Source organism: Veillonella rogosae JCM 15642, from assembly GCF_002959775.1.
In the GTDB taxonomy this organism is placed as follows: domain Bacteria; phylum Bacillota; class Negativicutes; order Veillonellales; family Veillonellaceae; genus Veillonella; species Veillonella rogosae.
On the sequence record NZ_PPCX01000002.1, the window covers coordinates 57,672 to 115,342 of the forward strand.

At 37.7% G+C, this 57,671-nt stretch carries 54 protein-coding genes (2 of these 54 cut by a window edge); 50 read left to right on the plus strand and 4 right to left on the minus strand.

The genetic code is table 11. The annotated features are described in order from the left end of the window. From VRHSUH09_RS00530 to VRHSUH09_RS00630, 21 genes are all read left to right on the plus strand, one after another. Positions 1–3,298 carry the 3' portion of a pyruvate carboxylase gene (locus tag VRHSUH09_RS00530; RefSeq protein WP_105081085.1) on the plus strand. Its footprint begins 149 nt before the window's first position, so the window shows 3,298 of its 3,447 coding nt (coding positions 150–3,447); its start codon lies off the left edge, out of view; the stop codon is at positions 3,296–3,298. Between the two features lie 198 nt (positions 3,299–3,496). Further along, positions 3,497–3,973: a transcriptional regulator NrdR gene (gene nrdR / locus VRHSUH09_RS00535; protein ID WP_105081086.1), complete on the plus strand. Its 477-nt coding sequence runs from the start codon at positions 3,497–3,499 to the stop codon at positions 3,971–3,973. A 26-nt stretch (positions 3,974–3,999) separates the two neighbouring features. Then, positions 4,000–4,926 (plus strand): dipeptidase, encoded by a 927-nt coding sequence (locus VRHSUH09_RS00540; RefSeq protein ID WP_105081087.1) that lies wholly within the window; start codon positions 4,000–4,002, stop codon positions 4,924–4,926. After that, entirely contained in the window at positions 4,926–5,495 is a 570-nt protein-coding gene (gene gmhA / locus VRHSUH09_RS00545) for a D-sedoheptulose 7-phosphate isomerase (protein WP_054747248.1), read from the plus strand. Before VRHSUH09_RS00540 ends, gmhA begins: the two co-directional genes overlap by 1 nt. A gap of 93 nt (positions 5,496–5,588) precedes the next feature. Further along, entirely contained in the window at positions 5,589–7,067 is a 1,479-nt protein-coding gene (rfaE1, locus tag VRHSUH09_RS00550; RefSeq protein WP_105081088.1) for a D-glycero-beta-D-manno-heptose-7-phosphate kinase, read from the plus strand. Beyond that, a complete protein-coding gene (gene rfaD, locus VRHSUH09_RS00555; protein WP_009350936.1) occupies positions 7,064–8,029 on the plus strand; it encodes an ADP-glyceromanno-heptose 6-epimerase in 966 nt (321 codons plus the stop codon). The genes rfaE1 and rfaD overlap by 4 nt, the downstream gene beginning before the upstream one ends. After that, positions 8,029–8,523, plus strand: a complete 495-nt coding sequence (locus VRHSUH09_RS00560; RefSeq protein WP_009372072.1) for a D-glycero-alpha-D-manno-heptose-1,7-bisphosphate 7-phosphatase — start codon at positions 8,029–8,031, stop codon at positions 8,521–8,523. Before rfaD ends, VRHSUH09_RS00560 begins: the two co-directional genes overlap by 1 nt. Positions 8,524–8,636: 113 nt before the next feature. Then, positions 8,637–9,656, plus strand: a complete 1,020-nt coding sequence (locus VRHSUH09_RS00565) for a glycosyltransferase family 9 protein (RefSeq protein ID WP_105081089.1) — start codon at positions 8,637–8,639, stop codon at positions 9,654–9,656. Then, positions 9,656–10,696, plus strand: a complete 1,041-nt coding sequence (locus VRHSUH09_RS00570) for a glycosyltransferase family 9 protein (protein WP_054747244.1) — start codon at positions 9,656–9,658, stop codon at positions 10,694–10,696. Before VRHSUH09_RS00565 ends, VRHSUH09_RS00570 begins: the two co-directional genes overlap by 1 nt. A 6-nt stretch (positions 10,697–10,702) precedes the next feature. Continuing rightward, on the plus strand, positions 10,703–11,686 hold the full coding sequence (locus tag VRHSUH09_RS00575) for a 3'-5' exonuclease (RefSeq protein WP_105081090.1): 984 nt from the start codon (positions 10,703–10,705) through the stop codon (positions 11,684–11,686). A 70-nt stretch (positions 11,687–11,756) separates the two neighbouring features. Next, positions 11,757–13,148 (plus strand): aminopeptidase, encoded by a 1,392-nt coding sequence (locus VRHSUH09_RS00580; RefSeq protein ID WP_105081091.1) that lies wholly within the window; start codon positions 11,757–11,759, stop codon positions 13,146–13,148. Positions 13,149–13,198: 50 nt separating this feature from the next. Next, a complete protein-coding gene (locus VRHSUH09_RS00585; RefSeq protein ID WP_054747239.1) occupies positions 13,199–13,576 on the plus strand; it encodes a hypothetical protein in 378 nt (125 codons plus the stop codon). A 133-nt stretch (positions 13,577–13,709) separates the two neighbouring features. Continuing rightward, positions 13,710–14,687 carry an ABC transporter substrate-binding protein gene (locus VRHSUH09_RS00590; RefSeq protein ID WP_054747238.1) on the plus strand — a complete coding sequence of 326 codons (978 nt, stop codon included), beginning with the start codon at positions 13,710–13,712 and terminating at the stop codon, positions 14,685–14,687. A gap of 24 nt (positions 14,688–14,711) precedes the next feature. Further along, positions 14,712–15,692: an ABC transporter substrate-binding protein gene (locus tag VRHSUH09_RS00595; protein ID WP_054747236.1), complete on the plus strand. Its 981-nt coding sequence runs from the start codon at positions 14,712–14,714 to the stop codon at positions 15,690–15,692. 11 nt (positions 15,693–15,703) lie between these two features. Further along, the gene (locus VRHSUH09_RS00600) at positions 15,704–16,576 is read left to right on the plus strand and encodes an ABC transporter permease (RefSeq protein ID WP_105081092.1); all 873 of its coding nucleotides are present in this window, start codon (positions 15,704–15,706) and stop codon (positions 16,574–16,576) included. Positions 16,577–16,586: 10 nt separating this feature from the next. Next, complete coding sequence (locus VRHSUH09_RS00605; RefSeq protein ID WP_054747234.1) at positions 16,587–17,384, plus strand: ABC transporter ATP-binding protein; 798 nt, start codon at positions 16,587–16,589, stop codon at positions 17,382–17,384. 171 nt (positions 17,385–17,555) lie between these two features. After that, positions 17,556–17,822, plus strand: a complete 267-nt coding sequence (gene rpsO, locus VRHSUH09_RS00610) for a 30S ribosomal protein S15 (RefSeq protein ID WP_009372127.1) — start codon at positions 17,556–17,558, stop codon at positions 17,820–17,822. Between the two features lie 241 nt (positions 17,823–18,063). Further along, a complete protein-coding gene (locus VRHSUH09_RS00615) occupies positions 18,064–20,133 on the plus strand; it encodes a polyribonucleotide nucleotidyltransferase (protein WP_105081093.1) in 2,070 nt (689 codons plus the stop codon). Positions 20,134–20,143: 10 nt separating this feature from the next. Beyond that, positions 20,144–20,593 carry a dUTP diphosphatase gene (gene dut, locus VRHSUH09_RS00620; protein ID WP_054747232.1) on the plus strand — a complete coding sequence of 150 codons (450 nt, stop codon included), beginning with the start codon at positions 20,144–20,146 and terminating at the stop codon, positions 20,591–20,593. 482 nt (positions 20,594–21,075) lie between these two features. Next, positions 21,076–22,692: a DUF2828 family protein gene (locus tag VRHSUH09_RS00625; RefSeq protein ID WP_054747230.1), complete on the plus strand. Its 1,617-nt coding sequence runs from the start codon at positions 21,076–21,078 to the stop codon at positions 22,690–22,692. Positions 22,693–22,832: 140 nt separating this feature from the next. Then, positions 22,833–23,366, plus strand: a complete 534-nt coding sequence (locus VRHSUH09_RS00630; protein WP_054747228.1) for an NUDIX hydrolase — start codon at positions 22,833–22,835, stop codon at positions 23,364–23,366. 153 nt (positions 23,367–23,519) lie between these two features. Here the strand turns inward: VRHSUH09_RS00630 and VRHSUH09_RS10645 are convergent, their stop codons facing one another. Then, positions 23,520–23,621 carry a putative holin-like toxin gene (locus tag VRHSUH09_RS10645; protein ID WP_369396254.1) on the minus strand — a complete coding sequence of 34 codons (102 nt, stop codon included), beginning with the start codon at positions 23,619–23,621 and terminating at the stop codon, positions 23,520–23,522. A gap of 101 nt (positions 23,622–23,722) precedes the next feature. Between VRHSUH09_RS10645 and VRHSUH09_RS00635 the strand changes: the two genes are divergently transcribed. Together VRHSUH09_RS00635 and VRHSUH09_RS10355 are read left to right on the plus strand one after the other, a co-directional pair. Continuing rightward, entirely contained in the window at positions 23,723–24,895 is a 1,173-nt protein-coding gene (locus VRHSUH09_RS00635) for a phosphopentomutase (RefSeq protein WP_105081094.1), read from the plus strand. Positions 24,896–25,052: 157 nt separating this feature from the next. Further along, positions 25,053–25,166: an adenine deaminase C-terminal domain-containing protein gene (locus VRHSUH09_RS10355; RefSeq protein ID WP_245875967.1), complete on the plus strand. Its 114-nt coding sequence runs from the start codon at positions 25,053–25,055 to the stop codon at positions 25,164–25,166. 162 nt (positions 25,167–25,328) lie between these two features. On the opposite strand, the gene VRHSUH09_RS00640 is transcribed toward VRHSUH09_RS10355, so the two are convergent. Together VRHSUH09_RS00640 and rpsT are read right to left on the minus strand one after the other, a co-directional pair. After that, positions 25,329–27,533 (minus strand): RNA ligase, encoded by a 2,205-nt coding sequence (locus VRHSUH09_RS00640; protein ID WP_105081095.1) that lies wholly within the window; start codon positions 27,531–27,533, stop codon positions 25,329–25,331. A 144-nt stretch (positions 27,534–27,677) separates the two neighbouring features. Further along, positions 27,678–27,938, minus strand: a complete 261-nt coding sequence (rpsT, locus tag VRHSUH09_RS00645) for a 30S ribosomal protein S20 (RefSeq protein WP_009351773.1) — start codon at positions 27,936–27,938, stop codon at positions 27,678–27,680. Between the two features lie 273 nt (positions 27,939–28,211). Between rpsT and polA the strand changes: the two genes are divergently transcribed. From polA to VRHSUH09_RS00725, 16 genes are all read left to right on the plus strand, one after another. Beyond that, the gene (gene polA, locus VRHSUH09_RS00650; RefSeq protein ID WP_105081096.1) at positions 28,212–30,833 is read left to right on the plus strand and encodes a DNA polymerase I; all 2,622 of its coding nucleotides are present in this window, start codon (positions 28,212–28,214) and stop codon (positions 30,831–30,833) included. Positions 30,834–30,873: 40 nt separating this feature from the next. Then, positions 30,874–31,488, plus strand: a complete 615-nt coding sequence (gene coaE / locus VRHSUH09_RS00655; RefSeq protein ID WP_054747226.1) for a dephospho-CoA kinase — start codon at positions 30,874–30,876, stop codon at positions 31,486–31,488. Positions 31,489–31,636: 148 nt separating this feature from the next. Continuing rightward, complete coding sequence (locus VRHSUH09_RS00660; protein WP_105081097.1) at positions 31,637–32,191, plus strand: lytic transglycosylase domain-containing protein; 555 nt, start codon at positions 31,637–31,639, stop codon at positions 32,189–32,191. Then, complete coding sequence (locus VRHSUH09_RS00665; RefSeq protein WP_054747223.1) at positions 32,175–32,870, plus strand: hypothetical protein; 696 nt, start codon at positions 32,175–32,177, stop codon at positions 32,868–32,870. Before VRHSUH09_RS00660 ends, VRHSUH09_RS00665 begins: the two co-directional genes overlap by 17 nt. 262 nt (positions 32,871–33,132) lie before the next feature. Further along, entirely contained in the window at positions 33,133–33,591 is a 459-nt protein-coding gene (locus VRHSUH09_RS00670) for a ribosome maturation factor RimP (RefSeq protein ID WP_009351782.1), read from the plus strand. A 17-nt stretch (positions 33,592–33,608) separates the two neighbouring features. Next, positions 33,609–34,685, plus strand: coding sequence for a transcription termination factor NusA (gene nusA, locus VRHSUH09_RS00675; protein WP_054747221.1), 1,077 nt, complete (start codon positions 33,609–33,611; stop codon positions 34,683–34,685). 2 nt (positions 34,686–34,687) lie between these two features. Beyond that, positions 34,688–34,957 (plus strand): RNase P modulator RnpM, encoded by a 270-nt coding sequence (gene rnpM, locus VRHSUH09_RS00680; RefSeq protein ID WP_009351781.1) that lies wholly within the window; start codon positions 34,688–34,690, stop codon positions 34,955–34,957. Between the two features lie 12 nt (positions 34,958–34,969). Beyond that, a complete protein-coding gene (locus VRHSUH09_RS00685; RefSeq protein WP_009351819.1) occupies positions 34,970–35,275 on the plus strand; it encodes a L7Ae/L30e/S12e/Gadd45 family ribosomal protein in 306 nt (101 codons plus the stop codon). Positions 35,276–35,290: 15 nt separating this feature from the next. Beyond that, positions 35,291–37,786 (plus strand): translation initiation factor IF-2, encoded by a 2,496-nt coding sequence (gene infB / locus VRHSUH09_RS00690; RefSeq protein ID WP_054747219.1) that lies wholly within the window; start codon positions 35,291–35,293, stop codon positions 37,784–37,786. 9 nt (positions 37,787–37,795) lie between these two features. Beyond that, positions 37,796–38,152: a 30S ribosome-binding factor RbfA gene (rbfA, locus tag VRHSUH09_RS00695; RefSeq protein ID WP_012864260.1), complete on the plus strand. Its 357-nt coding sequence runs from the start codon at positions 37,796–37,798 to the stop codon at positions 38,150–38,152. 25 nt (positions 38,153–38,177) lie between these two features. Next, a complete protein-coding gene (locus VRHSUH09_RS00700) occupies positions 38,178–39,122 on the plus strand; it encodes a DHH family phosphoesterase (RefSeq protein ID WP_054747217.1) in 945 nt (314 codons plus the stop codon). After that, positions 39,122–40,063: a tRNA pseudouridine synthase B gene (locus VRHSUH09_RS00705; protein WP_054747215.1), complete on the plus strand. Its 942-nt coding sequence runs from the start codon at positions 39,122–39,124 to the stop codon at positions 40,061–40,063. Before VRHSUH09_RS00700 ends, VRHSUH09_RS00705 begins: the two co-directional genes overlap by 1 nt. A 2-nt stretch (positions 40,064–40,065) precedes the next feature. Next, positions 40,066–41,001 carry a riboflavin biosynthesis protein RibF gene (ribF, locus tag VRHSUH09_RS00710; RefSeq protein ID WP_105081098.1) on the plus strand — a complete coding sequence of 312 codons (936 nt, stop codon included), beginning with the start codon at positions 40,066–40,068 and terminating at the stop codon, positions 40,999–41,001. Between the two features lie 10 nt (positions 41,002–41,011). Further along, positions 41,012–41,776: a shikimate kinase gene (locus tag VRHSUH09_RS00715; RefSeq protein ID WP_054747210.1), complete on the plus strand. Its 765-nt coding sequence runs from the start codon at positions 41,012–41,014 to the stop codon at positions 41,774–41,776. Beyond that, on the plus strand, positions 41,776–43,929 hold the full coding sequence (gene recD2 / locus VRHSUH09_RS00720) for an SF1B family DNA helicase RecD2 (protein ID WP_105081099.1): 2,154 nt from the start codon (positions 41,776–41,778) through the stop codon (positions 43,927–43,929). Before VRHSUH09_RS00715 ends, recD2 begins: the two co-directional genes overlap by 1 nt. After that, the gene (locus tag VRHSUH09_RS00725) at positions 43,930–44,625 is read left to right on the plus strand and encodes a ComF family protein (protein WP_105081100.1); all 696 of its coding nucleotides are present in this window, start codon (positions 43,930–43,932) and stop codon (positions 44,623–44,625) included. A 49-nt stretch (positions 44,626–44,674) separates the two neighbouring features. Here the strand turns inward: VRHSUH09_RS00725 and VRHSUH09_RS00730 are convergent, their stop codons facing one another. Further along, positions 44,675–45,277 (minus strand): HD-GYP domain-containing protein, encoded by a 603-nt coding sequence (locus tag VRHSUH09_RS00730; protein WP_004693025.1) that lies wholly within the window; start codon positions 45,275–45,277, stop codon positions 44,675–44,677. 941 nt (positions 45,278–46,218) lie between these two features. On the opposite strand from VRHSUH09_RS00730, the gene VRHSUH09_RS00735 reads away from it, so the two are divergent. From VRHSUH09_RS00735 to VRHSUH09_RS00785, 11 genes are all read left to right on the plus strand, one after another. Further along, positions 46,219–47,025, plus strand: coding sequence for a basic amino acid ABC transporter substrate-binding protein (locus tag VRHSUH09_RS00735; protein ID WP_054747208.1), 807 nt, complete (start codon positions 46,219–46,221; stop codon positions 47,023–47,025). 11 nt (positions 47,026–47,036) lie between these two features. After that, positions 47,037–47,693, plus strand: a complete 657-nt coding sequence (locus VRHSUH09_RS00740; RefSeq protein ID WP_009351786.1) for an amino acid ABC transporter permease — start codon at positions 47,037–47,039, stop codon at positions 47,691–47,693. Next, positions 47,690–48,415, plus strand: coding sequence for an amino acid ABC transporter ATP-binding protein (locus tag VRHSUH09_RS00745; RefSeq protein ID WP_054747203.1), 726 nt, complete (start codon positions 47,690–47,692; stop codon positions 48,413–48,415). Before VRHSUH09_RS00740 ends, VRHSUH09_RS00745 begins: the two co-directional genes overlap by 4 nt. A gap of 519 nt (positions 48,416–48,934) precedes the next feature. Further along, positions 48,935–49,132, plus strand: a complete 198-nt coding sequence (locus tag VRHSUH09_RS00750; RefSeq protein ID WP_005386847.1) for a cold shock domain-containing protein — start codon at positions 48,935–48,937, stop codon at positions 49,130–49,132. A 243-nt stretch (positions 49,133–49,375) separates the two neighbouring features. Beyond that, positions 49,376–49,903 carry a ribosome hibernation-promoting factor, HPF/YfiA family gene (gene hpf / locus VRHSUH09_RS00755; RefSeq protein ID WP_054747201.1) on the plus strand — a complete coding sequence of 176 codons (528 nt, stop codon included), beginning with the start codon at positions 49,376–49,378 and terminating at the stop codon, positions 49,901–49,903. Positions 49,904–50,119: 216 nt separating this feature from the next. Then, positions 50,120–52,555, plus strand: a complete 2,436-nt coding sequence (gene secA, locus VRHSUH09_RS00760; protein WP_105081101.1) for a preprotein translocase subunit SecA — start codon at positions 50,120–50,122, stop codon at positions 52,553–52,555. Positions 52,556–52,675: 120 nt separating this feature from the next. Beyond that, positions 52,676–53,783, plus strand: a protein-coding gene (gene prfB, locus VRHSUH09_RS00765) for a peptide chain release factor 2 (RefSeq protein WP_245875969.1) whose coding sequence is annotated in 2 segments (ribosomal slippage) — positions 52,676–52,732 and positions 52,734–53,783 — 1,107 coding nt in all. Because the reading frame shifts where the segments join, the coding sequence is not laid out codon by codon here. Between the two features lie 9 nt (positions 53,784–53,792). Beyond that, positions 53,793–54,488 (plus strand): LmeA family phospholipid-binding protein, encoded by a 696-nt coding sequence (locus VRHSUH09_RS00770; RefSeq protein WP_009351794.1) that lies wholly within the window; start codon positions 53,793–53,795, stop codon positions 54,486–54,488. A 12-nt stretch (positions 54,489–54,500) separates the two neighbouring features. Further along, entirely contained in the window at positions 54,501–56,543 is a 2,043-nt protein-coding gene (locus VRHSUH09_RS00775) for a DUF5693 family protein (RefSeq protein ID WP_105081102.1), read from the plus strand. Continuing rightward, positions 56,536–57,636: a polysaccharide pyruvyl transferase CsaB gene (gene csaB, locus VRHSUH09_RS00780; protein ID WP_105081103.1), complete on the plus strand. Its 1,101-nt coding sequence runs from the start codon at positions 56,536–56,538 to the stop codon at positions 57,634–57,636. Before VRHSUH09_RS00775 ends, csaB begins: the two co-directional genes overlap by 8 nt. A gap of 33 nt (positions 57,637–57,669) precedes the next feature. After that, positions 57,670–57,671, plus strand: a 2-nt sliver of a protein-coding gene (locus tag VRHSUH09_RS00785; RefSeq protein WP_009351809.1) for a transketolase. Its footprint extends 835 nt past the window's final position; just 2 of its 837 coding nucleotides fall inside the window; only part of the start codon is in view: it crosses the right edge, with 2 bases visible at positions 57,670–57,671; the stop codon falls past the right edge of the window.

The window sequence follows — 57,671 nt, forward strand, 5'->3', positions numbered from 1 at the left end:
TTACCTCGTAGGGGAAGGTAAAAAACCAGTTGACGCATATCTCGACATTGAAGATATCATCCGTATTGCAAAAGAACATGACATCGATGCTATCCATCCTGGTTATGGTTTCTTATCTGAAAATGAAGGCTTTGCTCGTCGATGCGAAGAAGAAGGTATTATCTTTATCGGCCCAAAAATCAAACACTTAAATATGTTTGGTGATAAAGTTAATGCTCGTGAGCAAGCGAAATTAGCACAAATCCCAATGATTCCTGGTTCTGATGGAGCGTTAAAAGATTATGCTCAATTAGAAGAATTCGCTAATACACATGGCTTCCCATTGATGATTAAAGCCGTTAATGGCGGCGGTGGCCGTGGTATGCGTGAAGTTCATCGCAAAGAAGACCTTCGTGATGCATATGATCGCGCTAAGTCTGAAGCGAAAGCAGCATTCGGTGACGATGATGTATATGTAGAAAAACTCATCGTAGAACCTAAACATATTGAAGTTCAAATCTTAGGTGACGAACATGGCAATGTAGTTCATTTACATGAACGTGACTGCTCCGTTCAACGTCGTCACCAAAAAGTAGTTGAAATGGCGCCAGCTTTTGCGTTGTCCTTAGAAACTCGTAAAGCTGTATGTGATGCTGCTGTTAAAATCATGAAAAATGTTGAATACGTTAATGCTGGTACTGTAGAGTTCTTAGTAACAGCGGACGGTAACTTCTACTTCATCGAAGTTAACCCTCGTATTCAAGTAGAACATACTGTAACAGAAATGATTACAGACATCGATATTGTTCATGCTCAAATTAGAATTGCTGAAGGCTACAATTTACATAGCCCAGAAGTAGGTATTCCTGAGCAAGATCAAGTTCCTTGTAAAGGTACTGCTATCCAATGTCGTATCACTACAGAAGACCCTAAGAATAACTTCATGCCTGATACAGGTAAAATCTTGGCTTACCGTAGTTCCGGTGGTTTTGGCATCCGTCTTGACTCCGGTAATGCTTTCACCGGCGCCGTAGTAACACCTTACTACGATTCCTTGCTTGTAAAAGCAACCGCCTTCGGTCCTAACAACGAAGAAACAATTCGTAAAATGCTTCGTTGCTTGAAAGAGTTCCGTATTCGTGGCGTAAAAACAAATATTCACTTCTTAATCAATGTATTGGAACATCCTGAATTCCAAAGCGGTTCTTATAATGTAAACTTTATTGAAGAACATCCTGAATTGTTTGAATTGAAACCAGATCGTGACCGTGGTACTAAATTGTTGCGTTACATTGCCGATGTAACAATCAATGGTTACTCTGGCGCAGGTCCTCAAGAGGTTCCTGACTTTGATCCAATTCAAATGCCACCTACTTTGGATGTAAGTCCAGCGGCTGGTACAAAACAAAAATTTGATGAACTTGGTCCTGATAAATTTAGCAAATGGTTATCTGAACAAAAACAAGTATTCTTCACAGATACTACATGGCGTGATGCTCATCAATCCTTGTTTGCTACACGTCTTCGCACAATCGATATGGCTCGCGTAGCTGGTCATGCTGCCAAAGGTGTGCCTAACTTATTCTCTTTAGAATGTTGGGGCGGTGCTACCTTTGACGTTTCTTACCGTTTCTTACATGAAGATCCATGGGAACGCTTACGCATGTTCCGTCGCGAAGTGCCTAACACATTGCTTCAAATGCTCCTTCGCGGTGCCAATGCAGTAGGTTATACATCTTATCCTGATAATGTTGTTCGTCAATTCATTCAACGCGCAGCAGCTAACGGTGTTGATGTATTCCGCGTATTTGATAGCTTGAACAGCCTTGATAATATGCATGTTGCAATCGATGAAGTGCGTGCACAAAATAAATTAGCTGAAGTTGCATTGTGCTACACTGGCGATATCCTTGATGGTTCTCGTACAAAATACAACTTGGACTACTATGTAAGCATGGCGAAAGAGCTTGAAAAAGCAGGTGCTAATATCATCGCTATTAAAGACATGGCTGGTCTGTTGAAACCTCAAGCAGCGTATAATCTTGTGTCTGCCTTAAAAGATGCCGTTACTGTACCAATTCATTTGCATACTCATGAAGGTTCTGGTAACTCTATCTATACATATGGTCGTGCAGTAGATGCTGGCGTAGACGTAATCGACTTAGCATACTCAGCATTTGCTAATGGTACATCTCAACCTAGCATGAACTCCATGTACTATGCTTTGTCTGGTCATGAACGTCAACCTGAAATGAACATCGACTACATGGAAGAAATGTCTCACTACTTCGGTAGTATTCGTCCATACTATAAAGGTGTAGATAAAGCAGAAGCATATCCAAACACTGAGGTATATCAACACGAAATGCCAGGTGGTCAATATTCTAACTTGCAACAACAAGCTAAGATGGTTGGCCTTGGCGATCGTTGGGCTGATATCAAGAAAATGTACCACCAAGTAAATATGATGTTTGGTGATATCATTAAAGTAACACCATCCTCTAAAGTTGTAGGCGATATGACATTGTACATGGTTCAAAACAACTTGACTGAAAAAGATATTTACGAAAAAGGTGATGTATTAGACTTCCCTCAATCCGTAGTTGAATTCTTTGAAGGTCGTCTTGGCACTCCATACCAAGGTTTCCCTGAAGAGTTACAAAAAATTATCTTGAAAGGCGCTAAACCAATCACAGTTCGTCCTGGTGCAGTACTGCCTCCAACAGATTTTGAACATATTCGTCATGAATTAAGTGAAATGGGTGCCCAAACAACTGATGAAGATATCAGTGCATACTGCTTATATCCTAAGGTTTATAAAGATTACAATAAATTTGTAAACGACTTTGGTGATGTATCTGTACTTGATACTCCAACCTTCTTCTTTGGTATGAAACGTGGTGAAGAGATTCAAGTAACTATCGAAAAAGGTAAAACATTGATCATCAAAATGAACGGTTTCTCTGAACCAGATGAAGATGGTAATCGCATCGTATTGTTCGAGTTCAATGGTCAACCTCGTAGCATTAAAGTTCATGATAAACATGCTAAGACTACTGGTGTTGTTCGTCGTAAAGCAGATGAATCTAACCCTGGTGAAATCGGTGCTACATTGTCTGGTTCCGTTGTTAAGATCCTTGTTAAGAATGGTCAATCCGTAGCTAAAGGTGAACCATTGATCGTTACAGAAGCGATGAAGATGGAAACAACAATTACAGCTCCGATGGACGGTATCGTAGAAGAAATTCTCGTACGTGAAGGTAGCCGCATCGAATCTGGCGACTGTTTGCTTCGCATTGAAGATGCTTTGAAACGATAAGCTTAAAAGCGCTTAAAATTAAAAATATTATTTCAAAAGTATTTCATAAAATGAAAAACTGAAGAATAATGGAAGAATCCCTAGGAAATCCTAGGGATTCTTTGTATTTTAAGGGGTTTCATGGTACTATATATAGTAGAGAAAATGGGCGTATTATGCGCAATTTCAGAGTGATTAGTAGAAAAGGAGTAGTAACAGATGAGATGTCCTTATTGCCAACACACAGACACGAAGGTGACAGACTCTAGAACAACTGATGAAGGTAATAGTATTCGCCGTCGCCGGGAATGTATCAATTGTGGCCGTCGCTTTACTACCTATGAAATTATAGAAGAAGTACCACTTATGGTATTGAAGAAAAACGGACGCCGTGAATTATTTGATCGCGGTAAATTATTGAATGGCTTATTGCGCTCTTGTGATAAGCGTACAGTACCAATGTCCGTTATGGAACAAGTAGTTAATGATGTAGAGCGCGATATTCGTAACGAAATTAATCAAGAGGTTACAACAGACCGCATTGGGGAACTTGTATTGCAACAATTGAAAGATATTGACCAAGTTGCGTATGTTCGTTTCGCCAGTGTATACCGTAAGTTCGATAATATCGATAGCTTCATGGAAGAGCTGAAAGCGCTTAAAAAATTAGATGCTAAAAAACCAAAACGCAGTTAGTTGATGTTACTACATAGTGAGGCTTTATGATAGATTTACATTGCGATACGATAATGCAATTACTCGATCATCCCGATAGTGGTGATTTATATCGTAATACTTGGAAAATCGATATTGAGAAATTACAAAAGGCTCACAGCAAGGTACAAGACTTTGCACTTTTTATTAATCTTGGCAAGACGAATGACCCCTATGGTCGTTATGAAGAGATGCGCAACTTATGTACATCACAAATTCATCGCTATGGAGAGCACATACAGCATGTGCTCTCTTATCAAAATGTGGAGTCTATATACGAGTCTGGTAAAATTGGCGCCCTCATGTCTATTGAGGAAGGCGGCGTACTAGGCGGCGATTTAGATAAACTTAATCAAGCTTATCAAGATGGGGTTAGACTGATAACACTTACGTGGAACTATCCAAATGGTTTGGGAGAACCTCACTGTGGTGAGCAACATAAAAAATTAACACCTAAAGGCATTGAGTTTGTTGAGGCTATGCAAGATTTAGGGATAATCGTGGATTGTTCTCATCTTAATGATGCTGGTACAGAGCAATTAGGGGACATCTTAGATGTACCATTTGTGGCATCTCATTCTAATGCGCGTGAAGTTACGGCTCATACAAGAAACTTACCAGATAATTTAATTAAGCTGATTGCTAATAAGGGTGGCGTTATAGGCCTTAATTTCGCTCAATCTTTTTTAGGTACATCATCTATAAGTCGGATTGAAGATATCGTAAAGCACGGCTTATATCTCATCAATAAGGGCGGGGAAGATGTTGTGGCATTGGGAACCGACTTTGATGGCATTAAGCCAGATACAGAAATTAAAGATGCTTCTGAAATGCATCGATTATATGATGCATTTAAAGAGGCAGGTTTATCTGTGGAGCAATGTGAGAAACTGTTCTGGAAAAATGCAGATAGACTATTAAAGGAGATTTTATAATGACTGATTTAAATCCAATCATTGCAGATCGTTTTACAGAGCATCTTGAAGTCTTTGGCAAGACGATGGAGCATATGGATACCATTCAAGAGATTGCCTATCGCTGTAAGGCGGCTCTCGATAATGGTAATAAAATTTTATTCTGTGGTAACGGTGGTTCTGCAGCGGATTCTCAACATTTAGCAGCAGAATTAATTGGTCGCTTTAAAAAGGAACGTCGTTCTTTTGCCGCGGTGGCTTTAACGACAGACACATCTGCATTGACAGCGATTGCTAATGATTATGATTTTGATGCTGTCTTTGCTCGCCAAGTAGAGGGATTAGGCCGTACAGGTGATGTACTCATCGGTATTTCTACTTCTGGTAATTCTAAGAATGTTGTGAAAGCAGCTGAAATGGCTCGTTCTATTGGTATGCATACCATTGCTTTTACCGGTGAAGGCGGCGGTAAATTAGCCGAATTATGTGATATTACATTAGCAATTCCTAGTAATGTAACAGCTCGTATTCAAGAAATGCATATTTTGGCTGGGCACATTATGTGCGAACTTATTGAAGAGGATTATTAACCTTTAGGTTATACGTGATACATATATGTGGTGCTGATTTAATTCTCATTTTAATTAAGCGCACATATCATTGGGGTAAGGAATAGGTGGACTATGATAAATACTACCATTAATCAGTTTTTAACAAAGCAACTGCCAAACTTGAAGATTGCCGTTGTTGGCGATGTGATGGTAGATCGTTATGTTTTTGGTGATGTAAGTCGTATTTCTCCAGAAGCACCGGTTCCTGTTAACCGAGTGTCAAAAATGAAAGAGGTTCTTGGTGGGGCTGGAAACGTTGCATCTAACTTGTCTAATTTAGATTGTAAGGTATATCTCGGTGCACTTGCTGGTAATGATGACCATGGTCGCCTATTGCAACATTTACTTGATGCCGACAAAATCGATACAACTGGTTTAATTACAAGTGATGATCGTTCTACCATTACAAAGATGCGCATCTTGGGTGATCGTCAGCAAATGATGCGCCTTGATTTTGAAACGATTACAGATTTAACAAGCGGAGAAGAGGCACAACTAGCTTCTTGGCTTGAGAATCTATGTAAGTCTGGTATCGACGGTATTGTCGTATCTGACTATGGTAAAGGTGTTTGTACGCCTACCTTATTGAAGAAAATCTTTAGCTTAGCTAAAGAATATGGCGTGCAAACTATCGTTGATCCAAAAGGATCTGATTGGTCGAAATATAATGGTGCGACCTGCATAACACCAAATGTAAAAGAGCTTGGTGAATGTGTGGGCCGTAAATTAGAAAATGATGATGCTACAATCGTTGAGGCTGCTAAGTCTGTTCTGGGTAATGTAGATTTGGACTATATTGTGGCTACACGGTCTGCTAAGGGGATTACAGTTATCGCAAAGGATGGCCGCACATGGCATAATCCGGCTACTCAACAAGAGGTCTTCGATGTGAGTGGTGCAGGGGATACCGTTGTATCTATGATGATGACTTGTCTTGCTAGTGGCTTATCTATGCGATTAGCCTTGCATATCGCCAATGGTGCTGCTGGCATCGTAGTGTCTAAGGTTGGGACCTATCCAATTCACCGCTCTGAACTATTAGACTTATGGCACTCTTTCAAACATAGCATTCAGTCTAAGCCTCTATATACGAAGGAAGAGATGAAAGAGCTTGTTACACAGTGGCAAAGTAAGGGTGAAACTGTAGTATTTACTAATGGTTGTTTTGACATTCTTCATCGTGGCCATATTACGTACTTACAAGAGGCCGCGCAACTTGGTGACCATCTCATCATTGGATTGAATTCAGATGCATCTGTTAAACGTCTTAAAGGTGAAACTCGTCCTATCGTTAGTGAAGAGGATCGAGCTGCTTTATTAAGTGCATTGCAGTGTATTGATGGGGTTGTATTATTTGAAGAAGATACTCCCGCTGAGTTATTAGCGTACTTACGTCCTAATACGCTTGTTAAGGGCGGCGATTATAAGATTGAAGATATTATCGGACGCGAGTCCGTTGACAATGTAGAGGTGCTTTCATTTAAAGAAGGTTATTCTACATCTGATATTGTAGGGAAAATAGCCACTATGGCTAAGGAGGGCAAATTATGATTATCGTAACAGGTGGTGCTGGTTTTATCGGCAGTAATATTGTGAAAGCACTAAATGACCGTGGTCGTACAGATATTCTTATCGTAGATGATCTTACAGATGGTCGCAAAATTCGCAATATTCAAAATCTAGAATTCTTAGATTACATCGATTGTGATGATTTTGATTGTGCTATCGCTGACGGTACATTCGATGTGGGTCCTATTGAAGTCGTATTCCACGAAGGCGCTTGTGCAGACACAATGGAATATAATGGCAAATACATGATGAAGAACAACTATGAAGGTTCTAAAAATCTATTCCATTATTGCCAAGACCGTCGTATTCCATTTATCTATGCATCCTCTGCATCTACTTATGGCAATGGTACTAATGGTTTCGTAGAAAAACCAGAAGCCGAAGAAGCCCTCAATCCATATGCGTATTCTAAGTTATTATTCGACCGTTATGTGCGTAAGTATGAAGGTGAATATACTGCTCAAGTAGTAGGTTTACGTTACTTTAACGTGTACGGGCCTAACGAAGCACATAAAGATAAAATGGCTTCTTTGGTACGTCAAATGTTCTACAAAAATAAAGAAACTGGCGTTATCAACCTCTTTGAAGGTACAGATGGCTACGAAGACGGTGGTCAAACTCGTGACTTTATTTATGTAAAAGACGTAGTTAATGTAAACTTCTACTTCTGGGAGCATCCAGAAATTTCTGGTACTTTTAACTGCGGTACTGGTAATGCTCATAGCTTTAATCAATTCATGCAAGCTGTTATCGATTATAACGGCCACGGCAAAATTGAATACGTGCCATTCCCAGAGGTGTTAAAAGGCAAATATCAAAGCTTTACAGAGGCTGATACGACTAAATTATTGGCTGCTGGCTATGATAAAGGATTCCACAAAATGGAAGATGCCGTTAAAGAATATTGTGAGCTATTAGATAATAACGAAGGATATTTACGTTAATGCGCAAGGTGTTATTTTTAGATCGCGATGGCGTTATTAATAAAGACGTTAGTTATTTATATAAAATTAGCGATTTAGAGTGGGTAGACGGTGCAAAAGAGGCCTTAGCTTATGCCTATAGTAAAGGGTATGACCTCATTGTGGTGACGAATCAAAGCGGAGTGGCCCGTGGTTATTACAAAGAGTCTGATGTACAGATTCTTCATGACCATATGGCTCATGAACTAGACCGCAGTGGGGCGCCAATTTTACACTTCTATTATTGCCCTCACCATAAAGAAGGCTCTGTACCTCTTTATGCTGTCGATTGTGAATGTAGAAAACCTAAGCCTGGCATGATTAAGCAAGCTATTAAGGATTATGATGTAGATCCTAAATCTAGTTTTCTTATTGGCGATAGTCAGCGCGATGTTGATGCAGCTGAGGCAGCAGGTGTAAAAGGTTATCTCTTTACAGGTACTAACCTATTAGATTTTATTAAAACTATCATTTAATCTAGTATTTAATATACTAATCTACTATTTATATTGTTTTTGCTTAACATATAAGGCTTATTTAAAGAAACTATAAGGTTGCTTAAGTTGTTGTGTTGTATTTGGGAGGCTATATGAAAGACTACAAGAATATACTCATCATAAAGATGAGCTCATTAGGGGATGTAATTCATGCATTGCCTACCTTGTATGCTGTGCGTAAGAATTGGCCTGATGCTCGTATTACATGGGCCATTCATGAACAATTCGCTAGCCTCTTACCAGGTACACCTTGGGTTGATGATGTGATTATCATTGACAAGAAACAACTTAAAAAGCCTTCTTACTTATATCAATTGCGTAAGGATTTACATAGTCGTCATTTTGATATGACCTTGGACCTTCAATGTATTGCAAAGAGCGCCATTGTATCATTATTATCTGGTGCGCCTGAAAAATATGGATATTGGGAACTTCGTGAAGGCAGTAATTTAGTCAATAAAGCACTCGTTGGTGAACATAAATACGATCATGTTATCGAACGATACCTAGATACCGTACGTGTCCTTGGGGGCGATGTAGAAGGCGTAGAGTTTCCTATGCCTGCTTATGTTGAGGCGGAGAAGTCCGTTAAGCATAAGTTACAATCTCATGGTGTGGAAGATGAATATGTAGTAGTTGTACCAGGTGCTCGTTGGATTGTTAAGGAGTGGCCGCTCCTTAACTTTGGAGAACTTTGTATTCGGTTATGTGAATCGGGTAAAAAGGTCGTTATTGCCGGTGCTCCAGATGATGCAGAAAAAGGAGCTTTCATAGAAAACTATGTGAAAAATAAGAATCTCATCAACCTAGTGGGATCCACATCAATGCCTGAACTCATTGAATTGATTCGTCATTGTCAAATATTTATTAGTGCCGATACGGGACCATTACATATTGCAAATGCTTTGAAGCGACCACTGATTGCCATGTTTGGTACTACGTCTCCTAAGCGGACTGGTCCCTATGGTGGTAGTCATGTACATCTTATTATTTCCCCGACTTCGAAGGCTACGCCTGAGCAACCTCTCGTAGATGATCCAGATTGTATGGCTCAAATTCCTGTAGATGCAGTATGGTCTGTGTATGAACAAGTACTTGGAAAGGAACTATGATGGAACTAGATTATAAGCGCATTGTGGTCACCTTTCTCATGCACTTAGGTGATGTTATTTTAACGACTCCATTCCTAGAGGTGCTACGTAAAGCTGCTCCACATAGCCATATTACGTATGTAATAGATGAAAAACTGCAACAAGTGATGCAATATAATCCAAATATTGATGAACTTATCGTTGTAGATAAAAAAGGGCGTCATAATAGTATTTCTGGGCTCAATGAGGTTGCTCGTGAGATTAATGCAAAGGGTAAACCTGATATCGTTATCAATTTGCATCCCAATGAACGTACTTCCTATTTAGCCTGGAAGATTCATGCGCCCATTACGACTGGTATGAGTCATTTTTTGTTTAGACCGTTTATGACAAAGTATACCCGTTTAGACCGTAAAACTCGCCACGCTGCAGATATGTACATCAATGTACTAGAACAATTAGGTGTAACAGATACTTCTAACTCTGGCTTACATATTGAAACTTGTGAAGCATGGCGCCGTGAGGCACAAGAATTCTATGCCAGTCATGGATTAACCGATAGTGATACGCTCATCGGTTTTAATATTGGTAGTGCCGTTCCTGAGAAGCGCTGGCCTGCTGAGCGATTTGCTCATGTAGCAGATCATTTCGGTCGTTTAGGATATAAGACGGTATTCTTTGGCGGTCCTATGGATCTTGAAATGGTGCAACCTGTAGTAGAACAAATGGAAACGAAACCTATTGTGGCTACTGGGAAATTTCAGTTAGGACCATTGGCGGCGGCTATGAGCCACTGTAATCTATTGATTACAAATGACTCTGGTCCTATGCATGTAGGAATCAGCCAAAAGGTGCCAATTGTGGCACTCTATGGGCCATCAAACCCATTCTTTTATGGTCCGTACCAAGCTCATGCTATCGTTCTTGAAACGATGGACTCCTATGAGGTTGGTAAAAGCATGAAGAAGATTATTAAAGAAGGAAATTACAAAGGGTTATCTGTAATTTCTGAAGAACAGGTTATTAAAGCGGCGGAAATGTTGCTTTCAGAATCGAAATAAAAGCCTATGAATTATATAGTATTTGATTTGGAGTGGAATCAACCGTATAGCAATGACATTAGCTTTATGAAGCGTACTAAAATGCCGTTGACTGGTGAAATCATTCAAATCGGAGCGGTAAAACTAAATGACAAGATGGACATTGTAGATCATTTTACGATGTTCATCAAACCTCAATACTTGCCACGGATGCATAAGCATGTACGAGAGCTGACGGGGATAACCTCTAGAGAACTCGATCATGGTGTGCCTTTTAAGACGGCTATGCAGCACTTTCAAAATTGGTGTGGTAATGAATATATGTTACTGTCTTGGGGCTCTGATGATATTCTTATCTTAAGAGAAAATCTTATGCTCCATAAGATGAAAGCCTTATCTTATGATCAATGGGTAGATGCACAAATGATTTATGCCTATCAACGATATGGTACAAATCAGCAATATTCTGTGGCACATGCTATGGAGGATCTCAATATATCGACAGAGCATTTGTCTGCTCATAACGCATTGCATGATGCTGTATTTACGGCTCATATATGTCAGAAGCTAGATATTCCACAAGGAATTTTGCATTATGACCAAATTCGCAAGGAAAGTAGCAATCCTTTCCTATATCCACCGATTTTGACATTTTTTATGTATGAAAACTTCCCTGAGAAGAAGCGTATTGTTCACGATAGACGTGTACGTTTATCTTTCTGCCCGTATTGTCAGACTCGTTTAGAAATGACTAGGCCAGAACGATTACAAGGGGACAAGCATCTCGCTATTGGCTTTTGCCCAAAACATGGCGATTTTGCAGTGCAACTTAAAGTTGGAAAATATACGATTAAGTCCGGTAGTACTAAATTCTACGTTACAAAGGTATTAACGCATTGTACGGACGAAATTCGTTCTCTATATACTGAGAAGTCTGAAATTAATCGAGAGAAAGAGCGAAAGTATTTGGAATTTCGCCAGGCGGAACTTGAAAAGGACCTCCAAAAATAATTTTATTAATTCCTGTTCACATCTACAGTTTCATAAATGTTAGATTGTGAGCTTTTAGAAAGGATAGAATATGGAACGCAAATATGCATGGCATAATTACGACGATGCCACTATGGAAAAGGTATATGCCTTAAGTGATTCGTATCGTCAATTTTTAGATAATGGTAAAACAGAACGGGAATGCGTAGTGCAGGCCGTAGAATTTGCAGAGGCAAAGGGCTATGTAAATCTTAAAGATATCATTAAAAATAATACACCAATTAAGGCGGGGGATAAGATTTATTATACCTATATGGATAAATCTATTGCTCTCTTCAATATTGGTACAGATAATATCGAATTAGGTATGAACATTTTAGGTGCTCATATCGACTCTCCTCGTATTGACGTAAAACAAAACCCTCAATACGAAGATAGCAACCTTTTATTCTGGGATACTCACTACTACGGCGGTATTAAAAAATATCACTGGGTAGCCATGCCTCTTGCCATTCATGGTGTTGTGGTAAAAACAGATGGAACTCGCATCAATATTAATATTGGCGATAAAGAAACTGATCCTGTATTCTGTATTACAGATTTGTTGCCTCATTTAGGGCAAGAACAAATGCAAAAGAATGCAGCTAAAGTAATTGAAGGGGAAGCTCTTGATTTACTCATAGGCAGTCGTCCAGTAAAAGATGAGGAAAAAGAAGGTGTTTCTAAATTTATTAATAACCTTCTTGAAAAAGAGTATGGCTTTGTTGAGCGTGACTTGTTATCTGCAGAGCTTGAAATTGTACCCGCAGGTAAGGCACGTGATATGGGCTTTGACCGCTCTATGGTAATGGCATATGGCCAAGATGATCGCGTATGTGCCTATACATCCTTAGTGGCTATGCTTGAAGTAGATAATGTAAAACGTACTACTTGTTGCTTACTCGTCGATAAAGAGGAAATCGGTTCTGTAGGTGCTACGGGTATGCAATCTCGTTTCTTTGAAAATGCTGTAGCTGAAATTCTAACACTTATGGGTAAACCAAATTCTGTTAGCGTTCGTCGTGCATTGGAAAAATCTCGTATGTTATCTTCCGATGTTAGCGCTGGCTACGATCCACTTTATGCATCTGCGTATGAAAAGAAAAATGCTTCTTACCTTGGTATGGGCGTAGTATTTAATAAATTTACAGGCTCTCGTGGTAAAGCTGGCTCTAATGATGCCAATGCTGAGTACATGGGCTTTATCCGTCGTGTTATGGAATCCAATAATGTAACGTATCAAACGGCAGAGCTTGGTAAGGTAGACCTCGGTGGTGGTGGTACAATTGCGTACATCATGGCACTTTACGGCATGAATGTTATCGACTGTGGTGTAGCAGTTCTTAGCATGCATGCTCCGTGGGAGGTTACTTCTAAAGCCGATATTTACGAGGCTAAACAATGCTACGTGGCATTCTTAAATGCAGCTGATGAAACAATCTAGTATAATAGGGCTTTCACCAATGGTGAAAGTCCATTCTATGTGAGGTATATATGAATCAAACGGAATTAGGCGCAGCTATTAAGGCTGCGAAGGGAGAGGCAACCGAGGTTAAGACTGTAAAAGTCGACATCTTTGATATTCCTGAAACAACAGCTGAAGAATATATTGCAAATCGTGAACAGGTAGCTGAGGCGGCTGCTGCAGTTATGAAACCATACTGCGTAACAGTAAAACGAGAAACCCTAGATGAAGACGAAGGGGAAGCTGTAGTAGGTTATTATGTAACGGGTGAAATCTTGATGTGCGTTATTCTCGACCCATTTGAAGTACCTGTTATGAAGGTAGCACTCGATAAAGGTACTCTTAAAGAATATATTCTTGCAGCAAATGATTTGACAGAAGATATGCTATCATCTTTAGAAAAATAGTTGGATTTCTTGTCTTTATTGTGTTTTACACATAATAAAAATGTAAAATACTTTACTCTGCTACATTGATGTAGTGAATAAATTTGTTTATAATAGAAGTATTATAGTCATTGCAGATAGGAAGGAAATCCCCATGAACTTGAAAAAAGGTATTGCCCTAGCACTCACGGCGGCAGCTTTATTAGCTTTTACAGGCTGTGGCTCAAATGGAACAACATCGAATGGTGAATACAAAGTTGGCGTAGTACAACTCGTTGAACATCCTGCACTAGATGCGGCAAATAAAGGTTTTGTTGATGCTCTTAAAGAAAAGGGGCTAGCTGAAAAAATTGCTTTTGACCAACAAAACGCACAAGCTGATCAGTCTAACTTGAATAGTATTGCTCAGCGATTCGTATCTGATCGTAAAAACTTGATTTTAGCAATTGCTACTCCAGCAGCTCAATCTATGGCGAATGCAACTCATGATATTCCAATCTTGGGTACTGCGATTACAGATTACGAAGCAGCTAAACTTGTTAAATCTAATCAAAAACCTGGTGGTAATGTGTCTGGTACATCCGACATGAATCCAGTAGAGCAACAAGTTGACTTAATTTTACAAGTAATACCGAATGCAAAAACAATCGGTACTATTTATAGCTCTAGCGAAGTAAACTCTCAAATTCAAGTAGAGAAGATGAAAGCTTACGCAGCTACAAAAGGCATTAAAGTTGAAGAAGTTACAGTTTCTAACGTAAACGATATTCAACAAGCGGCTCAAAACCTCGTATCTCAACATGTAGATGCCGTATATGTACCGACAGATAATGTTGTAGCTTCCGCAATGAGTAATCTTGTAGCTATTACCGACCCAGCAAAAATTCCTGTATTTGGCGGTGAAGACAACCACGTAAAAGGTGGTGCACTCATGTCCTTGTCTGTAGATTACTACAAACTGGGCTACCAAACAGGTTTGATGGCAGCAAAAATCTTAACTGGCGAAGCTAAAGTTGAAGATATGCCTATCGAAATGCAAAAAGAATTTAAATTAGTTGTGGGTAAAGAAAAATTAGAAAAATTGGGCATCACCTTACCAGAGGATTTGATGAACAAAGCGACTATGATTTAACACATAACTGGTAAGGAGTTACATATGAATTGGAAAAAAAGTATTGCAGTGGCACTTAGTGCCGTCACTATTATGGCAATGGTAGCTGGTTGTGGTTCCAATACTGCAACTAATGACCAAAAGAAGATTGGCGTTATTCAATTAGTAGAACATCCATCCCTTGATGCTGCGAATAAAGGCTTCGTAGATGCTTTGGCAGCTAAAGGTTATAAAGATGGTCAAAATATTAAGTTAGATCAACAAAATGCTCAAGCTGACCAATCTAACTTGAATAGTATTGCCCAACGCTTCGTATCTGATAAAAAAGATTTAGTATTAGCGATTGCAACGCCAGCAGCGCAAACGATGGCAAATGCATCTCATGATATGCCAATCTTGGGGACTGCGATTACAGATTACGTAACAGCTAAACTCGTTCAATCTAATGAACATCCTGGTGGTAACGTATCTGGTACGTCTGATATGACACCTGTTGAAAAAGAGGTTGATCTCATTATCGCATTAGTACCAAATGTAAAACGCATTGGTGCTATTTATACATCCTCTGAAATCAACTCCCAATTACAAGTTGAAAAAATGAAAGCTTATGCAGCTACTAAAGGTATTACTGTTGTAGAAGCAACTGTATCTAACGTAAATGATATCCAACAAGCAGCTACAAATCTTGTAAACCAAGATGTACAAGCAATCTATACACCAACAGATAATGTATTGGCATCTGCTATGGCTAACTTAGCACAAATCACAGATGCTGCAAAAATTCCAGTATTTGCTGCTGATGAAGGTATGACAATGACTGGTGGTGTAGCAACATATTCTGTTGACTATTATCAATTAGGTTACCAAACTGGCTTAATGGCTGCTAAAGTGCTTGCTGGTGAAGCAAAAATTGCAGATTTAGCTATTGAAACGCAAAAAGATATTAAGTTAACTGTTAACGAAGAACGTGCTAAAAAATTAGGTATTACAATTCCTGACGCACTTCGTAAAGATATGAAACAATAGAGGAGATTTTGATGTTAGATTTAATGGTAGGCACCATAACCACAGGCCTTTTATGGTCCTTGTTAGCGGTCGGTGTATTCATTACATTCCGTGTACTAGATGTGGCTGACTTAACTGTGGAAGGTACGTTCCCAATGGGGGCGGCTATTTCCGCTGTTTTAATTACAAGTGGCATGAATCCAATCCTTTCCATTTTACTTGCCGGTGTGGGCGGTATGATGGCAGGTGCTGTAACAGGCTGGATTCATACAAAACTAAAAATTCCTGCATTATTGGCTGGTATTTTGACAATGATTGCTTTGTACTCTGTGAACCTTCACATTATGGGCAAAGCTAACGTATCCTTGCTTCGTATGGATACAATTTATTCTATCCTCGGCGGTGTATTCCACACTCCTAATATGTGGTCTGCTGCTATCGTAGGCGTATTGGTCGCTGTAGCTGTATGCTTGTTCTTGTTCTGGTTCTTCGGGACTGAAATTGGTACAGCGTTACGTGCAACAGGTGTTAACCCTCAAATGATTCGCGCTCAAGGCGTAAATACTGATAACATGATTGTTCTAGGTCTTTTGATTTCTAATGGTTTTGTTGGTATGTCTGGCGCTCTTATTGGTCAATTCCAAGGCTTTGCCGACGTAGGTATGGGTATCGGTACCATCGTTATCGGCTTGGCATCTGTAATCATTGGTGAAGTAGTATTCGGTACGAAATCCTTCGTACGTAGTCTTATCGCCGTAGTACTTGGTTCCATCGTATATCGTATCGTTATCGCTGCTGTACTCTACATGGGTATGCCGCCAAACGATTTGAAATTATTCACTGCAATTCTCGTTGCCATCGCGCTTTCCTTGCCTACATTGAAAGCAAAATGGTTGGCTCGCTAAGGAGGACACTATGTTAGAAGTAAAAAATATGGTAAAAACCTTCTTTAAGGGCACAATCAATGAAAAAACTGCACTTCAAGGTATTGATCTTCGTTTAGAAGAAGGAGATTTCTGTACTGTTATCGGTGGTAATGGTGCTGGTAAAAGTACGTTACTAAACTCCATCGCTGGTGTATTCCCAGTAGATGAAGGTTCCATTACAATCAATGATATTGATGTCACAAAAATGCCTGAATACAAACGTGCTAAATACATTGGCCGTGTATTCCAAGATCCTATGGTAGGCACTGCAGGCAACATGCAAATTGAGGAAAACTTAATCCTTGCTATGCGCCGTGGTAAAAGCTTAGGTCTTAAATGGGCTTTCAAAGATAGCGAACAAGCATTCTTCAAAGAACGTCTTGCACTATTAGGTTTAGGTCTTGAAGATCGTTTATCTGCTCGTATGGGTCTATTATCTGGTGGTCAACGCCAATCCATCACATTATTGATGGCTACTATGCTTCGTCCTGAACTTTTATTGTTGGACGAACATACGGCGGCTCTTGATCCTAAGACTGCAGAAAATGTTTTGCAATTAACAGATAAACTTGTAGCAGAGCATAACTTAACAACTCTTATGATTACTCACAATATGCGCGATGCATTGCGCTTTGGTAATCGCCTCATCATGATGGACTCCGGTCGCATCATCTATGATGTAAAAGGGGAAGAAAAGAAAAAATTAACAGTTGCTGACTTACTTCAAAAGTTCGAAGTAGCTGGGGAAAATGCATTGAGCGACCGCATGGTGCTTGGTGCGAAATAATAGAAGGGGGCATATGCCCTCTTTTGTTTATTTACTGTAATTTTCCTTTACAAGATAAGGTAGATACTGTATACTAAATAAGGTCGTAAGACATATCGTAAGCGAAGTATTCGAATCTCCAACGGTTACTTAAGCTTATCGGGATTATTTATTTTTTAGGAGGTAACATTAATGTTAACTACAGAAGCTAAATTAGCAGTAATTAAAGAATACGCTACTCATGAAGGTGACACTGGTTCTCCAGAAGTACAAGTTGCGATTTTGACAAGCCGCATCGTTTACTTAACTGAGCACTTGAAAGAGCACAAAAAAGACCATCATTCCCGTCGTGGTTTGTTGAAATTGGTTGGTCAACGCCGTAACATGCTTGACTACCTTCGTCGTAAAGATATCGAACGTTACCGTTCCCTTATCGAACGTCTTGGTCTTCGTAAATAATAAAATTAGCCGTCCTTTTGGACGGCTTTTTTATTTCATTTCTCTATGTTATAATAACATTAGGCAAAGGGAAACGAATTCCGATAACCTATTGTGGAAACAGGAAAAAAGGACAGAGCGGCTACTCTGTCCTTTTTTATTGTGCTAGTTGCTTTTAATGAAGTGAAAAAATAGCTTATTTTTTACTGATGATATATAATAAGAAGGTATACATATAAGAAGATTTTTAGGAGGAATAGGAATGGAACAATTCCAAATGGACCTAGCTGGTCGTACGCTTACGATCGAGACTGGGGAACTTGCAAAACAAGCTGGCGGTGCCGTAATGGTTGGCTATGGCGATACTCGTGTACTCGTTACCGCTACAGGTTCTAAAGAGGCGAAGGATATCGACTTCTTCCCACTTACAGTAGACTATGAAGAAAAAATGTACGCTGTTGGTCGTTTACCAGGTGGCTTTATTAAACGTGAAGCACGTCCACCTGAAACTGCGATTTTGAATAGCCGTTTGATCGACCGTCCTATTCGTCCATTATTTGATAAAGGTGTACGTAATGAAGTACACGTAGTAGCAACAGTTATGTCCGTAGATCAAGACTGCGATCCAGCAGTATGTGGCATGATTGGTGCTTCTGCAGCATTATCTATTTCTGATGTGCCTTGGAATGGTCCTATTGCAGGCCTTCGCATGGGTCGTATCAATGGTGAGTTCGTTGTAAACCCAACTAAAGCTCAATTAGAAGAAACAGACCTTAACATTGTTGTAGCTGGTACTAAAGATGCTATCCTCATGGTTGAAGGTGGCGCTGAAGAAGTTCCAGAAGATATCATTCTTGAAGTTATCATGGCAGCTCATGAAGAAATCAAAAAAATCGTAGCTTTCCAAGAAGATATGAAAGCAAAAGTGGGCAAGGAAAAACGCGTATTTGAAAGTAAAGACGTTCCTGCTGAAATCGCTGATGCAGTTCGCGCTTATGGTCATGATAAACTTGATGCAGCAGTTCGTTGTGCAGATAAACAACAACGTGATGCTCAAGAAAGTGAAGTACGCGCAGATGTATTAGCACACTTTGAAGAAATCTACCCTGACAATATGGGTGACGTAAATAAAGCATTTGACGCTATGATTAAAGAAATCGTTCGTCATATGATTACTGTTGAAAAAATTCGCCCAGATGGTCGTAAACTTGATGAAGTTCGTCCAATCTCTTGCCGTACAGGTGTATTGCCTCGTACACATGGCTCTGGTTTATTTACACGTGGTCAAACTCAAGTATTGAACATAGCTACTGTAGCTCCATTGTCCGAAACACAAACAATTGATGGCATTGGTATTGAAACAGAAAAACGCTATATTCACCACTATAATTTCCCATCCTTCTCCGTAGGCGAAACTCGTTCTTCCCGCGGTCCTGGTCGTCGTGAAATTGGTCATGGTGCTTTGGCTGAACGCGCTTTGGTTCCTGTAATTCCTAGCGAAGCAGACTTCCCATATGCATTGCGTTTAGTATCTGAAGTATTAGAATCCAATGGTTCTAGCTCTATGGCTTCTGTATGTGGTTCCACATTGTCCTTGATGGACGCTGGCGTACCAATTAAAGCCCCTGTAGCAGGTATCGCTATGGGTCTTGTAACGCAAGGTGAACACTACACAATCTTAACAGATATTCAAGGCATGGAAGATGCTCTTGGCGATATGGACTTTAAAGTTGCTGGTACTGCAAAAGGTGTAACAGCAATTCAAATGGATATTAAAATCTCCGGTTTATCCCGTGAAATTCTTCAAGAAGCATTAGAACAAGCTCACAAAGGCCGTATGCACATCATGGGCATTATGCTTGATACAATTGCTGAACCACGTCAACAAATGTCTGAATATGCTCCACGCATCATTACAATGAAAATCGATCCAGATAAGATTCGTGACGTAATCGGTTCTGGCGGTAAAGTAATTCGTGGTATTATCGAAGAAACTGGCGCTAAAATCGACATCGAAGATGATGGTACAGTATTCATTGCTTCTGTAGAACAAGAAGGTGCAGCAAAAGCTCAACAAATTATTGAAAACCTTACTAAAGAAGTTGAAGTAGGTGAAGTATACCTTGGTAAAGTAACTCGTTTGATGGCATTCGGTGCTTTCGTAGAGGTATTACCAGGTAAAGAAGGTCTTGTACACATTTCTAAACTTGCAAAAGAACGCGTTGAAAATGTAGAAGACGTAGTAAATGTAGGTGATGAGATCATGGTAAAAGTTATCGAAATCGATAAACAAGGCCGTGTTAACTTGTCCCGTAAAGATTGTTTAAAATAAGAGGTGTTACATGGATATTCGTGGCTTTGAAGTAGTTTCTGCTTTTGAAGAACAAGATATCAATTTACCGACACGTAAAACAACAGAAAGCGCAGGCTATGATATTGAATGCGCTGAAGCTGTTACTTTAGAACCAGGTCAAGTAGTATTAGTGCCAACAGGTATTAAAGCTTTCATGGCATACGATGAATACCTTGCCATTCACATTCGTTCTAGCATGGCTATTAAGCGCCATCTAGCACTCGTAAATAGCACAGGTATCATCGATAGCGATTACTATAATAATGAGGAAAACGAAGGTCATATCATGATCGCTTTACTCAATTATGGTAAAGAAACAGTTTCCCTTGAAAAAGGCGAGCGCGTTGCCCAAGGCATCTTCTCTAAATACCTTATCACTAACGATGACGATGCTACAGGCATTCGTACAGGTGGTATTGGTAGCACTGGGACTATGTAAACTAAATACGATTCTAAATAGAATGGTGAAAGCCGCTCAACCGACGTTGGGCGGCTTTTTCTAATAAAATTTTCTAAATTAATTATTGACACACACGGATACGTGTACTATAATTACATCATCAGGTGAGTTAAATCACCAACATGTAGAACAGAAAGACTTAGGTTCTAACAGCAATCTTATAATATATATAGCTTAATAGAGATGAGTATAGAATCTAGTATAATTTAATAGTTATCGTTCATAAACGATTCATAAGGTTAGACACTTGCAGCAATCCATTGATTAAATAACCAGAAAAAGTGATTTTGGAGACCTTTTGGTCTAGAGTATCGTGTCTAGTTAGCCTTAGCCTCAGTGAGGTTAGTAATTGTCTTGAACTTTGTATTGTAACCGCTCACGGTTGTCGTGTTTATTTTGTCTTCAAAATTTACGTTGTGATAATCCGGAGTGGTTTTTTATATGCTAAGGAGATAGGAACTATGAATACATTTATGGACGCTTTAACGAAAAATGAGAAATCTTATACTGCAAATGATGGTACTGCATATCGTACGAGTGGTAGTAAATTAGTGGATCTTAATTTTTCTGTGCCTGCATTGCGCCAAGCGGCTGTTAATTTCTATGGTAAAGATGAACATAGTCGATACTTTTATGGTGAAGATTCGACTATGGATGCAGTAGAATCATTGCGTTTATTTATTACATCTTACGAGGAAGATCCTATTTATACCATGAAATGGCTTATGTATGCCCGCCATATTAAGTTAGGACTTGGCGAGCGTGATGTATTTCGCATGATGCTTACAAAAGTCGGTGATTTGCATCCAGAGATAGCATTGCAATTTATCATCGGCACCGAGTTATGGAACTATGGTCGTTGGGATGATGTGCTACGCATCTATTTTGATACAACGAGTGGTATTTTACATGATGGACTAGGAGAGCTAATTGCCAATCAGTTTAGACGTGATGTTATAGGCTGTGGACTCGGCGATTCCATTAGCTTGTTAGCTAAATGGATGCCGTCCAATAATACATCCTCTAAACAAAAACGTTCTGAGGCGGTTATTTTGCAATCCTTGTTACATCTAAGTGCACGAGAGTACCGTAAAACTCTGTCTAGATTGCGCGAATATCTAGCGGTGGTAGACCGCAAGGCTTCTCTTAACCAATGGAACGATATTAATTATAATCATGTACCATCTAAAGCTAATCTTAAATATCGTCAAGCCTTTTTAAAACATGATGAAGAACGTCGTAAGGCCTATCTTACATCATTACAAAAGGGTGACAATGCTGTTAAAATTAATGCGAACTCTATGTTTTTGTATGATATTGTACAAGCCTATATAGATAATAATAGTTGTTGGAGAAATGTTTTAAAACCGCATGATGAAACCTTAGAGCAATTATGGCATGCCCAAGAACCACCTAAGGATTATGACGATATTCTAGTCATACGAGATGGGTCTGGATCTATGGGGCAAATTCTATCTGGTAATAGTTATGTCACAGCACTTAGTGTAGCAGATTCGATTGCATTGTATTGTGCACAGCATAATAAGAATGAATCTTTTAAAAATCGATTGATTACCTTTAGTAATCGTCCAGAGATCGTTGATATTTCGATGTGTCAAACATTGAGGGATAAGTTAAGACGCTTACATCGATTTGACGATTATAGCAATACGGATATAGAGGCAAATTTTGACTTAATTCTAGACACAGCTGTTAAAAATCATCTGCGTCAAGAGGAACTGCCTTCATCGTGCCTTATTATTTCTGATATGCAGTTTGATCAAGCTACTCTGCATGAAGATAACACTACCGTTATTGAATCGTGTCGCCGGAAGTTTGAAGCCCTTGGGTATACTTTGCCACGGTTAATTTTCTGGAATGTATCTGTCTATGCACATAATACTATTCCTGTACAAGTGCATCCGAGCGGTGTTATCCTCGTATCTGGTTTCTCGAAAGCAATCGTAGATATGGTAGTATCTAGAGAACTCGATCCTGAAACGGCACTTAAAGCTGAGCTAGATGCAAAGTGTAGTATTGTAGATACAGTACTACAAGACTATGTAAAGGTAGCGTAATATTTATATAATCTTGTTCCATAAGGTTCTTATTAGTCTAGTTATGACTAGTAGGACCTTATTTTTGTGCATTTAATTTGTGATATAATGAAGAGTAGGTTTTATATGGTAACAATCATTTTATATACGAGGAATTATATATGGCAATTAGCAAAGAGATACAAAAATCAAGCGAAATGAAATTTGATGGTAAACTAATTAAAGTTACTTATGATATAGCTGATGTTAATGGTAATGAAGCGTGGCGAGAGGTAGTTCATCATCCTGGTGCTACAGCGATTGTAGTTGTTACGGAAGATAATAAAATTGTAATGGAGCGCCAATTCCGTTATGCTCTGCAACAGCCTTTGCTTGAAATCCCAGCAGGTAAATTGGATCCTAATGAGGAGCCTCTAACTTGTGCTAAACGTGAGTTAGCAGAGGAGACCGGGTATCGTGCTAACGAGTGGATTCCATTAGGGACTATTGCAACAAGCCCTGGATTCTGTAATGAAGTATTACATTTATATTTAGCGAAAGATCTCACTATGGGTGAAACTAATTGGGATCCCGACGAATATGTAGAGCTAGAGTACTTTACATTACCTGAATTATTAGAGGCTATTAAGAGTGAGCAAATTAAGGATAGTAAATCTTTGGCAGCCCTTATGCTTGCTATGCCTTATCTTAAGTAGTACTTTATTTTCATAATTATATATAGTATAATTAACACATAAAGAGAGCCAAATAACGTGCCGTTAGCGTTAGGCTCATCTAAAATAGGGAAATTTGATGATGCCTAACGTGTTGAGGTGGTAGGATACCTCATACGTTAGGCGTTTTCATTATTATTTACGGCTATTAAAAAATATCGTAATCATAATAGTAATGATTGCTACTATGAGCATAGAAAAATCTATCATTATAGATAGCGATTCATATGTTGTCATAGCATCACCTCCTTACGGAGATGAACCTAACTCACGTTATTTGACCCTTAAAGGTAGTATAGCATGGATTATTCTGCTTGAGTATTACATTAGGAGTACTTATGTATAAAAGAATTATTTTATTAGTTATGGACTCTGTTGGTATCGGTCACGCTGCTGATGCTGCAAAATTTGGTGATGAAGGTTCTAATACTTTGGGCCATATTGAATCAACGGCTGGTCAGATTCATTGTCCTAATTTAAAATCTATTGGCTTAGGTCGCATTGCTGATATTTTTGATACTGGTGAAAGCATTAAAGGTGCTTTTGGCCGCATGGCTGAGCTTAGTACTGGTAAAGATACGACTAGTGGTCATTGGGAGATGATGGGGCATCCCGTTACCGTTCCATTCCCAACCTTTTATGAAGGTTTCCCAAAAGAATTAATGGATACTTTCACAAAAGAGACAGGCTATGGTTATCTTGGCAATGAAGTAGCATCTGGTACAGAAATTATTGAGCGTCTTGGGGCAGAGCACATCAAAACAGGTAGGCCTATTGTATATACCTCGGCAGATTCTGTATTCCAAATTGCTGCTCATGAAGATGTAATTCCTATCGATGAATTATACCGTATTTGCCAAATTACCCGTGATAAGGTATGCATCGGTGATTACTATGTAGGTCGTATTATTGCACGTCCTTTCGTAGGTGAACTAGGTAGTTTTGTTCGCACCTCTAATCGTCATGATTATAGTCGTATGCCTGAGAAAAAGATGGTACCTCAAGAGCTACAAGATGCAAATATTCCAACTGTCGCTGTTGGTAAAATTGGAGATATTTATGCTCATGTAGGATGGGATGAAAGCTATCCAACAAAGACTAATTCCCATGGCATGAATATGGTTCCATACTTACTTGGTTCCTCCTTTGAGCGTGGTTTAATGATGGTTAATCTCGTTGAATTTGATAGCTTATATGGTCATCGCAGAAATGTAGAAGGATACAAACGAGCTATTGAGGACTTTGATTATCAGCTAGGCGGCTTATTACAATTACTGAATGATGACGATTTACTACTCATCACTGCTGACCATGGTAACGATCCAACTTGGGAGGGAACCGATCATACTCGTGAATTAGTACCAATTCTTGCTTATAGTCCACGTATTGATGGACCAATAGACCTTGGTGATAGAAAGAGCTTTGCTGATATTGGGGAAACTATATTAGAAAACTTTAGTCTAAAACAATGGGGCATTGGTACATCGTTCTTAGATAAACTTAGTAAATAATTTTCTAATATGTTTTTTGTACTTTTAGATTCAGAATCTATATTACTAGCTATGTACGACACTGATATTATTTAAAATAACAAATTAATATACTATATATGAGATACTACCAGTTAAAAATAAACAGTTTTAACTGGTAGTATCTTTAAATGCAGATATGATGGTAGCCATTGAACGTATTCGTGAAATTGGTGGGGGCTATGTTATTACAAGTGAAGGTAAAGTCGTAGAAGAATTAGCCCTCGAAGTAATGGGGTTAATTACAAATTGACCACACAAATTACTACCACTGGTGTAATGGAGTTTTAGTATTTAGTGTAAGAAAAATATAATAGAAAAAGAGGTTGTAACTAGAATGCGATTAAATCACATTTTGTTGCAACCTCTTTTGGTTTTATTACAGGATATTTCTAGAAAAGATATGATTATTTTATTATAGTAAACCCTTATTTTCCATCATTTCTTTTATATTTAGTAAGGTGGATTTGCAAACTGCATCATATTCTAGTGTACTCAAGAAATCTGCAAATTTTCTATCATCTTCGTTTTTACAGTTTTCATAAGGAATTTTACCATTTTGTTGATATGGTTCTAGAATTCGATTTCGCCGGTACTTCCAAGTATTATAATAAGGACCTTTAAATTTTGTCATAAAGCCATTGCTATCGACTAATACAAAGCCTTCAGACTCATGATATGAATTGAGTTCTTTATTTATGATGTTTGTCAGTTCGTCCATAGTATTTACTTGTTGAACTGTTTTTACAATAGATATCAACTGTGTATCATATTTCTTAAGGATGGAGTCTAGTTCTGCTAGCCTCTCCCTAGAGAAAGATACATCAATATGTTTACCATTTACATCTAGCGTATTTTGAATCATATCAAGTACATAAAGATGATCTTGGTCATATTTTATAATATGTGTATCTTCTTGGCTGATGACTTCAAACATCATAGAACAGCAATTACGTTTTAATAATTCTTTGATTTCTTCTTGTAGGCTTGTAGGTAATTTTTGGAATAAATTTTTAAACAAATCTACGTGCATACCTTCTGTAGTAGATTTAGAAGCAAAGACTAACTCATCATTAATGACACCAAGAATAGAAAGGTATCCATTTTCTTTAGTTCGAATTTCTACAGGAAAGGAGAGAGTATTAGCTAAATTATTTAACTCAGTTTCTGGTCGTTCATTGAGATTAAAGAATTTATTATAACTACGTAATTTTACATCTCCTGTCATACGATCCACAAATAATCCCCGAGCTTGTACTGTATTTTCATTCCATAATCGTTTGTGGAATACACGTGAGGTAAAGTTCAAGGAATATAGGTTAGGGGAGCATTTTTTTACTTTTACTAATTTAGAATTACCTAAAATATTAATATCTTCATTTTGCGTGAAAATGACATATTGTGTCATGTTTTGGTATTCATGGCGCATGTACTCTTTGTCGTACACATCATTTTTAATACCATTTTTAGTAAAAGCATCTGCAGTAATATCAATGTATTTGAGCTCTCCACCAAACTCTACTTCGCCTTCTAAACAGAAGGAATATTTACCATCTGGAACACCACGATGACCATGAATTTGAATAAAGTTTTGACACATACCTTTTTCGTAATTATTATCATATATTTTAGCAATATCTGTTTCGTAAGCTCCAAAACCATTTATAAAGGTAGAGGTAGCTATAAAGGTCATGTTAGGTACATAGGAAAGACCAGCATGGGATACTAAATACTTTTTGCCATGAAAGCTGAAAGGATAGCATTGACGAAGTGATTTATAAAAGAGGCGTAATTCTCGTTGAAGTGATTCTACATCTTTTTTTGTCATATCTTTTACGATAGGTGCCACTACTTCTTTCATAAATCGTTTGGAATGATTTAAGTTTGTATCGAATGCAAAGTTTGCAATATGTCGTTCGTGATTGCCTTCTAACATAATCGTATTAGGTAATGTGCTGAGGCGCATCATTTCATATATCATTTCTTTATTTTCAATACCGCGCTCCAAATAGTCGCCACAAAAGATATAAAGTGTTTTTTCATCCCATGGAGTGATAGCTTGTTGTAATGCCGTGTAACAGCCGTGAATATCACCGATGATACGTACTCGTTCATATCGATTCGTTAAATTTACAGTAAAGTAATTGTTGATTTCATCGATAGAATTTATTTTCCTACAAAACTTTGGTAATGTAGTTGTTTTAATCATCTTGTGCATGCGGTGTATAACTTGCTCAGGCACTCGTTTGTAATCTGTTCGTATAGCATTACGAGCTAAACATTCTTCTAATGATGTATCTGGTTCGTAGTAATATACAGTATATTTATATTTGTTAAGCAATTCTTTATATGTATTAACAGCTTTAGATGTAGTGTGGGTAGCATCTAAAACGACAAAGTCGCCATTGCTCATTCGTTTCTCTAAGCAATCTAATAGGAGTTCCCAGGCCGGACCATTATCCTCTTGTGAAATATACCAGCCGCTTTCACCAAGGGAAGGGCTGCGTAATAGCATACGGAAATGATCGGCTTCTAAGGTGTAAGCCTCAAGATTGTTGTCACGAATCCACTGAGACTTACCACTAGCAGGAGCACCACGCATTAATAATAGTGTTCTCATAGTAATAGTCCTCTAATCTGCCCATAGGGCGTAATAAAATATAACTGTATAAAAAACGAAATAATCATTATATATAAAATGAAAAAGGGCATAAAAAAACAGCCTCAACGGAAATCCGAGAGACTGTCTTACTTGCTTTTAAAATTATAAAGCGTTTACTTTAGCTGCAAGGTTGGATTTTTTGCGAGCTGCAGTGTTTTTATGAAGTACACCTTTGGAGGCTGCTTTATCAATTACGCTAGTAGCATGAACAAGTGCTTGTTTTGCTTCTTCTACTGCGCCTGCTTGAACAGCTTCTACGGTTTTACGACTTGCTGTACGGATTTGAGATTTTACAGCGGCGTTTTTCGCACGACGTTCAGCATCCGTTTTTACGCTTCTAATACTGGATTTAATGTTTGGCAATTGAGTCACCTCCTTAAAAATCGTTTCTTATACCTGAATGATTATATCATACCACATATTGATACGCAAGGACTTTTCAGCCCAATATTTTCCTTGTTAGTATGAAGTATAAAACATTTTCTATTGTTCTTTAACTATAGCATATAAGTCTGTTTTATGAAATCAAGATTATTAATATATTTGCTAGTGTTGTAATTAGTTATTTATTTTGATTTTAAAGGTTAGTTAGCCCCATTATGTTATAATAAAGGATAGAATTAAGCGAGGTGTATTATGAAAAAATTAATGATTATAGATGGCAGTAGTTTGTTATTCCGTGCATTTTTTGCGTTACCACCGTTGAAGTCTGCTTTGGGGACTCCAACGAATGCGGTGTATGGTTTTTTAACTATGCTCATCAAATTGTACGAAGAAATTAATCCTGATTATATTGCCGTAGCTTTTGATAAAGGTCGTCAGACATTCCGTACTGAAATGTACAGCGAATATAAAGGCAATCGTCCAGATGCACCAGAGGATTTACGTCCACAGTTTAGTCTTATTCAAGATGTATTAAAAGCTTTAGGTATTTGTGTTATTGAAGAAGAAGGCTTTGAAGGGGACGATATTCTAGGATCTTTAAGTAAGAAATTTGGTACATCAGAGATGGCTGTTCAAATTATTACTGGTGACCGCGATAATCTGCAGCTCGTTACAGAGCATAGTCACGTGTTCTTAACTAAAAAAGGTATTTCTGACATGTTAGAGGTTACTCTTGATAACATGGAAGAACTTTATGGCTATGGTCCTGATAAGGTTATCGAAATGAAAGCCCTTATGGGTGATTCCTCTGATAATATTCCAGGTGTACCAGGTGTAGGTGAAAAAACGGCTCTTAAATTGATTACAGAATACGGTAATCTTGAGTCCGTATATGACCATATCGAAGATATTTCCGGTAAGAAATTAAAAGAGCGACTCGTAGAAAATAAAGACTTAGCGTTTTTATCTCGTGAATTGGCAACCATTAAGACAGATATGGATTTATCTTACAAGGTTGAAGATTTTGTACAAAATTTCCATACCTCTGAGGTGCAGCCTTTATTCGAAACCTTGGGATTTACTAAATTAACGCCTCGTATTGTACAAGTAATGGGCGGAGAGGAAGCCGATTTTGGTGATCCTGGTTCTTTATTTGCTCCACAAGAGGAAATTTCTCTAGATGATTTAGCAGATGCTAACGCTTTAACCTCTGAGTTCTATACAGATAAAATGGTGGCAGTACATGTTGTGCTAGATGGTAAAACTCCATTTAGAACAGTAACAAATGCGTATTTATCTAATGGTGATACTATTGTAAAAACAGACGATACTAAAGCTGTATTAGCTGTTTTACAAGGTGCAAATGCTATCGTTACTACTCAAACCAAAGAGATTATTGAAGCCATTGGTGAAGATGCACCAGCTGAGATTTCTTTATTTAATGATGATAAAACCGCTCGTGTCCATGATATGTCTCTTCTTGCGTACTTGTTAGATCCTACGCGTACTAACTATGGTTATCTATATTTAACGGAACGTTTCTCCGTGCCAAGCATTGCTAGTGGTAGTGTAGATGTAGAATGCGTGTCCATGGTGAAAGCTTTACTCGCAATGAACGAAGTCGCTTGTGAATCTGCACGCCGTGAAGAGCTTTGGTCTCTATATGAAACGATTGAGTTGCCATTGATTCATACTTTAGTGGTAATGGAGAAAAATGGTATTTATATTGATACAGAAAAATTAGCTGAAACTACGTCTCGTTTTAAAGAGGAACTAGCGCAAGTACAGCAAGAGATTTACGATATCGCAGGGGAAACTTTCAACATTAACTCGCCTAAACAATTGGGTGTTATATTGTTTGAAAAGATGAACTTGCCAATCATTAAGAAAACTAAGACGGGCTATTCTACTGATGCAGAAGTACTTGATATGCTTCGTCATGAAAGTCCGATCGTAGAGAAAATCTTGGCATACCGTTCTGTAGCTAAGCTAGTATCTACGTATTGTGAAGGCTTGGCCGTCCTCATTAATGATAAGACTAAGCGTATTCATACGACCTTTAATCAAATGGTTACCGCAACAGGACGTCTCAGCTCTTCTGACCCTAACTTACAAAATATTCCGGTTCGTACTGAAAAAGGGCGTGAAATTCGTGCCTTATTCTACCCAGGTGCAGGGTACGATACATTAGTTAGTGCCGATTATTCTCAAATTGAGTTACGTATTTTAGCGCATCTTTCAGGTGATGAAGCTTTAATCAAAGCCTTCGTAGAAGGCAAGGATATTCACCGTTTTACTGCGGCGGAGGTACTAGGAAAATCTCAAGAGGATGTTACGAGTGAAGAACGTTCCCATGCGAAGGCGATTAACTTCGGTATCATTTACGGTATTTCTGACTTTGGCTTGTCTCGTGACCTTGGTATTACACGTGGTGAAGCTAAAAACTATATTGATCTATACTTTAGTCGTTATCCTAAGGTTAAAGAGTATATGGATCGCATGGTTCAAGAAGCTCATGAAACTGGTAAGGTTCGCACTATGTTCGGTCGTCAACGTGAATTGCCTGATATTAACAGCCGTAACTTTAACCGTCGCTCCTTTGCAGAACGTACGGCAATGAACACACCAATTCAAGGTACTGCGGCAGATATTATTAAGTTGGCTATGAACCAAGTCGAGAAAAAGCTAGAAGAAGGAAACTTTACATCCCGTCTTTTATTACAGGTACATGACGAACTTGTATTAGAAGTGGTGAACTCTGAATTAGAAGCAGTAGAAGAATTATTACGTACTACTATGCAATCTGTTGTGGAGTTACAAGTACCTCTTATTGTAGATGTACATCATGCGGAAAATTGGGCGTTAGTCAAATAATAGTTTCTTAATATTAGTTTATTAAAAATAGTAGGTATATATGTTTAAAATAGGATTAACTGGTGGTATTGCATCGGGCAAGAGTACAGTCCTTACCTATTTTAAGGACAAAGGAATACCTTATATCGATGCAGATATCGTCGCTCGTGAGGTAGTAGAGCCCGGTACTGAAGGTTTAGAAGCAATTGTGGATGCCTTTGGTTCTAATGTATTGCATGATGATGGTACATTAAATCGTGAAGCACTGGGAGCTATTGTCTTTCATAATGAAGAAAAGCGCCGACAACTAAATGATTGTTTGAAAGAACACATTCGAAATCGGATTATGGAACTTACAGCTCATTATGAGTCGAATCGTGCAGCTGTTTTAATCTATGACATTCCCTTACTCATAGAAGGTGAATGGTATACCATGATGGATGAGGTGTGGCTCGTTTATGTAAACGAACTAACACAAATAGAACGCTTGATGAGTCGTAATGGCTTTTCTAAAGAGGATGCCATGGCTCGTATTAAGAGTCAAATGCGACTCGACGATAAACGCTCTTATGCAGATCTAATCATTGATAATAATGGTACGCCTCAGGCTTTGACCGCAAAATTAGATACAATTTGGAGTGACCGTTTAGAGCCGCTTTTACAAAAACCTCAATAATAACAGTATATGTGTCAAAATTGGTATATAAAAAATAGTATTAAATGGTATAATAAGCCCATGTAATTTAGTATCATATTGTCTATCATTTTCTTATATGCTAGATAATTGTAAATGTTATAGTAATTATGTGTAGAAAGGGGGATATATGAAACGTGCAACGGCAACGGCGCTGTCTTGCGTCGTACTTGGATGGTTTTATTTTACACATCTAGATGATCCTTTGGCGCGTCAAACCGCGTATCCCTTTAACTATAGAGATGTAGTGATGGCTGCCGCTGAGAAAGAGCAAGTGCCCCCGTCCTTGGTGGCTAGTGTTATCTTGGCTGAAAGTAAATACAAGAACACTGCTGAGTCTGAAACAGGTGCTCTTGGGTTAATGCAACTCATGCCTGATACGGCTCGTTGGGTAGCGCAACAAGTTGGCCATGGCAATTATACAGATCGCCAATTAAAAGAACCTACCACTAATATTGAGTTAGGCACTTGGTACTTAGGTCATTTATTAAAGGAATTTAATGGTGACGAAGTACAAGCGTTAGCTGCTTATAATGCAGGTCGTGGCCATGTGGAATCTTGGCTTCAGGAGAATAAGTGGAATGGTATGGCTGATACAATTCCGTTTCCTGAGACGCGTAGCTATGTAAAGGCTGTTTTACAGTATCAAGAAAGATATGAGGCATTGTATGGAAACGATCATTGAAGCTTGTAAAGGCTTAGACTATTCATGGTTGCCTCAAAGTGTTGAAGGTTTTACTTTAGTTACATCTAGTGATAGTGACTATGCAGAGTTAGCTAATCGTATTGAACGTGGAGAAGAGGTTTTAAGAGTACCTATTTTCCATTATCAAAATGACTTAGGTTGGCGTTGGTGTGCCTTATATGATAAAGAGGTAGAGGATTATACGGTACATATTGAGATGCCTTTATTTTCCTTTGTGGATATTTCCTTTGTAAGAGCTGATTTAGAATCTTTTTGGAACGGTCTTAAGGAACGATGTGTGAAGGGCTTAACAAATATGCTAATCGAACCATCTAATAATTTTACCTTTACTTATCGTCGCAGAGGGATTCCTACATGGGACTTCTCCGAGGTTATGCCTGAAGAGTTAGAAGGTTTTGTTCGAGATATTGATCCTGCTCACGGGATTCGCATGATTAATGGTTCTTTTATCGTTGGTGAATACCGTAAAATGGATGAGTGTACAGGTTTATTATTGTATTATAATGAGTTGCGCGATGAATATTTTGCAGAACTCCGTTATAAAAGCTATCCAGAAATCGATCATCATTTAGACGCTAAAAATCTAGATGATTTATCTGACGTGTTGCGTGAGCATTTAGGCCCTATATTACAAGGCTTAAATAACCGTGTTGATTAATTAGGATAGATTTGACTATGCTGTTATCGTAGTCATTTTTGAGTTTTATAAAATGACTTATGTGGTATTGATTTCTTAAATGCCCATTAGAAAGCGTAGAATTTGTATATACACCGTAAATGTGATATACTATATATGACTTTTATATAAATCTTTTAAAAGAGTGGGCTTATGTCCACTCTTTCATTTATGATTAGCCTAATTTTAAGGTGAATGAATCAAGAGATATATACAAGATGTTGTAATGAAGGAGGCGATGGCTATGAAGAGAGAAGCAGTGGAGGAATTTGTATCCTCTGTAGTTGAAGGTATAATAGCCGGCACCGATATGGAACTCGTTGATGTAGACTATGTGCGCGAACGTGATTGGTATTTGCGCGTCTATCTCGACAAACCAGGTGGTGTAGATTTGGATGATTGTCAGTTGGTGAGCGAAAAATTAAGTGCTGTCCTCGACGAAAAAGATCCAATTACGGAAAACTATTTATTGGAAGTATCTTCTCCAGGCTTAGATCGAGTTCTTAAGAAGGATAAGGATTTGATTCGCTATAATGGCCGAGACGTAGATATTCAGTTATTTAAACCTGTTAATGGCAGTAAGCAATTTACTGGTGCCTTACAAGGTTTTACGGATACAACTATCGACTTTACTATTAATGGTGAAAGCATGACATTTGAACGTTCTGCTATTGCACAAATTCGATTACATCTTGATTTTTAATATATGGAGGCATACGAGTGAGTCAAGAATTAATTCAAGCGGTAATGGTACTTACAAAGCAAAAAGGTTTTGCTCCTGAGGTTATCTTTGAATCCTTAGAGGCTGCATTATTGCAAGCATATCGCAAAGAACCAACATCTAACCCAGATGCGTACGTTGTGATTGACCGCGAAACAGGCGTTTATAAAGTAATGGCAAAAAAACAAGTAGTAGAAACTGTGGAATTACCTGAAACAGAAATCAGCTTGCTTGATGCTCGCAAAAAAGATAAACGTTTTGAGATTGGTGACGTAGTAGAAGTAGATGTAACTCCTGCCAACTTTGGTCGTAGCGCTGCCCATACTGCAAAACAAATGCTCATTCAACGTTTGAAAGAGGCTGAGCGCAGTGTAGTATATGAAGAATACTATAGCCGCGAAGGTGATATCATCACTGGCGTCATTACTCGCGTAGAAGGAAAAAATGTATTTATTGATCTTGGTAAAACAGAAGCAATCTTACCACCAACAGAGCAAATTGCTACTGAAACATATCGTGAAGGGGACCGCATTAAGTGCTATATCGTAGAGGTTAAGAAAACTACGAAAGGCCCTCAAATCATGATTTCCCGTACACATCCAGGCTTATTAAAACGTCTCTTTGAATTAGAAGTGCCAGAAATCTTTGAAGGCGTTGTGGAGCTTAAGTCTGTAGCTCGTGAGCCAGGTATGCGCTCTAAAATCGCTGTATATAGCCGTGATGAAAATGTTGATCCTGTAGGTGCTTGCGTAGGTCCTAAAGGTCAACGTGTACAACATATCGTTGATGAATTACACGATGAAAAAATTGACATTGTTAAATGGGATGAAGATCCAGCAATTTACATTGCTAACTCCTTAAGCCCGGCGAAGGTTATATCTGTAGATGTAAGCGAAGAAGAAAAATCTTCTTACGTAGTAGTGCCTGACTACCAATTATCTTTAGCGATTGGTAAAGCTGGTCAAAATGCTCGTTTAGCGGCCAAGTTAACAAACTGGAAAATTGATATTAAAAGCGAAACTCAAGCTGCTGAAGAACCTTTCACAGGTTTTGGCAATGCTGAGGAAGGTGAATAGTCATGAAACCGAAATCCCAACCTATGCGAACTTGTGTAGGATGTGGTGAGCCTAAGGCTAAACGCGAATTGATTCGAGTAGCTTTGAGCCCAGACGGTAACATCAGTATTGATCGCACTGGTAAAGCACCAGGACGTGGAGCCTATCTATGTGAATCCATGTCGTGCTTTGAGCAAGCCTATAAGGCAAAACGATTAGAACGGTCATTAAAGCATGGTGTATCGAAAGAGATATACGAAGCATTACAACGTGATTTACAAGAGAATGAGTAATCACTGATATACATGAATGAAGATAAAATTTTGAATCTCTTAGGTCTAGCACAACGAGCAGGCAAAGTTATTTCCGGTGATTTCATCGTAGAAAAGGCTATAAAGAGAAAGGAACCGAAATTGGTACTTCTCGCTGGTGACTGTGCAGCCAACAATGAAAAGAAATATACTCAACTAGCAGAGACACATCAGATTCCACTTCATAGTATTGCCAATAAAGAGGCGTTAGGAACGGCCATTGGTAAAGAAGTTAGGGTAGTAGTTGCCGTACTAGATGATGGATTTGCAAAGGCAATATTAAAAGAGATTGATCGATAATAAGGGGGTATGTAGATGTCCAAAAAGCGCGTCCATGAAATCGCCAAAGAGTTCGGCGTAGAAAGTAAGCAGATTATTTCTATTTTGCAACAACATAATGTAAATGTTACGAAAGCAGTTAATTCTGTAGATGATTCTGGTTATGAAATTGTAAAAAAACAATTGAGTAAGAAATCTGAAGCACCTAAAGTAGCACAAAAAACAGAACAAAAAGTAGAACAAAAATCTGCTCCAACTGCAGCTCATAAACAAGAAGCTGCGCCACATAAACAACAACATTCAAATCGTTCTAACGAACAGAAAAAGGATAATCGTAAACAAGGTGGTCAAAAACAAGACGATCAATCTAAACAAAACGACCACAAAAAAGGCAATGTACGTCACGTACAAATTTCTGAGCCTACACGTAAATCCGATGGTAACCAACATGGTGGTGACCGCGCTAATAACCGCCCTAATAACAATAATAACCGCAATAATGACAACCGCAATAATAACGGTCGTCCTAATGATGCGCGTAATAACGACAATCGCAATAACGATAATCGTAATAGCGACAACCGCAACAACGATAATCGCAACAACGATAATCGCAATTCTAATAACAATGATCGACGTAACAAGAAAAATAAAAAAGGTGGCAACAATCGCCCTCAATCCTTGTTATCTACATCTATGCAAAAGAAAAAGAATCGCGTAAAACATCGTAATGAACAGTACTTACAACAAAAAGCTGAGGCTGAACGTAAGGCTGAAGCAGCGATTGCCACAGAAATTGAATTGTCTGGTTCTTTAACTGTTAAAGAACTAGCTGAAAAAATGGGCCGAGAAGTATCTGAAATTATCAAAAAATTGATGCTTTTAGGTGTAATGGCAAGTATTAACCAAGAGGTTGATGTTGATACAGCTACAATCGTAGCAGAAGAATTTGGTGTAACTGTAACTGAAGTAGAACCTGAAGAGGATCCTACTGATATTATCGAAATTGAAGATGCACCAGAAACATTAAAACCTCGTCCACCAGTAGTTACTATCATGGGTCACGTTGACCATGGTAAAACATCCTTATTGGACGTAATTCGTCAAACTAACGTAACAGCTGGCGAAGCTGGCGGTATTACTCAACATATCGGTGCTTACCAAGTTCGTTATAACGACAATAAAATCACATTCCTTGATACTCCTGGCCATGAAGCGTTTACAGCTATGCGTCTTCGCGGTGCTAAATCTACAGATATCGCAGTTCTCGTTGTAGCTGCTGATGATGGTGTAATGCCGCAAACTATCGAGGCTATTAACCATGCTAAATCTGCGGATGTACCTATTATTGTTGCTATCAACAAAATGGATAAACCAGGTGCTAACCCAGACCATGTTAAACAACAATTGTCTGAACATGGCCTTTTACCAGAAGAATGGGGCGGCGATATAATCATGGTTCCTGTATCTGCTAAACAAAAACAAGGTATCGATGACTTGCTCGAAAATATCTTGCTCGTAGCAGAGGTTATGGAATTGAAAGCTAACCCTAACCGTAAAGCTTATGGCGTAGTTATCGAGGCTCAACTTGATAAAGGCCGTGGTGCTGTATGTACCGTATTAGTACAAAAAGGTTCCCTCCGTGTAGGTGACACAGTACTTGCTGGTACTGCATACGGTAAAGTTCGTGCTATGACAAATGAACGCGGCGAAAAAGTAAAAGTAGCTCGTCCATCTATGCCAGTAGAAATCTTAGGTTTCTCCGAAGTTCCACAAGCTGGTGAAATCATCAATGGTATGGATGATAACGAAGCGCGTGCAATCGCTGAAAAGCGTATTGCAAAACAACGCGTTCAAGAATTACAAGCAACTCACAAAGTTACATTGGATGATATTTTTAACCAAATTCAACAAGGTGAGTTAAAAGACCTTAACATCATCATCAAAGCTGACGTTCAAGGTTCTGTAGAAGCATTGCGTCAATCTTTAGAAGGTATTAAAAACCCTGAAGTTCGTATTGTTATCGTCCATGCTGCAGTAGGTGCTATCAACGAATCCGATATCATGTTGGCTTCTGCATCTAATGCAATCGTAATGGGCTTCAACGTACGTCCTGATGCTAATGTTCGCCGCGCTGCGGAAAATGAAAAAGTTGACCTTCGTACATATCGCGTAATCTATGATGCTATCAACGATGTTGAGTCTGCAATGCGTGGTATGTTAGCACCTCAATTCAAAGAGGTTATCGTTGGTCGTGCTGAAGTACGTCAAGTAATCTCTACACCTAAAGCAATTGTTGCTGGTTCTTATGTAACTGAAGGTCGTATTACTAACGACTCTGAAGTACGTTTGATCCGTGATGGCATCGTCGTATTTGAAGGTAAGGTTGACTCCTTACGCCGCTTTAAAGACGAAGTGAAAGAGGTTAAAACATCCTTCGAATGTGGTATTTCCTTGGAAGGTTACCGCGATGTGAAGGAAGGCGACGTTATCGAAGCATACTTAATGGAAGAAATTGCACCTCAATTCTAGGAGGTTTATATGAGTGACGTTCGTGTCAGAAAATTACAAGAATTTATCAAACAAGAGGTAAGTCAAATGTTGATGCGCGGGTTGAAGGATCCTCGCATCGGCTTTACTACGATCACTGATGTTCATGTAACAGGTGATTTACGGGAAGCTACGATTTATGTTTCCTTGTTTGGTTCTGATAAGGAAAAACAAGATACCCTTATCGCATTAAAGCATGCAGCTGGCCATATTCGTACTGAGCTTGGCAAAGTACTTAAATTGCGCCATATTCCTTCTATCACTTTTGATAAGGATACGTCTTTAGACTATAGCATGCATATCGAATCCCTTTTGAATGAAATCAAAAAGGACGAAGAAACAAATTAACAAATTAACACAAAGGATACAGAACATGAGTAAGATTACTATTAATCAATTACATATGGCTCTGTGTGAAGCTAATTCTATTATGCTAACCGTCCATGTTAGACCTGATGGCGATGCTATCGGGTCCATGGTGGCCTTTTACGAAGCCCTTATAGGACAAGGTAAAACTGTATATATGGTAGTGGATGATGTAGTTCCTGAGAAGTACTCATTCTTACGATATACGGACCACATCCATGATGTAGCGTACTTTGAAACTAACCCAGTTGACATTGATATGCTTATGATTTTGGATGCTAGCACGTATGAGCGAATTGGCAAAGTAGGTGCACTCTGGAGTGCACCTATTTTTAATATAGACCACCATATTTCCAATACGGAATTTGCTGATCATCTATATTTGAAGTCAGAATTTGCTGCTACAGGTGAAATTGTTACGGACTTATGTACGAAATGGAATTGGCCTATCACCGAGTCGATGGGCACCGCATTATATATGGCGATTGCTACAGATTGTGGGTTCTTTAAATTTAGTAACACCACAGCGAATACCCTTGAAATGGCTGCTAAATGTGTAGCTGCAGGGGCTAGACCAAATGTTATTTCTGAAACGATTGAGGCCGTATCTGCTAGTCGTCTTGAATTAACTAAACAAGTAATGCAAACTATTGAGTTCCACAAGAATAATACAGTAGCAACCATTGATTTGAATCGAGAAGCTATGAATATTCTTGGAGATGATACAGATGGTTTTGTAGATATTATTAGAAACGTCGATACTGTTGATGTAGCCATTTTATTAAAAGCAGAAGCCGATGATAGAACTCGTGTTAGTTTACGTTCTAAAGGTATTGATGTAAACGCAGTAGCCAGTCACTTTGGTGGAGGCGGTCATATTCGCGCTTCTGGTTGCACTATTAATCTACCGTTAGAAGAGGCAAAACAAGCTCTTATTGAGGTAATTAAGTAATGGATGGCATTTTACCATTTTTAAAACCGCCTGGTATTACGAGTCATGATGCTGTAGCTATTTGTCGCCGTATTTTAAAAGAAAAGCGCATTGGTCATAGTGGTACACTTGATCCGATGGCTTATGGTGTATTACCAATATTTCTAGGTAAGGCTACGCGCCTCATAGAGTATACTGAAGGTTTTGATAAAACCTATGTAGCTGAATGTAAATTTGGAACTTTTACAGATACTGAAGATAGCTCTGGACAACCTGTATTACCTGATACAGATATGGTGTTGCGTGACGGTGTTGTATTGAATGAATCTATTCAGTCTTCTGAGCTCTCTGGGTCTATGCTTAAGCCAACATTTGATGAATTGGTTAATACCTTGAATACCTTTGTAGGCATTCAAAATCAGAGGCCATCTAAGTATTCTGCGATTAAAGTAAATGGTATTCGAGCTTATGAATATGCACGAAAAGGGATCCCTGTAGAATTGCCATTACGTCAAATTCATATTAAACATATTGAATTAATAGCCTATGGATTCCCATACTTTACGGTTCGCGTTACTTGCTCAGGCGGTACTTATATTCGTTCGTTATTACGCGATATTTGTTTTTCTCTAGGCATACCAGGAACTATGACTTCTTTAGCACGTACTCAAGTGGGACCTTTTGCTATCGATTCCGCAAAAATAGCGGAAGAGTTAATATTACATGGTGAAAGCCTTTTACTACCAACAGAAGTGGCGGTATCTCATCTTTCACAAGTGACTGTAAATAGTGTACAATTAAAGATGATGGTGCAAGGCAAGGAGTTGCCTATTAACAGTGAATTTTCTTTCACTGAGCCAGATAATTTGTATAGAGCCTATGGACCGCATGGTTTTATTGGTATTATGAAACGAACAAACCACTCCTTAAAGGTGGAAAAAAATATTTTTATTGAAGGATAAATATGAAACAAATACATTCGTTTGATGAACTACGTCAAATCAAAGATACAAAAGTATATGCCCTTGGTACCTTTGATGGCATTCATCGAGGTCATCAACGAGTTATACGTAAGGCTGTTGAGGAGGCTGCATCAGTTAATGGTGTTAGTATCATCATAACCTTTGAACATCATCCGTTGACGATACTACATCCAGAACGAGTACCTAAACGGTTGATTCAAGAAGACATTTTGAATACAGTCATTGAAAGCCTCCAGGTGGATTATATTTTGCGATTACCGATGACTGAAGCATTGCTTAACATGTGTGCTGATGAGTTTTTAAATGCCCTTTGTAAAGATACTAATGTAGAAGCTATCGTCGTTGGTGAAAATTTCACATTTGGTGCTAAAGGGCTAGGTAATCCTGAATATATGAAACAAGTATTGGCAGATAAGGCGATACAAGTTTTAGTTCAGCCTTTATTGCCTTGTGATGGACTTAGTACTCCTATTTCAAGTACTGAGATTAGAAAAGCTATTCGAGAAGGCCGTCTAGAAGATGCCACTCATTGGCTTGGTCGACCATTCCAGTTTAAAGGTACTGTTATAAAAGGTGATCAACGGGGACGTACATTAGGATTCCCTACATTAAATTTATTGCTTCCTAATGAAATGGCTACACCTCCAGATGGAGTGTATGCTAATCGTGTATGCATTGATGGCATTTGGTATGATGGGGTAGGTAATGTTGGAGACAATCCAACATTTAAAAACCAGTACCATAGATGTGAAGTACACGTATTTGACTTTGACCAAGATATATATGGAAAAGAAGTAATCGTACAATTTATTTCCTATCTTAGAGGGGAAGTTAAATTTAATAATTTACAAGATCTTATCGATCAAATGAAAGTAGATGAAGAACAGGCGTTAGCTATTTTAGCTAATGCACAATAAGGGGGTTCTCATGGATATTAAAGAAGCTCGCAAACAAATTGACAGTATTGATACTGTTTTAGTCGGTGAATTTGAAAAAAGACTATCCTTAATTAAAGAAATTGGCAAATATAAAGATGAACATCATTTGCCACTCGTCGATGAAGAACGGGATGCAAGTATCATTGCTATGCATCGTTCTAACTGCAAAGATGAGTCTTTAGCGAACTATGTGGAAAACTATATGAAAACAATTGTTTCCATGAGTAACGATTACTTAAAACAAAATATGCATAAACATATTTTCCTCATCGGTATGCCTGGTGCAGGTAAGACTACGGTAGGTAAGGTTCTTGCTAAAGAATTAGGTAGAGACTTCTTCGATTTAGATCAAACAATCCAAGATAAGGTTGGTAAATCAGTACAAAATATTTATATTCATGATGGTAAAGATGCTTTCACTGAATACGAATATACTACAATCAAAGAATTGATTCACAATAAACCATCTGTTATTGCTACAGGTGGTGGTACAGTTACTTATGATAAAACTGTAAACTTAATGCGCAATAACGGTCTTGTTGTATTCGTTAATCGAGATGTAAATCATATTCTAGATGATTTAGATCTTGAGATTCGCCCACTTGTAAAAGAAAGTATTGAGTATATATTTAATGTATACGAAGAACGATACCCATTATACGAGGAAGTGGCACATATCAAAATTGGTAACGAAGGTAGCATTACCGATGCGGTGCAAGAAATTATAGAAGCCTTGCCTAATACGGAGAAATAATGGACGCCATACGAGGATTTGTATACCGAACTATATATGAGAATACACAGCGTACATATTGCGTGTTTATCCTCAAAGATTATAATGAGGAATACATTACTTGTACCGGCAAATTTGAGTCTCCTAAAGAAGGGGAAGATATTGAAGTACGAGGCCGCTATGTAGAGCATGAAAAGTATGGTCGCCAATTTGATGCGAGCAGTGTGGAAAAATTAAAGCCCGATAATATGGGCGCTGCTAAAACGTATTTACTAAACCTAGGTATAAAGGGATTTGGTGAGAAGTCTGTAGAGAAGGTTCTAGACTATTTTGGCATTCGTATTTTAGAGATTTTACGACAGGAACGTCCTGAAGAAATTAAGGATGTTCCTGGTCTTCGGAAAAGTGTTAAGGATGAACTATTTAATACTTTACTTGGTGAAGGGATTTTATCCGATTTAAATCACTTTTTTGAAAGTCACCATATTTCTTCTAAATGGAGTCGAACTGTATATACTTATTACGGTGTTCAGTCGGTAGCTGTTATAGAGGATAACCCTTATACTTTGTTGCGTGTTGCACCAGACATGCTCTTTGGTACGGCTGATACACTGGCGGAACATTTAGGTATTACTAGCAGTGATTCTCGCCGTTTAGAGGCTGGTTTAGAATGGATTTTACGCAGTTTAGATAATCAAGGTCATACATGCTTGCCTGTAGATCAACTTATAGGTCGGTTAGATGATCTTTTACAAACTGATGTAGATGATATTGCTAACTTTATTGAAAGTCTTTTAGAGCAAGGTGCATTGTATAGTACGTATTACGAAGATATTTTATATATCTATCCGCCAGAAATGTATGTTTCTGAAGTGGAAGGTGTGCACTATACTCGGGAATTTTTATTAGAAGCAGATCCAATTGCTTTAGATATTCCTAGCTTTATAGAAAGGTTTGAGCAAGATAATCATATTACCTTTGGTGATGCTCAAAAAGAGGCTATTCAGCTTTCTTTCTTTGAGAAGTTTTCCCTCATAACCGGTGGTCCTGGTACGGGCAAAACAACGATTATTAAGGCTTTAGTTAAAGGGTTCCAACTTGGTGGCTTAGGTCGTATTATTTTATGTGCCCCTACGGGTCGTGCTGCGAAACGACTTACAGAGGCCACCGAGTTTGAAGCTACTACGATACATAGATTATTAGTACCTGTTCAAGGTAGTGATTCCTATGATTTTACTAAGAACGAGGATGATCCATTAGATATAGATGTTATTATCATCGATGAAGCATCTATGCTCAATGTTCGTCTATTCTATTCTTTAATGGCCGCAATTCCTAAAGAAGCCCATGTTATTATCGTAGGCGACGTCGATCAATTGCCACCTATTGGGGCTGGTTTTGTATTAAAAGATTTGCTTGATAGTGATTGCGTACCTTATACACGACTCAATCAGATTTATCGTCAAAGTTCGGGTAATACTATCGTTGAAAGCGCTTATGCTATCAATCGTGGGGAAATGCCGAACCTAGATGGTGTAAGTGAAGAGTTTTCTTTTATTCCCGTTAAATCCTATGACATGATGATGAAAGCCATCATCGATGTATATAAACGAGAACAGGAATATGTAGAGGATGAATTAGATATTCAAATTATTTCTCCTATGCGTCGTGGTGAAGCCGGTAGTACATTGATTTCTCAATATGTACAACAAGCTGTTAATCCACCGGATAGCTATAAAGGGGAAGCACGTGTAAATGGTATTACTTATCGAGTTGGCGATAAGGTTATTCAAATCTTAAATGACTATGAGTTAGAGGTTTTCAATGGTGAAATTGGTATAATCTACGCCATTACACGAACGGACATTTGTATCCGATTTATCCATAAAGAGGTTCGTCTACCAATCGATGAAGCACATATGATTATGCCAGCCTATGCTATTACGGTTCATAAAAGCCAAGGTAGTGAGTATGGTGTAGTTATTATTCCATTTGTCCCTAGATATGGTGGTATGTTACAACGCAACTTGTTGTATACTGCTGTTACTCGAGCAAAACGAAAAGTTATTATCGTTGGTACTACTAGTGCTGTTGAACGTGCCGTACGTACCGTTAATGCTGATGAACGATATACATTGTTTAAAGAACGACTACAAGGGAGCTGTGATTCATAAATGAGTCTTTTGGATTTCCTATTTCCACCTGTTTGTCCTCACTGTGGGGCTCCTGTAGCAACACAAGGTGATTGGTGTAAAACTTGTTTTACAGATCTATTACATATTCGTCATGTGCCACATAAATTTTTACATCATGTAGATGATGTATGTGTGCTAGCTGAATATCGTGGTGGTCTAAAGTCTATGATTTACGATGTAAAATTTAATGAAAAAAAGGAGCAGTCCAAAGGGGCTGCTCCTTTTTTAGCGTCGTACAACTTTTACATGAAATATAATAAATTTAATATAGTTAGTCATAATTGTAAAACCGTATATGACTATATTGTACCTGTACCGTCTAGTACGAAAAAAATAAATAAGAGGGGATATAATCAAGTTGATTTATTTTTCCGTCATTGGGTACAGTCCTTACAAAACATCGATCATAATCATTTTATTTGGTTAGATTGTATATATAAATTTGATACTTCAAATGATATGTGGGCCTTAACAAATAAGGAGCGCCATCAAAATATTGATGATGCCTTTGTCGTAAAAGCTGAGTATAAGCATATGGAATTAGCTGATAAAAATATTTTAATTGTTGACGATATTTATACGACAGGCGCAACAATTGAGGCTGTAACAAAGGTGTTGAGGTCATATAAACCTCTTAAAATTGATGCTTTAACATTAGCTAGTGGTAGTTTTTAAATTTCCACTAAAAAAGCGTCCACCTTATGGTGAACGCTTAGTAAGTCTATTAGCCAAGAACATCAATAAAAGCTTTTACTACATCTGGATCGAAAAGGGAACCTGATGCACTGAAGAGTTCTTCTTTTGCTTTAGCTTTAGTTTTTGCCCAAAACTCGGTAGAAGGATTAACTGTTGTATCATAGTAATCGGCAACAGCAATGATTCGAGCTCCTAATGGAATGTTAGCACCTCGTAGATGTTTTGGATAACCAGAGCCATCCCATTTTTCGTGGTGGTAACGAATATAAGGCAAGATTTGTTGGCAGCAAGGGTAGTTTTCAATCATATTGGCACCACTTGCAGCATGTTGCTTATACTTAGACATTTCTTGCTTATTTAGATATGGAGATTTTTGAATTAATGCATTAGGTACCATTAATAGCCCTACATCATGAAGTAAAGCTGCGTGACGAATTTGTTCAATTTCATTTAATGGTAAGCCCATTTTAGCAGCGATACTAACTGCATAGTTTGAAACTTGGATAGAATGAGTATAGAGATGATAGCTTTTCATTTGTATCATCTGCAAAAGCTGAGCGCTTATTGCTTCTAAACTGTCCTTTTCCAGTTCATACAACCCAGATGGTTGCATCAATGATAACATAAACATAATAAACCCCTCTAACTAACGTACAGAACATTTGGTACAACCCCTCGTACTTATGTTCATATCGTACAACTTTAGGCCGTTCTAATTTAACAGTATACAAATTATACACCATAAATTATGTTTTGTGTATGACACGTATGTTCTTGCATACATGTTGTATTCATATTTGGCATACTAAAATGAATTGACTTTTTGAGAATACACTAGATATAGTACCTTGAAAAAATAATTTTAGAATTATTAAAATAATATGAAGATTTTTTTAGGTTTTCTATTCCAATTTTCTATACATCAAGAAATAGGGGTTGCAAAAAATATTCTCATTAGTCTGAGAACTAATCGTTATTATGTTTGGCTTTTGATTTATACTATCTATTTTCATTACTAGAGTTGCTATTATACTATTGTAGGTTTATATATTATATACTACCTATATAATTATCTTTTACCTAGACATGAATACTCTTATTCTTTATAATACGTCTATACGGGTCTGTGGTTGAAAGTCGATGCCAGTCGCAGGCAAAACGATCCACATAAGCAGTCTAAGAGACTGTGAGCATGGTGCGGCTTAGGTGTAAGTCCTGCCGGTTAAACCGAGAGGGGTAGTAGTGGGGAGTCTCAGACTTATGAGCGAACCCTCCAGCAGGCGAGTGTGGGGGCAAAGACCAGGTCAGCCGTATACGGGCACATGAGGCTTTTCTCATGTGCTTTTTTCTTTTTATACATTTGTATATTCAAGAATCTATAGAAATCCACTACCTATGGGAATGTTTCTATACATAGTTGTAATATTTATACATCGCATGTATAAAATAAAAATATAGATATAGGAATTTTGTGATATTTTGGAATTTTTTATACAAATTTATTGACATAATTATACTAACTATATATACTGTTATAAAGTAGTAGTAAGTTAGAATGATGAGGTTGATAATATGTTAAATAGAAAGTTGAAAAAATTAATTGTTGGCAGTTGTATGTTAGTTATGGCAGGTTCTTTAGTTGGTGGTTGTGGCTCTTCTAGTCAAACAACATCCAATAAACTTGTTGTAGGTACTAATGCAACATTTGTTCCGTTTGAATTTAAGGATGAAAAAACTCAAGACTATACAGGTTTTGACATTGAATTAATCCGCGCTATTGGTAAACGTATTAATAAAGAGGTAGAGCTTAAAAATATAGCTTTTGATGCTTTGATTCCAGCTTTGAATACTCGTGATATCGATGTTGCTGCATCTGGTATGACTATTACAAAAGCTAGAAGTGAAAAGGTATTATTCTCTTCTCCTTATTATGAAAATGCATTAGCAGTAGTTTATAAAGATGGTACAACTGTGAACTCTCTAGATGATTTGAAAGGTAAAAAAATTGCCGCTCAATTGGGGACTACTGGAGCAGATCTTGCACATAAAATTGAAGGTACTGCAGTAAAAGAATTTGACCATAGTAATGAAGCTTTGTTAGAATTACAAAATGGTGGTGTTGATGCAACTGTAATTGATTTACCTGTTGCACAATATTACAGTACTAAGCATCCTGACCAACACATCAAATTTATGGCATATCCAAATACAAAAGAATATTTGGGCTTAGCAATGAATAAAGATAATAAAGCGTTGCAAGAACAAATTAATAAAGCAATTGCCGATATGAAGGCAGACGGTGAATTTAATACATTATATAAAAAATGGTTTAATGTAGATGCACCTGCTGATATGCCAGTGGTTTTAGAATTTAAATAATAGGAGAGATTATGAGTTTTAATTGGGGGTTAATTGCGGATAATTTGCCGCTCTTATTACAAGGTGCACTTGTGACCGTAGAAATTACAGCTATGTCTGTAGGCTGTGGTTTCTTTATCGGTTTGTTAGTATCTTTAGCTAATTTATCTAAATTTAGTTTAGTTAGATTACTAGCCAAATGTTATGTAGATATCATTCGTGGTACACCACTTTTGGTACAAATTTTCTTGATTTATTTTGCTTTACCAATGATTACAGGTCAACGTATTGATCCGTTTATTGCAGCTGTTACGGCATGTAGTATTAACTCTGGTGCATATGTGTCTGAAATTTTCCGTGCTGGTATTCAGTCTATTGATAAAGGTCAAATGGAGGCTGGTAGATCTCTTGGTTTAACTTGGGGTCAAACAATGCGTTATATCATTATGCCTCAAGCTTTCAAAGCAATTATTCCACCATTGGGTAATGAATTTATTGCCATGTTGAAAGATTCCTCTTTGGTTTCTGTTATCGGCTTCGAAGAGTTGACACGTCGTGGTCAATTAATTATTGCTAAAACCTATGCATCCTTTGAAATCTGGGGTACAGTTGCCGTTATTTATCTTATTATGACGGTGACAATCTCACAATTAGTTGGATATCTTGAAAGGAAATATAGCATTAAATGATTAAATTAGAAAATGTACATAAATCCTTTGGTAAAAATGAAGTACTAAAAGGTATCAACCTACATATTAAACAAGGTCAAGTTGTGGTAATTATAGGGCCATCTGGTTCTGGTAAAAGTACTGTACTACGTACTATGAATTATTTAGAAGAACCTACATCTGGTAAAGTTATCGTTGATGGCATGGATCTATCTGATAAGAAAAAATTAAATGAAGTACGTGCTGAAGTGGGTATGGTTTTCCAAAACTTTAATTTATTTCCACATATGACCGTGATGGACAACTTAACCTTGGCACAAACTAAGGTTCGTAAAACATCTACTGATGAGGCTAAAAAAATCGGTCAAGCTTTACTTGATCGAGTTGGCTTAGGTGATAAAGCTAATGCGTATCCTGATTCTTTATCTGGCGGTCAAAAGCAGCGTGTTGCTATTGCTCGTGCTTTGGCTATGAAACCTAAAGTAATGCTATTTGATGAACCAACATCTGCTCTTGATCCTGAAATGGTTAGTGAAGTTCTGGATGTAATGAAGTCTCTTGCAGAAGATGGCATGACGATGGTTATTGTTACTCACGAGATGGGCTTTGCCAAAAAAGTAGCTGATAGAGTATTATTTGTTGATGGTGGTTTGATCTTAGAAGATGATACACCAGAACATGTATTTGACTCACCGACAAATGAAAGAACAAAATCTTTCTTGGATAAAATTCTATTAGATTAATTTATAAAATTATAGGAAGTAAACTCTAGAAATAGAGCTTGCTTCCTATTTTTTTATATTTTTAAAGTGAACTTTTTTTGTTCATATTAAATTTCATAATATATGTATTGCTATATATCTATTAATATATTTTATAGCCTTGTGTGGAATGAATTGACTATTAAGAATATGTATAAGGTTTTCACACATATATTAATCTGAAAAATACGATTATGCCTATAAATATTTGTGATATAACAATAATTTATACAGTCTTTTTGTAAAGTGATAATTTTTAATTCATATATTTTTATGATTATAAAATTATGTAATAAATTTATAGGTTGTTCGTAATTATTTATAATACTGATAAATAAAGGAGTTTTAGGTGATTAGGAGAAACGTGTTCTCAAGTATTAATATTTGTATATTCATTAAAAATGTTGATATTATTGTTTGATATTTTATACATGCTGTGTTATGATACAGATATAGAGCAAGACAGTAAGACAATAAATATATTTTTAGGAGGAAATTACCATGTTAGGTAAAGTAAAATGGTTCAGCGCAGAAAAAGGTTATGGTTTTATTGAACGTGAAGACGGTAGTGATGTATTCGTACACTACTCTGCGATCCAAGACGAAGGCTTCAAATCTTTGACAGAAGGTCAAAATGTTGAATTTGATATCGTTGATGGTAACCGTGGACCTCAAGCTGCTAACGTTGTTAAAGCGTAATCACATACAAAATTATTCATAAAAACAACATATAAAAAAACCTCGACATAGTATTATGTCGGGGTTTTTGATTTTTTATGATAAAAGAATATACATATTTCTACAAAAAAACATAAAATTTTTGTAGAAAAAAGAGGAGTTTTATAGGGAGATGTAGAAATACTAAATATAACACGAGAGATAAGGTTACATGATACCACACACTCGTATCTCGTGGATGATTTTTAGAAAGGGTGTTGACTTATGAAAGTAGCAATCAGAGGAAAAAACATTGAAGTGACAGATGCTTTAAGAGCATACATCGAGAAAAGATTGAGCAAATTAACTCGTTACTTCGATGATGAGTTAGATGCACAAACGGTTCTATCCGTTGTTAAAGATAAGTCCACAATTGAGCTTACATGCTTCGTCGATAAAATTGTTCTTCGCGGTGTAGAAACTAACGATGATATGTATGCTGCTATTGATTTAGTAGTAGATAAAATCGTTCGCCAAATTCATAAACATAAAACTCGTTTAGCTAAACGTTTCAAAAAACAAGAAGCTTTCCATCCAGAAGTGTTGGCAGCTCCTGTGGAAGAAGAAACTATCGAAGTTGTAAAACGCAAACACTTTGCAGTACGCCCAATGGATGTAGAAGAAGCGATTTTGCAAATGAATCTTATTGGTCATGACTTCTTTATGTTCTTCAATGCTGAAACTGAAGCAATGAACGTTGTATATCGTAGACATGATGGTTTCTATGGTTTAATTGAACCAGAACTTCAATAACCTATAATGTCGGCTGAACTTAATCCTAACTCCTTTCTACTTTTAATCAGCCGATTATTATACTAAGGTGGATGACCGTTTTGAGTCATCCACCTTTTTTGTAAAAAATACTATAAATAATCGTGAAATGCCTTGAATTCTTTGACTATTCAAGGCTTTTTCGTTATAATAAATTAGATAAAATAATGTAAGATGTCCTGTAGAGGAGTGATTTGTTTGTTAGGCTTTTTACAAAGGCTATTAGGCAATAACAACGCTAAAGAAATCAAAAAAATGCGTGCTATTGCTGATCATATTAATGAAATTGAACCAAACTATGTTAAATTAAGTGATGCTAACTTAGTGGCTAAAACCGATGAGTTTAAACGTCGTTTGCAAAAAGGGGAAACGTTAGACGACCTATTGCCAGAAGCATTTGCTGTAGTTCGTGAAGCATCTAAACGCGTATTGGGTATGCGTCATTTTGACGTACAGTTAATGGGTGGTATTTGCCTGCATAATGGTAATATTGCTGAAATGCGTACTGGTGAAGGTAAAACATTAGTTGCTACATTGCCAGTATATCTTAATGCGTTGACAGGTAAGGGCGTGCACGTAGTTACAGTAAATGATTATTTGGCTACTCGTGACAGCGAGCAAATGGGTCGTTTATATAATTTCTTAGGTCTTTCCACAGGTCTTATTGTAGCTAATCTCGACTTTAACCAACGTAGAGAAGCATATGCATGTGATATTACATATGGTACAAATAACGAGTTTGGCTTTGACTATTTGCGCGATAACATGGTTACTGATGTACTTCAAATGGTACAACGTCCACTAAATTATGCTATTGTCGATGAAGTTGACTCTATCTTGATCGATGAAGCAAGAACTCCGTTAATTATTTCTGGTCCTGGTCAACGTTCCACAGATAATTATTATAAACTTGCTAAAATTGTTCCTCATCTTGTAAGAGATGAAGACTATATCATCGATGAGAAACAAAAAACTATTGCGCCTACAGATTCTGGTATCGAAAAGGTAGAGAAAATGCTTGGCGTTGAAAACTTATATGATGCTGAAAATATCGAGTTGAATCATTTGCTTGGTGCTTCTTTACGTGCCTATGCAATGATGCACCGTGATACTGATTACGTAGTTAAAGACGGTGAAGTTGTTATTGTCGATGAATTTACAGGTCGTTTAATGTTTGGTCGTCGTTATTCTGATGGCTTACATCAAGCTATCGAGGCTAAAGAAGGCTTGAAAGTTGAACGTGAAAGCCAAACTTTGGCATCTGTTACATTCCAAAACTACTTCCGTATGTATGAAAAATTAGCTGGTATGACTGGTACAGCTAAAACAGAGGAAAAAGAGTTTATCGACATCTATGGTTTAGAAGTAATTCCAATTCCTCCAAATAAACCATTGATTCGTATAGATTTACCGGATCAAATTTTCAAAACTAAAGCTGCTAAATATCGTGCTGTAGTTCGTAATGCTGTAGAACGTCATAAAGTAGGTCAACCGCTTTTAATCGGTACTACATCTATTACACAATCTGAAGAACTTTCAGACATGTTGTTACGTGCCGGAGTTCCTCATAGTGTATTGAATGCTAAACACCATGAAAAAGAAGCTGAAATCGTTGCTAATGCTGGTCAAATGGGCATGGTAACTATTGCTACAAACATGGCTGGTCGTGGTACAGACATTACCCTTGGTGAAGGTGTACCCGAATTAGGTGGTTTAGCTATTTTGGGTACGGAACGCCATGAAAGTCGTCGTATTGATAATCAGTTGCGCGGTCGTTCTGGGCGTCAAGGTGACCCTGGTTCTTCTCAATTCTTCTTATCCTTAGAAGACGATTTAATGCGTATCTTTGGTGCTGATAATATTACAGGCATCATGGATAAACTTGGTATGGAAGAGGATGAACCTATTGAGCATTCTTTGATTACAAAATCTATTGAACGAGCTCAAAAGAAAGTTGAAGATCATAACTACAATATTCGTAAATATGTCCTCGAATATGATGATGTTATGAATCAACAACGTGAAGTGTTATATGAACAACGTCGTCGTATTTTGCGCAACGAATCTTTGCGTGAAACGATTAATGAAATGATTGATAAGCTTGTTACTGATTCTGTAGATGCTTATGCTGATGAAAAGCTTTATCCAGAAGAATGGGATTACGAAGGTCTCTACAAGCACTTGAGTCAATATTTCTTAACCGAAGAGATTATGACTCCTCAAGATATGGAGGAATATACTCGTCAAGAATTATTAGAACGCTTATTGGAAATTGCTCATGAAGAGTACCAAGACCGTGTTAATATGCTTGGTGAGGCTATGTTTAGTCAACTTGAGAAGGCTATTATGTTGCGCGTTGTCGATAACAAATGGATGGAACATTTGGATAATATGGACATGTTGCGTGAAGGTATTGGCCTTCGTGCATATGGTCAAAAAAATCCATTGGTGGAATATAAATTTGAAGCCTTTGAGATGTTCCAAAACATGATTGCAGCAATCCAAGATGAAACAATCATGGCGTTATACAAAATTCGTGCACAATTGATTCAAGAACTCGAAGAACCAGTTGATCACTTAGAAGGTGCACAATCCCATCATGAAGATGTGTTGGAGCCACAAAACGAAGACTAAGATTTGTGAATGGCACGTTGCTCAATGGGACTTCCAGTGGGCAACGGCCATTTTTCTATTTTATTAAGGTAATAGTTTATCAATATAATAGGCTAATAAGTTAAAGGTGGTGAGCATAAATTGTTAGAAGATTTAAAACCAATAATTTTTAATCTGGAAGAACGTATTTATGGAATGAGGGATTCACTTTAACATCGCTCAGAAAGAAGATCGAATTTTTACACTCGATGTACAGATGAGTGACCCTACATTTTGGGATAATCCAGATAAGGCTCGTGAGATTTCTCAAGAGGCTACACAACTTAAAAATGCTGTGGAAAGCTATAAGCAACTTGTTAGTGATATTGAAGATGCCAACGTAATGCTTGAAATGGCTATCGAAGAAGATGATAGTTCTATGGAGAGTGAAATTAAAGAATATGTTAAAGCCATAGAAGAAACTGTAGAAAAACAAGAGGTTCTCTTGTTATTAAGCGGTGAATATGATGCTAATAATGCAATTTTAACCTTCCATGCTGGTGCAGGTGGTACGGAAGCACAAGATTGGTGCTCCATGTTAATCCGTATGTACTTGCGTTGGGCTGAAAAATCTGGTTTTTCTATTGAACTAATGGATGAACAACCAGGTGATGAGGCTGGTACTAAATCTTCTACGTTCCTTATTAAGGGCGAAAATGCTTTTGGTTATTTAAAATCTGAAAAAGGTGTTCATCGTTTAGTTCGTATTTCTCCATTTGACGCTGCTGCACGTCGACATACTTCTTTTGCTGCTGTCGATGTAATGCCAGAAATTGATGATACTGTTGAAATCAATATCGATATGAAGGATGTACAGGTAGATACTTATCGTGCCAGTGGTGCTGGTGGTCAGCACATCAATAAAACTGATTCTGCCGTACGTATGACACATAAACCGACAGGCATTGTTGTACAATGTCAAACACAACGATCTCAAATGCAAAATAGAGAACAAGCATTGCGCTTATTACGTGCTAAATTATTTGAATTAGAGCTTGAAAAACAAGCTGAGATTAAAGAACAAATTGGTGGTACATATCAGGCCATAGAGTGGGGCAGTCAAATTCGTTCTTATGTATTCCATCCTTATAATCTTGTTAAAGATCATCGTACTAATGTTGAAACAGGTAATGTTCAAGCTGTTATGGATGGTAATCTTGATCAATTTATCGAAGGTTTCTTGAAGAAAGAAGCGAATTTAACAATTTAGGAGATAATTATGAAAAAATTTTTGCTATTCCTATTAGTGTTGATTATTGCATTAGCTGCAGCAACACAATTCTTATTACCTTCTTATATTAGTTCACGTATTGAAAAGCAATTAAATGATTCTTTAAAACCATCAGCACAAAGTGTTAATGTTGAGTCTCAACCTGGATTCAAACTATTATATGGTGAAGCTGACCATGTGTATGGTTCATTAGATAATGTTAAGCTTGGTAAACTTAATTTTGCAACTTTCCAATATGATGCAAAACAGATTCTTGTTAATCCAATCTCCCTGTTAGCGAGTCAAGAAATTGATGTTGTTAGTGTAGGTAATGCTAGTATCGATGGTACTGTTACAAATTCTGATTTAGCTGCATTCTTGAGTACTCAAGCGGGCAGTGAAATTAAAGATGTTAATGTAACTATTGATAAAGACAATATTAGTTTAACAGGTCAAATGAATGTGGGAATGGTATTTAAAGGTGCCGTTAAATTGGATGGTAACTTAGAGTTGAATAATAATAAACTATTATTTTCACCTAAAAAATTCACCATTAATGGTGCTACAATTCCTGGTTTGACATCTAATGTGTTAGAAGATACAGAGATTTACGATTTCAATAATTTCCCTATTCCTGTAAAAGCAGATACTTTAACTACTGATAATGGCCAAATTCGCATTAAAGTTAAACCTATACTCAACTAGAAAGGATTTGCTGTGAATCATCGGAACATACATAAAAGTAAGTACTCATGGATTCTCATACTTTGTATTATTGTAGGGCTTTTATCTTCTTTATACTTGGTATTTGAACGCCATCAAATTGAAAAATCTCAAAATCATATTGAAAACATCGTTGATTATGACGCTGTTTTACGAGCAAATGCCTTTGAAAAGCGTAGCCAACAAGAAGCGTTTGATGCACTTCGCAATGCAGGTGTAACAGCATTTGCTATTTATGACCGTACATTAGAAAAAGCTAAAGATGCAGGACAAGTTAAAGTCTTAACGTCTGAAGAGATGGATTCTGTTCGCGTTAATGGCGCATCTATTAAACATGGTGCCACATACGTAGGGCTTATCTCTGGTAAAGAAGGTTATTACAAAGAAATTCGTGAAGATTTATATCATCGCATTGGCAAGGATAAGGTTAAAGAACTTAATACAAGTATCGGCCCTGTTCTAGAGTTGTATGGTGCTACAGCAGATAGCTATGCAAAGATGAATCTTGGTATTTCTAAATTACAAGCTCAAGAAGTAGCTGATCGTGGCTTTAATGTTATTGTTCGACCTACAAACTACAGAAATGTTACATCTGAAGATCTTCAATATGTATTCAAACGTCTTGAAGGTATTCCACATGTAACAGGTATGATTTTTGCAGGTAAAGAAGCTCTTGGTGCGCCAAACTTAACTGATGAAACATTAGAGTTACTTCACAAAAATCATATTCCATTAGTAGGTATCGAAGCAGTTAACCAACTACAATATGAGCCTCAACAAGGTTTCTTAGAAATGGCTGCTAAGGATGAATATAGTGTTGGGCGTGTCTATACAATCGCTAAAGATGAATTAAAGAAAATTACACCTGAAGAAGCAGCTCAACGTTTTTATATTAGTGATATTGAACGTAATATTCGTTTCAACTTGTTCCCTATGTATGAAACAGGCGTAAACAATGAAACTGTATTACAAACAACCATAAACTATATTGGTATGGCTACGGAAAAACTTGCTGCTAAAGGCTATGAATTTGGTCCTGCAGATATTTATCCACCGTATACGCCAAATCCATTGTTAGTAGTTCTTACCATGACTGGTGCTATTGCACTCTTTGTATATGTTGTTCAAATGCTAATTCCAATGCCTAAACATACACAATTGGTTGCATTTTTTGGTATTTCCTTAGTGTCTATCGTTGTATTTATCGTTACAAGTGGTACTTTAATCACTCAAATTTGGGCTTTATCTAGTGCTGTTATGGCTCCAGTGGGGGCTATGATCCGCCTGATGGAAGAGTGGCGTCGTTATGACAGTGCACGTCCTTTAGGCGCTACTAAGTCTACAGTGCTTGCTTTATTCTATCTCGTAATTGCAGCTTTATTTGCTGCAATTGGAGGCATGTATATTGCATCCTTACTTGGTAATACGAAATTCTTTATGGAATTTGCTATCTTTAGAGGTGTTAAATTAACATTTGTATTACCAGTTATTCTCGTTATGATTGCCTATTTACAACGATTCCCATTGTGGAAGGGGCGCATGATTAACTCTAAAGAAGAAGCGAAGAAGTTCGTAGTAGAATTCCTTACAATGGATGTTAAATTCTATGTATTCTTCGTAGTAGCTGCTCTTGGTGCAGTAGCATGGGTATTTGTTGGTCGTAGTGGTCATACTGCAGGTGTTCCAGTGCCTACTTCTGAACTTATGCTGCGTCGTTTCCTTGAGAATACGATGTATGCAAGACCTCGCGAAAAAGAATTTATTATTGGTCATCCTGCATTAATGCTTGCTACCTTTGCATTCTTACGTAAATGGCCTTCAGTGATTCATTTCTTATTAACTCTAGCTGGTGTTATCGGTATTGCTTCTATGGTAGAAACGTTCTGCCATCTCAGAACGCCTGTATTCATGTCTATCATGCGTGGTTATGATGGATTATTGATTGGTGCTCTTTTAGGCTTGCTTCTTATCATTGCAGTACGTTTTATGATGTATGCAACACAATGGTTCCAAGCTAGGGAGGTAGACCATGAGTAATATCGTGATCTCTGGTTATTATGGCTTTGGTAATGCTGGTGATGAGGCTATGCTTTGCGCCATTATCGATGCTATTCGTAAAGAAGAGGCCGACGCTCATATTACTGTAATTTCTGGTAATCCTAAGGAGACTAGTAAAAAACACAATATCAATGCAGTTGGTACATTTTCTGCATTCGGTATTTTAAAGGCTATTGCTAATTCTGATCTTGTCATCAGTGGTGGTGGTAGCCTATTACAAGATGCTACTAGTATTCGAAATACTTACTATTATTTAAGTATTATGTCGTTAGCTAAAATGATGGGGAAAAAGGTTATGCTTTATTCCCAAGGGATTGGACCTTTGAATCGACCATCTACTCGCCGAGCTGTAGGTTTTGTATTGCGCTTTGTAGATACAATTACAGTGCGAGACTCTATTTCTAAAGAGGAATTAGGGTCTTTAGGCATTGAGGATGTAGAGGTTACTGCAGATGCTGTACTGGCAATGCAACCAGCTGATTTATCTATTGGGGCTCATATTCTTGAAGGGTATACTTCTAAACTTTCAGAATCAATTGAACAACCTAAGAAGATAGGTGTTGCTGTTCGTAGTTGGAAAGAGGATACCGAATACCGTGAGGCCTTAGCCAATGTATTGAGTCGCTTACAAGAACAAGATAATGTGGAAATTATCTTTATTCCTATGTCTCATCCTGAGGATACAAAAGAAGCTAAGATTATTGCTAGTTATATGCCGAAGGGCGCTATTGTATTGGAGGGACCATTCTCTACGGAGGAACAAGTATCTCTATCCGGTAATGTAGACTTAATGATTGGTATAAGACTACATGCCTTAGTCTTTAGTTCCTTAATGGGGAAACCTGTTATTGGCATTTCTTACGATCCTAAAATCACAAGTTTCTTACACATGATTGGGCAAGAACCTATTGGCACAATGACTCATTTACGTGAAGAAGCTTTATATCAACGGTGTCATAAACTATTGAGTTCTCGCGAAGAATATCAATCCTCTTATGACCGCATTGAAACATTGCGCGTAGATTCTCAACGCAATGCAGAAATTGCTATTTCATTACTTAAGAATTATTAATATATTGGATCCTATCCAGAAAGAGAGGTCTCTAT

Coding starts and splice junctions, on each gene's coding strand:
- nrdR (WP_105081086.1), top strand. CDS start 3,497: ATGAGATGTCCTTATTGCCAACACACAGACACGAAGGTGACAGACTCT.
- VRHSUH09_RS00540 (WP_105081087.1), top strand. CDS start 4,000: ATGATAGATTTACATTGCGATACGATAATGCAATTACTCGATCATCCC.
- gmhA (WP_054747248.1), top strand. CDS start 4,926: ATGACTGATTTAAATCCAATCATTGCAGATCGTTTTACAGAGCATCTT.
- rfaE1 (WP_105081088.1), top strand. CDS start 5,589: ATGATAAATACTACCATTAATCAGTTTTTAACAAAGCAACTGCCAAAC.
- rfaD (WP_009350936.1), top strand. CDS start 7,064: ATGATTATCGTAACAGGTGGTGCTGGTTTTATCGGCAGTAATATTGTG.
- VRHSUH09_RS00560 (WP_009372072.1), top strand. CDS start 8,029: ATGCGCAAGGTGTTATTTTTAGATCGCGATGGCGTTATTAATAAAGAC.
- VRHSUH09_RS00565 (WP_105081089.1), top strand. CDS start 8,637: ATGAAAGACTACAAGAATATACTCATCATAAAGATGAGCTCATTAGGG.
- VRHSUH09_RS00570 (WP_054747244.1), top strand. CDS start 9,656: ATGGAACTAGATTATAAGCGCATTGTGGTCACCTTTCTCATGCACTTA.
- VRHSUH09_RS00575 (WP_105081090.1), top strand. CDS start 10,703: ATGAATTATATAGTATTTGATTTGGAGTGGAATCAACCGTATAGCAAT.
- VRHSUH09_RS00580 (WP_105081091.1), top strand. CDS start 11,757: ATGGAACGCAAATATGCATGGCATAATTACGACGATGCCACTATGGAA.
- VRHSUH09_RS00585 (WP_054747239.1), top strand. CDS start 13,199: ATGAATCAAACGGAATTAGGCGCAGCTATTAAGGCTGCGAAGGGAGAG.
- VRHSUH09_RS00590 (WP_054747238.1), top strand. CDS start 13,710: ATGAACTTGAAAAAAGGTATTGCCCTAGCACTCACGGCGGCAGCTTTA.
- VRHSUH09_RS00595 (WP_054747236.1), top strand. CDS start 14,712: ATGAATTGGAAAAAAAGTATTGCAGTGGCACTTAGTGCCGTCACTATT.
- VRHSUH09_RS00600 (WP_105081092.1), top strand. CDS start 15,704: ATGTTAGATTTAATGGTAGGCACCATAACCACAGGCCTTTTATGGTCC.
- VRHSUH09_RS00605 (WP_054747234.1), top strand. CDS start 16,587: ATGTTAGAAGTAAAAAATATGGTAAAAACCTTCTTTAAGGGCACAATC.
- rpsO (WP_009372127.1), top strand. CDS start 17,556: ATGTTAACTACAGAAGCTAAATTAGCAGTAATTAAAGAATACGCTACT.
- VRHSUH09_RS00615 (WP_105081093.1), top strand. CDS start 18,064: ATGGAACAATTCCAAATGGACCTAGCTGGTCGTACGCTTACGATCGAG.
- dut (WP_054747232.1), top strand. CDS start 20,144: ATGGATATTCGTGGCTTTGAAGTAGTTTCTGCTTTTGAAGAACAAGAT.
- VRHSUH09_RS00625 (WP_054747230.1), top strand. CDS start 21,076: ATGAATACATTTATGGACGCTTTAACGAAAAATGAGAAATCTTATACT.
- VRHSUH09_RS00630 (WP_054747228.1), top strand. CDS start 22,833: ATGGCAATTAGCAAAGAGATACAAAAATCAAGCGAAATGAAATTTGAT.
- VRHSUH09_RS10645 (WP_369396254.1), bottom strand. CDS start 23,621: ATGACAACATATGAATCGCTATCTATAATGATAGATTTTTCTATGCTC.
- VRHSUH09_RS00635 (WP_105081094.1), top strand. CDS start 23,723: ATGTATAAAAGAATTATTTTATTAGTTATGGACTCTGTTGGTATCGGT.
- VRHSUH09_RS10355 (WP_245875967.1), top strand. CDS start 25,053: ATGATGGTAGCCATTGAACGTATTCGTGAAATTGGTGGGGGCTATGTT.
- VRHSUH09_RS00640 (WP_105081095.1), bottom strand. CDS start 27,533: ATGAGAACACTATTATTAATGCGTGGTGCTCCTGCTAGTGGTAAGTCT.
- polA (WP_105081096.1), top strand. CDS start 28,212: ATGAAAAAATTAATGATTATAGATGGCAGTAGTTTGTTATTCCGTGCA.
- coaE (WP_054747226.1), top strand. CDS start 30,874: ATGTTTAAAATAGGATTAACTGGTGGTATTGCATCGGGCAAGAGTACA.
- VRHSUH09_RS00660 (WP_105081097.1), top strand. CDS start 31,637: ATGAAACGTGCAACGGCAACGGCGCTGTCTTGCGTCGTACTTGGATGG.
- VRHSUH09_RS00665 (WP_054747223.1), top strand. CDS start 32,175: ATGGAAACGATCATTGAAGCTTGTAAAGGCTTAGACTATTCATGGTTG.
- VRHSUH09_RS00670 (WP_009351782.1), top strand. CDS start 33,133: ATGAAGAGAGAAGCAGTGGAGGAATTTGTATCCTCTGTAGTTGAAGGT.
- rnpM (WP_009351781.1), top strand. CDS start 34,688: ATGAAACCGAAATCCCAACCTATGCGAACTTGTGTAGGATGTGGTGAG.
- VRHSUH09_RS00685 (WP_009351819.1), top strand. CDS start 34,970: ATGAATGAAGATAAAATTTTGAATCTCTTAGGTCTAGCACAACGAGCA.
- infB (WP_054747219.1), top strand. CDS start 35,291: ATGTCCAAAAAGCGCGTCCATGAAATCGCCAAAGAGTTCGGCGTAGAA.
- rbfA (WP_012864260.1), top strand. CDS start 37,796: ATGAGTGACGTTCGTGTCAGAAAATTACAAGAATTTATCAAACAAGAG.
- VRHSUH09_RS00700 (WP_054747217.1), top strand. CDS start 38,178: ATGAGTAAGATTACTATTAATCAATTACATATGGCTCTGTGTGAAGCT.
- VRHSUH09_RS00705 (WP_054747215.1), top strand. CDS start 39,122: ATGGATGGCATTTTACCATTTTTAAAACCGCCTGGTATTACGAGTCAT.
- ribF (WP_105081098.1), top strand. CDS start 40,066: ATGAAACAAATACATTCGTTTGATGAACTACGTCAAATCAAAGATACA.
- VRHSUH09_RS00715 (WP_054747210.1), top strand. CDS start 41,012: ATGGATATTAAAGAAGCTCGCAAACAAATTGACAGTATTGATACTGTT.
- recD2 (WP_105081099.1), top strand. CDS start 41,776: ATGGACGCCATACGAGGATTTGTATACCGAACTATATATGAGAATACA.
- VRHSUH09_RS00725 (WP_105081100.1), top strand. CDS start 43,930: ATGAGTCTTTTGGATTTCCTATTTCCACCTGTTTGTCCTCACTGTGGG.
- VRHSUH09_RS00730 (WP_004693025.1), bottom strand. CDS start 45,277: ATGTTTATGTTATCATTGATGCAACCATCTGGGTTGTATGAACTGGAA.
- VRHSUH09_RS00735 (WP_054747208.1), top strand. CDS start 46,219: ATGTTAAATAGAAAGTTGAAAAAATTAATTGTTGGCAGTTGTATGTTA.
- VRHSUH09_RS00740 (WP_009351786.1), top strand. CDS start 47,037: ATGAGTTTTAATTGGGGGTTAATTGCGGATAATTTGCCGCTCTTATTA.
- VRHSUH09_RS00745 (WP_054747203.1), top strand. CDS start 47,690: ATGATTAAATTAGAAAATGTACATAAATCCTTTGGTAAAAATGAAGTA.
- VRHSUH09_RS00750 (WP_005386847.1), top strand. CDS start 48,935: ATGTTAGGTAAAGTAAAATGGTTCAGCGCAGAAAAAGGTTATGGTTTT.
- hpf (WP_054747201.1), top strand. CDS start 49,376: ATGAAAGTAGCAATCAGAGGAAAAAACATTGAAGTGACAGATGCTTTA.
- VRHSUH09_RS00770 (WP_009351794.1), top strand. CDS start 53,793: ATGAAAAAATTTTTGCTATTCCTATTAGTGTTGATTATTGCATTAGCT.
- csaB (WP_105081103.1), top strand. CDS start 56,536: ATGAGTAATATCGTGATCTCTGGTTATTATGGCTTTGGTAATGCTGGT.